Here is a 45,073-nt window from a genome sequence, read left to right as displayed (position 1 = left end):
AAGCACCAGGTTCAAAACGAACCCCTCCGAGTGCGTATAGAAGCCCGAGATGAACCCAAAACACCCACAGAAAACAACAAAGCCTTGACTCCAACAGCCGTCTCATAGAAGCCGCTGAGGGAAATGCTCCCGGCTTCAACCGGGCTTCCCTGGGCCGCGCGCAGAACGCAAAAAGGGAACAGACCCACCTGTTCCCTCTTGCAAGAGCATCGTTTTTAGGTTTTCTGCGGACGCGATAGATTACCGCGACGGACTACAGAGGCTGAACGTCAGAAGCCTGCCAGCCCTTGGGTCCCTTGACCACATTGAACTGAACAGCCTGGCCCTCCTGAAGGCTCTTGAAGCCATTCGTCATGATGGCCGAGTAGTGCACGAACACGTCTTCACCGTTCTGACGGCTGATGAAGCCAAAACCCTTGGCGTCGTTGAACCACTTCACTGTTCCCTGTTCCATGTCTCGCAAATCCTTGTGTGATTGATCTTTGACGCTGAACCCAAATGGAGCTTCGGCGAGAGCTAACCCTGCAGAAACCAACTTGTTTCAAACGATGTGAGGATGTTAGCACGCTTGGCAAATTTTGCTAGCGGAAAATTCAACTTCCACCGCACTGCACCGTACCTAGTGCAACTGCGGCTCCGGAATGTGCTCTCTCACAATGGCTTCCGCTCTCGACAACACCTCACCCAGAGTTAGCTGGGTCGAGTCCAGAGTTACAGCGTCAGGTGCCGCCCGCAGCGGCGATTCCGCGCGATTACGGTCGCGGTCATCGCGTTCTTTCAATTCTTTGATCACAGCCTCTTCAGGCTTCGTCGCCAGCGTAGGACCCACCTGCCGGTAACGTCGATTACCGCGTACTTCCGGCGCAGCATCGAGGAAGATCTTGACCTCGGCATCCGGAAATACAACCGTGCCAATATCACGGCCTTCCATCACCACGCCGCCCTGCTGGCCCATCTTGCGCTGCAGGTCCACCATCCACGCCCGCACCCGAGGATGCACACTGATCCTGCTCGCCGCGGCCGTCACATCCGTGTCGCGCACGCGCCGCGAGACATCCATGCCATCCAGCAGCACGCGGTTCCCTTCGAGCTGCGGCTCCAGCCCGATGCGTGTGCACTCGGCCACGTCCATCAGCGCCTGCTCATCGGTAAAGTCCACGTCCGCGTCAATCGCCTTAAGTGCCAGCGCGCGGTACATCGCCCCGGTCTCCAGGTTCAGGAAGCCGAAGCGCCGCGCGAGGTGCGCGGCCATCGTGCTCTTGCCCGCACCCGCCGGCCCGTCGATAGCAATGACGGGTCGGCGGCGCGTGGCGTTCGGTGTCTCAACTGCAGGTGACGTCGGCGTCATCGGTGGCGGCTACTCCTTCGGATTCCCGGACTCTCCGGATTCTCCCGCACCAGACTGTGGACGACGAGGTCCCGGCGAACGGAATCCGCCCGGCTTGCTGCCGTACGCAGGCTTCGAACCGAACCGGCCACCCGGCTTGCTGAAGCCCGGCTTCGCGCCGTAAGGCTTCCGATCACCGCCACCCGAAGGACGCGCACCGAACGGCTTGCGATCTCCAAAGGACTTACGCTCGCCACCAAATGCCGGCTTCGCTCCGAACGGCTTGCGATCACCGAACGGCTTCCGCTCAAACGGCTTACGCTCACCGCCACCGAACGCCGGCTTGGCGCCGAACGGTTTGCGATCTCCAAACGGCTTCCGCTCTCCGCCAAACGAAGGCTTCGCCCCAAAGGGCTTCCGCTCGAACGGCTTGCGATCGCCAAAGGGCTTACGCTCGCCGCCAAATGCCGGCCTCGCCCCGAATGGCTTGCGCTCCGGACGACCACCCTCGCCACCCTCAAAGCGGCGCGGCGGACGCGAATCCGAACCGCCCCCAAAGGACGATCCCTCAGGGCGATCCCGGCGAACAAACCCGCCCGGTTTGCGATCCCCAAACGGCTTCGCACCGAATGGTTTGCGATCCCCTCCGAACGAAGGCTTCGCCCCAAAAGGCTTGCGATCGCCAAACGACTTCCGCTCACCACCGAACGAAGGCTTCGCTCCGAACGGCTTGCGGTCCCCACCAGGGCGCGGCGCGCCAAACGGCTTCTTCGAGAACGGCTTGCGCTCGAACGAGCGCGGCGCACCCTCGCCGGAACTCTCACGGCTGCCACGGTCGCCACCATAACGCGGCGACGGCTTCCAGCTGCTGCGCTCGCCACCACCCTCGCGGCTGCCATAGCTCTTGCGCTCGAATGGCCGTCCCTCGCCCTCAGCAGGCTTCGGCTTCTCGAAACGACGCTTCTCCGGAGGAAGACCCTTCTCCTCACGCGGGCCAAGCTCGCGAGGAGCCTTCTTGTCGAACCGCGCAAACTGCGCCGGCGTATCGGTCTTCGGCGCCGAATCCTCCGCCCACGGACGGGTGAAGTCATTCTCCCGCGCCCGTGTCGGACGATCTCCATCCTCACGACGAGGACGTGCCGCACGATCAAACGCCGGCGATGTACGCGGACGTGCCGGACGATCCCCCGCATCCTCACGACGAGGACGCGCAGGACGATCCGAGCCTCCCGCAGAAGCACTGCGGTCAAACGGGCGCCGCGTGCGCTCGTCGGCGCCATCGCGACGCGGGTAAGCCGGACGATCGCTCGGACCACCACGGCCCGGCGGCCTTCCGCCCGTACGACCAGTTGCCCGCTTCGGCGCTCCGCCAGGTGTCCGTACAGGAGCCCGCCGCGGCGCGCCTTCACGCGAAACCGGCTTGCCACGCAATTCATTGGCGCGCCCCGAAGAGAAGCTGCGAATGCGCGGAGCGTCCTCGCCCTCGGCGACTTCAGCCCCTTCAACGGCCTCGCCCTCAACACCCTCAGCCTCTTCGCCCTCACCCTCAACTTCAGGCTCGGCAAACTCAGGCAGCGCGCCAGGAATGTACAGCAGCGTCTGCCCGTCGATCACAACCGTCTCCAACTGCCGAGCACTGGTCAGCGCCAGCACCACCTCATGCACCCGCGAGCCCGCGACCACATTCGAGAGGAACGCCGCAACCTGCTCCTCGGAGGCCGCAACGACCTGCCCGAGATACAGCGAAAGAATCGCCGACAGCGCCGTCGGCACACCCGCATTCGCTCCCGCCTTGATCGGCTTCAGGAAGCGCCGCGTGGTGATCTCCCACAGCGTCGTCTCCTCGTTCTGCCCGTACAGCGGAAGCACTCGCAGCTGGCCCCAAAGCTCGACCAGCGCACGGATCACCGCAGCCTCGGTCAGCTCGCGGCCCAGCTCATTGGCCAGCTCGGCAGCCGAAAGCGCACCGCGCTCACTCAGAACCTCATACACCTTCACCGCCAGCGGGGTCACCGCATACGGCCCGGAGCTCTGCGGAGCGACCTTGTAGCCCTTGTCGCCGCGCAGCGTGAACAGGTAGCTGAAGACCTGTGCCGTCACAACGAAGTCCGGCATCTCACCCGGCAGGCCGGCAAGGTTCAGCGGCAGCGCGCCGCCCTCGCTCACTAGCCGTGCGATGAAGCTGCGCGCGACGTGGATCTGTTCCGGCGTCGGTTCGGCATTGGCCGCGCCCAGCGTGGCCTCGACCAGCGAAGGCGCGGGCGCCTTCGCAAATGTCTCAAACGAAACCAGACCGAGCGGCGCAAGCCACTCGCGAACGGCCTCGAGGGTCAGGGCAGCATCGCCATCCTGACGCCAAATGTGGGAGCGAGCTGCAGTCAGCTGCTCCTGGGAAAATTGCGGTGTTGAACTCAAAACTTGTGTCCCTTCAGTTGCCGCGTCCCATCCTTCGCCATGGCTTTCGCCCGGCGCGTCGACTGCAGCTCGGTTTGACCTGGACGCCGCGCGCGCGGACTCGCTGCGCCGACGGGAAAAACAGGCTCCGCGCAAGCCCAAAGGCTAGATGCGCTGGAACGCCCGTTGAATGTCTTTTAAAGAATACCGCAACGCGATGGGGCGGCCATGCGGACAACTAGTAGGATGTTCCGTCTTTCCCAGTTCCCGCAGCAGCCAATCGATCTTCGAGGGCTCCAGCGGGGTGTTGATCTTGATCGCCGCATGACACGCGATCGAGGCCGCAATCCGGGTCCGCCGCGCCTCCTCATTCTCTGCCTGGGCCGTCCGATCGGCCACCGCCAGCACCTCTTCCAGCGTCCGTTCCAGCTCCCGGCCATCCAGCCCGACCGGGGTCGCCTTCACCGCCAGCGTCCGCGGCCCGAACGGCTCCGCCTCGATGCCGTTTCGTTCCAATTCCTCAGCAATCTCAGCAAAAATCACCATCTGCGCTGGCTGCAACTCCACCAGCACCGGCATCAGCAACCGCTGCCGCTGCACCTTTTCCACCTCACGCTCGCGCAGAATCTTCTCGAACAGCACCCGCTCGTGCGCTACATGCTGGTCCACGATCCACAGCCCTTCCTCATTCGTCGCCAGGATGAACGAGTCCCGCAGCTGACCCAGCGGCCGCAGCGTCGAAAGCGCATTCAACGTCGGCTGCTGCTGATCATTTCCGCCCCAAACATTACTCCATGGACCAGCGTCCGAATTCGGCACAGACGGAGCGTCGTACCCCACCGCCAGCCCCGCTCCCTCGAATCCCAGCCTCCCCGGCGAGGGTGGAACCACCCGCTCCCGCAGCGAGAAAGCCTCCGCCTCCGAAGCAAGTTCCGCATCCGTAGGAAGCTCCGATGCGCCTAGGTACGAGGAGTCACTCGCTCCTGAAAAACCTGTCCCCTCGCCCCTCGACAGCTCGCCGTGCTGGTCTTCCGTCCGCTCCCGCGGCTCAAACACCGGCTGATCGATCCCACTGATCGGGCTCACATCCACCATCAGCGACGCACCCGCAGTCGGCCCGTTGCTCATCGCCGCAAGAAAGCTTGCCGCCGGCCTAGCCCGCATCAGCCCCGTCCGCACGCTGTCGCGCACAAAATCATGCAGGAACGCAGTCTGCCGGAACCGCACCTCGGTCTTCGCCGGGTGCACGTTCACGTCCACCTCTTCCGGAGGCATCTCCAGAAACAGCAGCACCACCGGAAACGACGTCGGCGGAATGATGTTCCGATACGCTTCGCTCAGCGCATGCAGCATCAACCGGTCGCGGATCAGCCGCCCATTCACGAACACATAAATCGAGTTTCGGTTGAGCTTCTGCAGCTCCGGCTTCGAGATGAACCCGCTCACCCGCAAAAATCCGGCGGGCGGAGCTTCATAGTCCGCCTCGCGCTTCCATGGCGGAGGCTGCGGAAGCCCCGCCCGCGCATAGTCCATCTCCGCCGCAATCGGAATCATGTGCCGGTACGTCTCGCCGCCAAACAGCTGATACAGCCGCTCGCCCGCATCCGTCACAGCCGGTGCGCTGATCAATGTTTGCGTCGACGTGTGCAGCTCAAAGTGCTTGCCCGGATGCGCCAGCGCATAGTTCGTCACCAGCGCCGCCACGTGCCCCAGCTCGGTCTGCTCACTGCGCAGAAACTTCCGCCGCGCCGGCGTATTGAAGAACAGATCGCGCACCGCAATCGTCGTTCCCGCAGGCAGCCCAGCGTCTTCCACGCTCAGCATCCTGCCGCCCGCAATCTCGACCGCCGTGCCCACTTCATCGTCAACCGCACGCGTCTGCAGCGACAGCCGCGACACCGACGCAATCGACGGCAACGCCTCGCCGCGAAACCCCAGCGTCGCAATCTTCAGCAGGTCATCGGAACTCCGCAGCTTCGACGTCGCATGCCGCTCGAAGCACAACAGAGCATCATCGCGCCCCATGCCATGCCCATTGTCGACGATGCGGATCAGCTTCCGCCCACCCGCCTCAACCTCGATCCGGATCCGCGCAGCCCCCGCATCCAGCGAGTTCTCCAGCAGCTCTTTCACCACTGAAGCCGGACGCTCCACCACCTCACCAGCAGCGATCTGGTTCGCTACCTGGTCGGAAAGTACGTGAATGCGTCCCATAAAGAGATTGTAGACACCGGGCGCGTATCGGAAAACCGGCCTTGTGGCGCGTATTACTAACTGATACAGTTACTGTGATCGACACTGCGGAGCTGCACGTGATCGAATCCTTCCGACATGCAGGCCTGGAGCGGTTCTTTCGCACCGGTTCCAAGGCCGGCATCCAACCCGCTCATGCCCCAAAGCTGGCTGTACAGCTCGTCGCGCTCAATCAGGCAAAGAGGGCTGAAGACATGGATGTTCCCGGCTGGAACCTGCATCCACTGAAGGGGACTCTGACCGGGCACTGGTCCGTGAAGGTGAATGGAAACTGGCGGCTGACCTTCCGTTTCGATCATGGCAACGCAAAAATTCTGGATTATCAGGACTACCACTGAGGAGCAACCTGTATGCGAATGTACAAGCCTGCACACCCGGGAGCCTTGCTCCGCGAAATCATGTCGGAAGATCTCACCGTCGCTGATCTCGCAAGACACCTCGGCATGACCCGCGCGAACCTATCCATGATCCTGAATGGCCGCCTGGGAATCTCTGCCGCTGTCGCAGTCAAGCTGTCCGAAGCCTTCGCTCAGTGGGAGGCCGAGTTTTGGCTCGGCTTGCAGAATCAGTACGACATCGCGAAGGTCCTGCGCAGGAAACGAGCGAAGATCGCGCCCCTCCGCAAGCCGGCAAAGATGAAAATGGCCGCCTAGTTTTAGGCGGCCATTCCAATTGCTTGCAACGCTCCTTGGCTTTATCGATCCCCAATCACATGCAGCCGCATAAAGTTCGTCGCACCGGACTTCGTCGCCGTGCCCGCAACAATCCCCACAATCTGCTTCGGCTTCACATGACCATGCGTCTCGAGGATCTTCTCCGCCATCTCCACCAGCTTGTCGGTCGAGGAAAACCGCTCGCAAGTAATCGGCTGCGTACCCCACAGCAGCATCGACCGATGCGTCACGCTCTCGAACGGCGAGAGCACGAAGATCGGAGCATCCGGGCGGTACTTCGAGAGCAGTCGCGCCGTCGTTCCCGTCTCCGTAAAGATCGCAATCGCCGCCAGGTCCAGGTCATCGGCCGAGTGAGCCATACACTCGCAGATCGTCTCCGGCACGCTTAGCGTGCGGCGCTTGTGGCGCAGCGTCCGGTTCGACACCAGCTCGATCTGCGACTCGGTCTCCATGACGATCTTCGCCATCATCGCCACCGACTCCACCGGATACTTGCCCGCCGCCGACTCCGCCGAGAGCATCACCGCATCGGTGCCATCGTAGATCGCATTCGCTACGTCCGAAGCTTCCGCCCGCGTCGGGCGCGGGTTTTCGATCATCGACTCCAGCATCTGCGTCGCTGTGATCACCGGCTTGCGGTACTCCAGCGCGCGCCGAATGATGTGCTTCTGGATCGCCGGAACCTTCTCCGGAGGCATCTCCACACCCAGGTCGCCGCGGGCCACCATGATGCCGTCCGAAGCCTCGAGGATCGAGTCCAGATGATCGATCGCCTGCGGCTTCTCCAGCTTCGAGATCACCCACGTGTCATACCCCAGCGACGCGATGCGGCCCTTCACATAGCGCACATCGTCCGCGGTCTGCACAAAGGAGACCGCGATCATATCGGCGCCCGCCTTCAGCGCAAACTCGAGGTCGGCCTCATCCTTCTCCGTCAGCGATGGAACCTTGATGGCGACGCCCGGAAGGTTGATGCCCTTCTTCTCGCCCAGCATGCCGCCGTTGATGATCTCGGTGACCACGTCTGCGCCTTGAATCTCAACCACTCGCAGCTCGATGAGCCCATCCGACAGCAGCACCTGGTCGCCCGGGCTCAGGTTCTCCGCCAGCGTCGTGAATACCGTACTCACGCGCTCCACGGTGCCTTCCATCTGCACGGGAGTGATCGTCAGGCGCTTGCCTGCCTCCAGCATCACCGGCTTGTGGTCGACCAGCACACCGGTGCGGATCTTCGGGCCCTGCAGGTCGGCAAGAATGCAGATCGGCTTGTCTTCCTCGCGCGCGATCTTCCGCACCATCGCGATGAGCTCGGCCTTCTGTTCATGCGAACCGTGTGAGAAGTTCAAGCGAGCAACATCCAGCCCCGCGCGAACCAGCTTCCGAAATACTTCTTCGCTGCTTGAAGTCGGCCCCAGCGTGGCGACGATCTTGGCGCGGCGCAACGGCGAAGTCGCACCTTTGATTGTGTCTTCCATCAAACCCAGCATCCCCGCGGCCCGCCAGTCGGGCCCGCTCTTTCCGTGTGCAGTTGTCAGGCCGGTCAAGCAGCTGCCGTCCATCAGTCTGACATTCTACCTGCGCCGTGGGTCAACGAGCGTGACCGTCGCCACCCAGGAGGCCAGCGCAGCGCCGCCAGCAGCTCCCGAGGGTGCCCCGTGAAGCTCGGACGCCCCTCCGCCGCGTTGCGGCTGTCGATCGCCCGCTGCGCATTGAACTCCGCTCCCATCAGCACGCTCACCGCGATGATGTACAGCCACACCAGCAGAGCGATCGCCGCGCCCAGCGACCCATAGACCCGCGAATAATTCGCATAGCGCGTCACATACAGCCCAAACAGCAGCGTCGAGATAAACCACAGCGCCGTCGCCAGCGCCGCCCCGGGAAGGCTCGCCCGCCAACTCCACTCCTTGCGCAGCAGGCTCAGCGGACGTCGCAGCGTCTCGCGAATCAGCGGCTCCAGCCGCAGCTGCAGCCTCCGGTCCGGATCCGTCCCAAGATGGTAGATGAGCCCCAGGATCGCCACCGAACCCAGCAGCGCCACCGTCCAGCGCAGCAGCACCGTGACGACGTAGAACACCCCCCGCAGGTCCGTCAGCAGCCATCCCGCCAGCCGCATCGTGAGGAAGTGCCCAAACATCACCAGCACACTCGCCGCGGCCATCGGCAGCAGCGACACCGGCACCAGCACCAGCGCCCGCAGTCGCCGCGGCCAGAAGCTGCCCCGCAGATCCGGCAGCCCATGCGCGCGGCGGAACCCCTCCATCAGCGTCGCCATCACGCTGGCCGCGCCGAACAGGCTCACCACCAGCGCGCTCAGCAGCGCCTTGGTCGTCTGCGGGTTCTGGTGCGATTGCGAGAAGTACGCCTCCAGCAGTGGCGCCACATTCGAGGGCAGCACGCGGTCGAAAAACGCTGCCAGCTGGTGGCGCAGCGGCACGTTCCCCGGCAGCATCCCCACCACGGCCGCCGACACAATCAGCGCCGGAAATAGCGCCAGTATCCCCGAATACGCCGTCGCCTGCCCCACCGTGAACACGTCATGGTCGATCGCCGAAAACACTGCCGCCCGCAGCAGCAGGATCGCCCGCAGGCAGCGGTACAGCGGCGTCACCACAAACCTCTTTGCGAGGCCGGAAGCGATCGCCCGGGAGCCGGTGCGCGAAATGGTCTCGACTGCGCGATCCATCAGTCTGGAAGCCTCTGCTCAAGTCCTGCCTTGTCAGGGCAGCACTCCAATCTGCCTTAATCCGTGCTTTGTCAGCGCGGGACTTTAGTCCCGCGGTAAGACGCGCGATGACCCTGCGACTTTAGCCGCTGAGGGCATGCTCAACACACCAGAACCTTCTAACACCTCTCGCAGCCTTTCCCGCCAGCTTACTTCTTCCACTTGTTGAGGAACGCCGTCACTGAGCCCGCCTCCATGTGCCGCATGTCCGCGAACTCCAGATTTTGCGCCACCAGCACCTTGCCATTCGAGTCCAGCACCGCCAGCGCGGGCACGCCCTTCAACGGCACGCCATACTTGTGCGCGATATCCAGATTCGCATCCTCGCGGCCAATGTTGATCGGCACGATGACAAAGTTCTGGTTCACGATCTGCTGGTTCGGTGCCTGGTGGAAGTACAGGAACAGCACCTGGCAATCACCGCACCAGTCGCCGCCAAAGTCGAGGATCACCCGCTTGTGCTGCTTCCGCGCCACGGCCAGCGCATCGCGAATATCGCCCTGCGCCGCGCCGATCTCCGGATAAATATGGTGCGCCTGGATCCCGACGCTGGCATCGTGCGGCAGGATCTGCGCTGCCACCGGCGCGGCAGCCGCAAGCGTCACGGCCAGCGCGGCAGCACCAACCGAGGTCCGCACCGTGCGAAAGAACGTAGTTCCGATCATGATGAATCTCCCTCTGCAACTGCAACGCAACGACCCAGCGTCGCCTTCTATCATCCGCCAGGAGCCCGGCTCACGCCATCGCTCCACGGCCCACGGGGTCTACCTTCTGGATGCTCCCCGCCACCGGAAGATGCGCGCGGCACCCGGTCACCCCTCAGCCATGAGCCCGGTCTGACAGGTTGCAGGTATGCTGTTGCCCCATGAGCTCCTCACGTGTCTCGCTCCGCTCCCTGAGCCTTGCCTTCGCATCCACCGCACTGTCCATCGGCCTCTCCGCCCAGCAGCCCACCGCCTCCAACCTCGTCCACACCAAGCCGCCCGCCGGCTTCGCCACCGTTGAACCCCTCTGGCAAGGCCAGGCCCCCGGAGCCGTCGGCATCGAAGACGACGACCAGCCCAAGCTCTTCTGCTACCCCGCCACAGGCCCCGGACCCCACACCGCCGTCGTCGTCCTTCCCGGCGGTGGCTACAACCATCTCGTCATGGAGCAGGAAGGAGCCCGCGAAGCCCGCTGGCTCGTCGCCCACAACATCAGCGCCTTCGTCCTGCAGTACAGGCTCTCGCCGCGCTATCTCTACCCCTGGGCACTGGTCGACGGCCAGCGAGCCGTCCGCCTCGTCCGCTCCCACGCCAAGGATTGGAACCTCCGTCCCGATGCCATCGGCTTATGGGGCTTCTCCGCCGGAGGCCACATGGCCGCCTGGCTGGCAACAGCCGATCCCCGCGCCGATCTCCCCGCCTTCGGCAAGCTTGGTCCCGGCAGCGCATCCCACGATGCCATCGACCAGCTCTCCGCCCACCCCGACTTCGCCATCCTCAACTACGCACGCACCGATCTCTCGCCCGACATCCCCGGCACCTTCGGCATGGAGGCCCTCACCGGCAAAAACGCGCCCCAGGCTCTCGTCGACGCCATCAACCCCGTCCTGCACGTCGCGAAGGAAAGCTCCCCCAGCTTCATCTATGCCACCGAGCACGACGAAAAGGTGAACTCCCTCAACGCGACCTCCTTCTTCAACGCGCTCCAGAAAGCCGGCGTCCCAGCCGAGCTCCACGTCTTCGAACTCGGCCCCCACGGCACCCACATGGGAGACGATCAGCCCAGGTACCCTGAGCTCGCCATCTACCCCCTGCTGCTCCAGCATTGGCTGGAATTGCATGGCTGGTTAACGATTTCGACAACACAAAATTGATCCTCCCTCCGCACAGCGCGACTCCCTGCGGATGGCGCATCCAAGCCCGCATGCATTCTGTCTGTCGGGCCCCTGAAGCAAATGTCCCCGAGGTGTATCTCGCGGACGAGCCACTCCTCTTCGTTCTTTCTCGGGAAAAGCAGCGCCGGACGCCCCGTCCAGCCTGCAGGCTCCGCGACATTGGCTCGAATCCCACCAGCACGGTGCTGGTCGTCTCAGTCTTCAGCGTCGTTCTGCTGGCGCTCTTCGGAACGGCTTTAACCATCCTGGGGTGGGATAGCCATCACCTCAGGTTGGGAGATCGGAACAGGCGCAAAGACGACATGGCCGCGGCCCTGCTCTACGGCGCTCATTAGCTCCATTCCCTGGTGCAGGCTTTTGCGCCCCGTCGGTCGGCACGACTTCAAATAGCCGCTAGCTGATCGACATCCCCCGCAAACCAGGAAGTGTCGTTGAACCGCTGAGGGGCGGTTTCATCCACCGGTAGCGCCCTTGGGCGTCGATCGTATCGCGAAGCGACAACAACGCATCCTACGACCATGGAGATCGAACAACTTCCCCCGAAACGCCCTAACTTCCTTCTGATCGTCGTTCTGTCCAGCGCCTTTATGCTGGTGGTCTTCGGTCTCGCGCTGGCATTCGTCCACTTCGACGGCCGCCATCTTCACTTTGGCGATAGACACAATAGAGACCAGGCGCACGCCATCCTCTTGCCACCACCCGCGCCGAGCTCTTACCGCGCCGCTCCCGTGTAGTACCCATCGCGTGTTTCGATCCACGGTTTGCTCTTGCCCGCTTCGCCGTTCAGCGTCAGCGTGATCTGGTGGTACCCGTCTTTCGCGGCCTCATCCGCCGGCGTAAAGCCCAGCCGATACTGCGAGCGCAGCTCTTCGCCGATCTCCGCATAGATCGATTCCACCGTGTCCTTCTTGCTCACCTCGAACACCCGCCCGCCGGTCTCACCGCAAAGCCGCTCCAGCACCTTCCGGCCATCGACGTTCGGCTTGTAGCCCCCGCCACCGCCGCCCGGGTTGTTGCCCCCGTTCGGATTGTTCCCGCCATTCGGGTTGTTACCTCCCCCACCGCCTCCGGGATAGCCACCACCCCCCGGATACCCACCGCCGCCGGGATAGCCCCCGCCACCGCCGCCCGGCCAGCCACCACCGCCGCGCCGGCCGCCGCCATTCCCCGGCCCGCGATTCTGGTCGCGATGCTGCTCGCCCTTGTAATAGATCGCGTACACCACCGTGTCCGCGCGTTGCGCCGCCTCAATGGCATCCGTCAGCGACTCCTTGCTGCCGTTATCCGCCCCATCCGTCAGCAGGATGATCGCCTTCCGCCCCTTCTGGTTCGCGGTCACCTCGTCGCTGGCCAGGTACACCGCGTCGTACAGCGCCGTTCCATTGCCATGCGCTCGCCGCCCCTCGCGATCCACGCTGGTATCTTCCTGCGTCTTGAACGTCGAGCTCTCGGTCCCCAGCTCCCGCAGCGACGCCGCCAGCTGCGGCACCGAGTCCGTCACATCGTTCAGCATCTCGATCTGGTGCGCAAACTGGATGACAAACGCCTTGTCCGCTGGCCGGCTGCCCTTGCCGTCTTGGCTGGCCTTAGCCGGCTGCAGCATGTTCTGCAGAAAGCTCTGGCTCGCCTTGCGCTCGTCGTCCAGGTGCTCCTGCATGCTCCGCGAAGCATCCGCCACCAACCCCAGCGTCAGCGGAACATCCGTGTCATGGTCGAAGTACCGGATCGCCTGCGGCTTGCCCGTCACCTGCAGCGCAAAATCAGCCTGCGTCAGGTTCTTCTCGATCGCGCCCTTCTTGTCCCGCACCACCACCGGAACCACCACCAGCTTCGCCTCCACCGTAATGGTCGAAACCGGCGCCTCCGGCTTCTTCACAAGGACGGGCTTATCGCCCTGCTGGGCCTGCAACGAGGCCGCAACGAGCATGAACCCCGCGCAGCCGAAGACGATCCTGTTCATCCGCATATCCACGTAGACGAGTCTAGGTCCAGAGCTGTTTCGGGGCGTCCGGCAAACATCGCCGCCTCGCTGTCAAGTCCACCGCCCAGCCCATGACCGCGTAACTCCCACATACCATGGAGCCCCAGCCTCCCGCCCGCCTGGCAGAGTGACGGCCGACCGCTCGATACAATCAAAGCAGCGGCCACGCCGAGGAAACTCGAAACTCCAGGCTCAAGCCTCAAAACTCGATCGAGATTTCTCCTCCGACCGAGGCCCTCTATAGCCACGGGATTGCAGAACGGATAAACGGAGAACGCCGAACCTGAAGTCCACCCTCAAAGTCTCTGTTTCGAAGACTTTACGCCAAACAGGGGGAGGGGGGGTACCACCCTACTCGTCGTTCTCTCGTAGCTTCGCCAGCACTCCGAAGTCCTCGAGCGTGGTCGTATCGCCCTTCACCTCGCCAGTCGTCGCCAGTTCGCGCAGCAGCCGCCGCATGATCTTCCCCGAGCGCGTCTTGGGCAGCATCTGTGTGAAGCGCAGATCGTCCGGCCGGGCCAAGGCACCGATCTCCTTCGCCACCCACTTGCGCAGCTCCTGCCGCAGCTCCTCGGTGGGCTCATTGCCTTCGTCCAGCGTGACGAACGCAGCAATCGCCTGCCCCTTCAGATCATCCGGCCGCCCCACCACCGCGGCCTCCGCCACCTTGGGGTGCGCCACCAGCGCGCTCTCGATCTCCATCGTCCCCAGCCGATGCCCGCTCACGTTGATCACGTCGTCGACTCGGCCCATCAGCCAGTAGTAACCGTCGGCATCCCACCGCGCGCCATCGCCAGTGAAGTAGATGCCCTTGCCGTCGTGCCCCATCACTTCGGAGAAATAGGTCTGCACGTAACGCTCATGATCGCCCCAGATGGTCCGCGCGATCGATGGCCACGGTTTGCGGATCACCAGCAAGCCACCCTGCCCCAGTGGCACCGCTTCGCCTTCCTTGGTGACAACCTCAGGCTCGACGCCGAAGAACGGCCGCGTCGCCGAACCCGGCTTCGTCGGAACCGCGCCCGGCACAGGAGCAATCAGGATCGCTCCCGTCTCCGTCTGCCACCAAGTGTCGACGATCGGGCAGCGTTCCTTGCCGATCTCGCGGTGATACCACATCCACGCCTCGGGATTGATCGGCTCGCCCACCGTCCCCAGCAGCCGCAGCGAGCTCAGATCGTGCTTCTTCACCCAGTCGTCGCCCCACTTGATGAACGCCCGGATCGCCGTCGGCGCGGTGTAGAAGACACTCACCTTGTGGTCGTCGATGATCTGCCAGAAACGGTCGTTCGCCGGGAAGTTCGGCGCGCCCTCGTACATCAGCACCGTCGCGCCATTCTGCAGCGGGCCGTAGACCACGTAGCTGTGCCCGGTCACCCAGCCGATATCGGCCGTGCACCAGTACACATCCTCCTCGCGCAGGTCGAAGATGATCTTCGACGTCAGGTACGTCTGCACCGAGTAGCCGCCTGTCGTATGGACGAGACCCTTGGGTTTCCCCGTCGTCCCGCTCGTGTACAGGATGTACAGCGAGTCCTCGGCATCCATCGGCTCCGCCGGACACTCGGCCGCGACCTTCGCCATCTCCACGTGCCACCACACATCGCGCCCCGGAGTCATGCTCACGCCCGACGCGGCATGCGGCGCCCGCTGATACACCACCACCCGCCGCACCCCCGGGCACTTCACCAACGCCTCATCGACGATCTGCTTCAGCTTTATCTCGCCGCCGCGGCGGTAGCTGACGTCCTGAGTCACGATCACCTGGCAGTCCGAGTCGTTCACGCGGTCCGAGATCGCATGCGCCGCAAAGCCGCCGAAGATCACCGAGTGCACCGCGCCAATGCGCGCACAGCCCAGCAGCGCGATCGCCAGTTCGGGCCCCAGGCCCATGTAGATCGCAACCCGGTCGCCCTTCTTCACGCCCTGCGCCTTCAGCACGTTGGCGAAGCGCTGGACTTCCTCGTGGAGCTCGCCGTAGGTGATCCTGCGGACCTCTTTCGGCCTGCCATCCGCGTCGCAGAGCTCGCCTTCCCACAGCAGCGCGACCTTGTCCTTGCGCGCTCCCAGCGCGTGCCGGTCGACGCAGTTGTGGCTCAGGTTCAGCTTGCCGCCGATAAACCACTTGGCGTCCGCACCCGACCCGCTCAGCACCTCCGTCCAGGGCTGAAACCACTCCAGCTCGCCCGCCACTTTCGCCCAGAACGCCTCCGGATCGGCGATGCTCTCGGCATACAGGCGCTCGTACTCCTCCAGGCTGCCGACGTGCGCCTTCGCAGCAAACTCGGCCGGCGGCGGAAATACCCGGTCCTCCCGCATCAGCGACTCAAAATTCTGCGAAACGGCTTCAATCACGGGCTTTTCTGTGCTTTGGGAAGACAAGGGAAGCGTCCATCTCCGAAAAATATCTAAGAGCCACAAGGTACGTGAACCCGCGTACGACAGGCAACCACAAGACTGGCCACCTCTGTGTTCACGATCCAGGCTCCCAGCCTGACACAGTTTCTATAAGGGAATAGCCCGTCTGCATCAATCCGGCACACGTTGAAGTCCTGCGCTGCAACGCCGATAGGAACGCCCATGTACGACGCCTTCCTCGCTCTCTCCTTCGCCGCGATGATCTTCACCCCAGCGCTGGTCGCCTTCCGCATCAACCGCAACGTCGAATCCCACCTCGACTAACTGATTCGCCGAACTGCCCCCGTGTGCCCTGCGCGAGGGTGTGCCATTCTCAAAGTACGTATGAGCACGATGTTGGCGCCATTCTTCGGCTTCTTCCTGGGGTTCGTCTTCGGCGTTGGCTGCGCGCTCGCGGTGATGTACTCCATCTACCTCGGCGGGTACCGTGCTGCCGTTCGCGACGCCGCTTTGCCCGAGCCCCCCGAACGACTACTTAAGATTCGCTCCAAGCTGGCCGCCAAACCGCAGGCCAGGCCCTAGCCCTTCGCCGCAATCTCCGCACGCAGGGACCGCACCTCGGCCGAAAGCTCCTCGATCGCTTTCATGATGCTTGTCGAGTGGGCTTCCTCCAGCGTCGGGTGCAACCCTTTGACGTAAAAGGTCCCATTGGGCTCCAGCACGCAGATTTCCACCTCTGCGGGATCGGTAAACCCGTTCTTGTTCAGCACCGAATAGAGCTCCTCCATCGTCAGGGTCTCTTTTTTCAGTGCCTCCTCGTCGATCCTCCCGCGCTGCACCAGGGTCGTCGAGTGGCCCTCCAGGGCCTCGTTGATTTTGGGCGCGCTGTACAGAATTCGCATCAAAATCCAATTGATGGCCAGCAGTGAAAAGGCGCCCAGGATGCCGCCTGTCACGCTGTTGTCGTCACCGATGATGGCGTTTTGCACAGTATTCGAAAGGCTGAGCAACACCACCAGGTCGAAGGGGTTCAATTGAGCGAGTTCGCGCTTTCCAAACAGGCGGAGAAAGACGATCAGGCACAGATAGACCACCACCGGCCGCAGGATCTTCTCCAATACCGGAACGGGAAGGTGGAACATGTTGGCAGACAAGGTGTGTAGCAGCGTGGGTGACATTTTGCTCCTGTAGGATGCGCAAAACAGCGAAACCCGGAGGGCCGGGCGTCGATAGTGCCTTTACGGAATTGCTGCATTCTCAGACATTCTGGTCTCGAGGTGCATGAAATCAAAACAGAGGGTTGAAACCAACGTCCGGTAAAAACCGACCTACGGCACAGCCCGGAGGTGGGATTGTAGTACCCACTTGCGGCACGGTCCAATGGTACGGAACGGAAGAGTCGCATTCCGGTATTTATACGGGTTTTGCGCGTAATTCTGATATTGTTCTGGTAACTTCGTACGTTGCCGGGCCCTCAACGAAGAAAGCTAAAACCGCATGCCGAAGCCACTCCGCAGCGCAGATCCAAATCCGAAAAGCGTCCAGTTCTCCCACTTCGGCGTGCTCGATGATGGGACACGGAGCAAGGGCGCGTTCGCCACCTCCATCATCACCAATGGCATTGTGCTGTTCCTGCTGTTTCTCGTAGGCAGCGTGGTGACGAATGTCGTGGTCCCGAAGAAAGACACCAAGGACCTGACCTACGTGAAGGTGACAGAGCCACCACCTCCACCTCCGCCGCCACCACCGCCTCCGGTCAAGCTGCCGCCCGTCCCCAAGATGGTGGAGCGCAAGATTGAGATGCCGAAGCCCATCGAGCCTCCTCCGGAGATCAAGCCGATCGAGGTTCCGAAGCCCAAGCCTTTTGTCCCTGCTCCTGCGCCGCCCAAGGTCGTCAACCCTCCGCCGGCTCCGGTGAAGATCAACCTGGCCACCACGGCTGCCGCCGTCCCGAACCATGATGCGCACCCCTCGCCCGTCCGCCTGGGCGCAACCGATAACCCGCTGAAGCCACTCACCGGTCCCGCCGTCGCTCCCGTGAACTTCGGAAACCGCGGCGTTCCCGGCATGAGTGCCAGCAATACCGGCAACGGCCCTCATGCGGCGGCCGTGCAGCTCGGTAACGGCTGCCCCAACTGCACGAACATGAACGGCACGGATCACGGCAACGCCCACGTCGCCGGCGTCAAACTCGGCGTGCCCGGCGGCACTGGCCCCATGAACTCGACCAACTACGCCAACCGGCCGGTCAACGTTCAGCTGCAGGCCCAGCAAGCGCCGCCCGCCCAGCAGGTCACCCGGGCCGCTACCAATCCCGCCCAGGCAGTACCCACCACGATCTTCAAACCGCACGCAACGTACACCGACGAGGCACGGGCTCAGCACATCGAGGGCATCGTTCAGGTCCGCATCCGCGTCATGCCGGATGGCTCCGTGCAGGTCCTCGGTATTGTTCCTGGCCGTGGTCTCGGATATGGGCTCGACCAGTCGGCCGAAAACGCCGCTCGCGGCACACGTTTCAAGCCTGCCACCGACGCGCAGGGCCATCCCGTGCCGTGGGAGGGCATCGTTCAGTTCCAGTTCCAGCTGAGCTGATCGCCATTCTCATAAACCGCGTCTAACGAAAGCGATATCCTGTCATCACCCCGGAGAAACAACTCCGGGTTGTGACAGTCTGCCGATCCCCAGTCCCCCCTCGGCATGCTTGAACGGGTAGCCCCTCCCCGAAGGACACCCCCGCAACTTGAAGGAGCCTTACTCTCTATGACTCTCCGGACAAAGTTCACCACGGCTGTGGCGCTCGCTGCCGTGCTTGTGCCCGCAATGGGGGCTCACGCCTTCCCGATCCTCGGCAAGAAGAAGGTGCAGGAAGACCCCTACGCCCGCAAGCTCACCCCCGCCCAGAATGCGCTGGTCGATAAATCCATCGTCCGCGAGCAGCTCGTGGTCAAGACGCTCAAGGAGCGTCTGCCACTGGTCGAAACCTACATCCAGAAGATGAAGGCCGACCCGATCATGTTCCAGAGCCCCGAGTCCGATCTCCACATGCTCGGCCGCGTGAACTTCGGCAAGGTCATTGACGACAAGGCCTACGCCGAAGGCAAGGGAGTCGAAGAGAAGAAGACCGGCTTCATGGGCAAGTTCAAGCACTCGATGAGCTACATCACGGGGCTTTCGAACACCCTGCACCTGACCTTCCACCAGTCGGGCTTCGTGGCGATGCTGCTGGTCGATTCCAACAGCTATAGCCGCCAGACCTACACCTTCTCCTTCGTCCGCAACGAATTCCTGGGCACCGTCCCCACCGTCGTCTTCGACGTTCAGCCCACCAAGCACAATGCCTATGGCCGCTTCTTCGGCCGCATCTGGGTGGAGCGCAACGGCGGCAACATCGTCCGCTTCGATGGCGACTTCGCCGGCTCCGACGCCGACCGCCGTGAGTTCTACCACTTCGATTCCTGGCGCACCAATGTGCAGGAGGGCCTCTGGCTCCCCACCGCCGTCTACATCGAAGAGACCGACCCGAAGAGCCCAAACCATGTGCTGAACTTCCGCGCCATCAACCACATCTGGGGCTACCAGCTGCGCGTTCCTGAGAACGCGGGCGAGAACGAGTCCGAGACTGTGATTGGCGCGAACGACGAGAGCAACCAGGCCAATGACCTGAGCCCGCTCGGCGCGCAGCGCGAGTGGGTCCAGCAGGCCGAGGACAACGTCATCGAGCGGCTCTACACCGCCGGACTCATCGACGCCCGCTCGCCCTTCGACAAGACGCTGGAGGACCTCGCCAACAACATCCTCGTCTACAACAACATCCAGACCTCCCGCCCGCTGCGTGTGCGCACCCTGCTCACCGAGCCATTGGAATCCGTCTCCATCGGCAACACGATCCTGATCTCCAAGAGCCTGATCGACACCACTGCCGTGCCCACCTCGGACGGCGCCCAGCAGATGGGCAATCTCAATGCCGTGCTCGCTTTCCAGATCGCGCACATCATCCTCGGTCACCGCATCGACACCAAGTACGCGTTCTCCGACCGCCTGATGTTCCCGCCCGAGTCCGCCTTCCAGCGCCTCCCGATGGGCCACACCGAGAAGGACAACGCCGAGGCCGCCAAGGAAGCCATGAAGCTTCTGGGCGCCAAGGAGCTCGCCGACGGAGCGCCGTATTTCGGCCTCTACCTGCAGCAGCTCCAGGCTCGCCAGAAGGGTCTCAAGGCTCTCGACACCCCGCAACTGGGCGATTCGCTGGTCAAGTCCGATGGCACCTTCTGGATGCAGGAGCTCGTTGCCAAGGGCCCCAAGCTGGCCAACAACGACCTCAAGCAGGTCGCCGCCGAGCCCCTCGGCCAGTTCCTCCGCTTCGATCCCTGGACCGACCAGGTGATCCAGATGCACACCTCGTACGAGCCTCTGCTGAGCGCCCGCGACAAGATGCCGTTTGAGATCACGCCGGTCTACATGAAGCTCACCTACTGGCAGCCGCCCGCTGCTCCCGTAGCAGCACCCACCGCAGCGGCACCGGCAGCGGCAGGACAGCCGATCGATGCCACCGGCGCAGGTGCACCTCCTGCCGGCCAGCCAATCGACGCAACCGCTCCCGCAACGGCTGCCCCGGCTCCGGCTGGCACCACCGGCGCTCCTGTGCCACCACAGGGCGCCGCCCCGGCGACAGGCACCTCCACCCCTCCGCCTCCGCAACAGTAACGCCGCGGATACCAACGACAGCGCCCCGTGATTCGCAAGAACACGGGGCGCTTCTGTCAGAAGCCCGGATTCAGCACTCCGAACCCGATACGTTCCAGCTCTCGTCCCACACTACGAACACCAGACAATGTTCCAAACCGTGCCCCAAGGCGCTGACAGCGAACGCCTTTTCAGTTAGATTGCAAGCGGGACAAGTCGCCGCGAAGGTCCAGCGTGAACTCATGTCGCGGTCTCAACGATGCTACCGTTCCTGACGATAGGGACCCCTGGGAGATCCTGAAGTGAAGCGCATTCTCACTGCCCTGCTGTTGAGCTTCAGCACCGCAGCCCTCCTGGGCCAGGCCGGAAGCACCGCCAGCCGCAAGCTCGACCTCCAGGTCGGCGGCGGCTATTCCAATGCAAGTTCGGACTACACCACCAATCGCATCCGCGGCTACATGTTCTACGCCGACGCAGACTTCATGCGCCACATTGGTGTGGAGCTGAACTTCCACCAGCTCAACGACCCGCAGAGCTCGCTTTATGAGCGGACCTACGAAGCCGGCGCGCGCTACTTCCGCGACTACGGCCGCTTCCGCCCCTACGTCAAGGGTCTCTACGGCCGCAGCGTCTTCAACTCGCCGGTGTACGACTACTACGTCCCCGTTACCTGCACGGTGGCGTCGATCACCACCACCTGCACCTACCAGATCGTCCAGACCAACTTCAACCTCGCCTACAACATGGCGGTGGCTGGCGGCGGCGTCGACATCTCCATCCTCCCGAGGGTGAACGTGCGCGTGGACTACGAGTACCAGAGGTGGTTTTCAGGCTCCGGACTGAGCAACGGCCTGACCCCGCAGATCCTCTCCGTGGGCGCAGCCTATCACTTCCCTCCGGGCCGCCCCGTCGGCTACACGCACTAACGCCAGCTCCTCAAACGAAAGATCGCGCGACTCGAGCCATCCAGCGCACGTCTCTAAAGGAGCATGATGCTCGCGCCCGGGATCGCCTCCGAAGCCTCGAACCTCGCAGCATTCGCGGCACGGACGCCGCATGACGCCCTGCGATTCTTCTTTCACCTCGGACTCGTCGGACTCTTCTTCATCTCCGCCGTCGATAGCTCCTTTGTCCCGCTGCCCATCCCCGGCGTCACCGACATCATGATCATCTTCTATGCCGCCGGCAAGGAGAACGTCGTGCTGCTGGTGCTCATTGCCACGCTGGGCTCAGCCACGGGAGGTTTCATCTCCCACGCCGTGGGGCAGGCCGGAGGCATGGCTTTCCTCGAAAAGCATGTGCCCAGGCGTATCCTCAAGCGGGTCACGTCGTGGATGGAGGGCCACGCGATCCTCGCGGTCTCGCTCCCTGCTCTGCTTCCGCCACCCATGCCGCTCTCGCCCTTCGTCCTCGCTGCGGGTGCAGTCCGCATGAAGCGCAAGAAATTCATGATCGCCTTCACGTTCAGCCGCCTGGTCCGGCACTCCATCGCCGCCTGGCTGGGCGTGCACTACGGCCGCGCCGTACTGCGCTTCTGGAGACACTTCTCCGCGCAATGGGGAACACCCATTCTCATCGGCCTGTGGAGCTTCATCCTGATCTTCACTGCAATTGCGATCTGGAGACTCTGGAAGACCTCCAAGGCCGTCGAGATGCACCCGACCGCCTAAGACCGGCTGCAGTCTTCTCCCACAGTGCTTCACCGCGCATCGCGACGTCCTCCCTTGTCCTTCTTCTGAGCCTTCTCCAGCTTGTCGAGCTCTCGCAGCGTCTGCTCGCACCAGCTCTTTGTCGCCGCGGCCTGCGCTCTGCCAAACTCCAACGTCATCAGCCAGTAGGGAGCCCCGCCGTGCGTCGCCGTCCTGGCCGCAAGCTCTCTCTCGCTCCGCACGAAGTCAGCCAGCTCCCGATTCGCGATTGCCAATCGCTGCTCCACCGCCGCGCGCATCGCGCCCTTCGGAGCCTTCTCGCCGAAGAATAGCTTCAGCAGCAGCTCCTCGCGGCGGACCTGCAGGCCGCAAGGCTCGCCGAGCCACTCGCGCAGCCGTGTCTTGCCCGCTGCCGTGATCCTGTACTCCTTGCGCAGCCGCTGCCCCTCCGGCTGATGCTCGCGCATCGTCACCAGACCCTCGTCGCTCAGCTTCTTCAACGCCGGATAGATCTGTCCGAAGCTCTCGCTCCAGAAGGTCGCCGTCGAACCCTCGATCTTCTGCCGGATGTCATAACCCGACATCGGCCCCAGGCTCAGCCAGCCGAGCACGGTTTCGGCTGTGGTGGAGCGGACAGGCAGCGGCACCTCCGTGCGCCCTTGCTTGGACTCTGTCGCGTCGCTGGCGCTCCGCTTCATCGGCATGAGAGAGAAAAATAACTATCTGCCAGATACGTGTCAAGCAGATCGCTCCGCTCCGGCCCAGAACACAGCCTCGCGGCGCACCTCGTCCTTGCCCTGCAATGCCCGCCACACTCTGCTAAACTGAATCAGTGCCGGGTCCTACGCGACGCGATCCCGCCAACCCCGCCAGGTCCGGAAGGAAGCAACGGTAACGGGCCATTGCGGGCGCAGTAGGGTAACCCGGTACATTTTCCTCTTCCCCCTCTACAATTGGTTCGTTCCCACTTCGAGGCGTTTTCGCTATCGAGAGATTGCTCGCGTCACCCCCCATCGCCTCGTCCCGCGACGCCATCCGCGCCTTCTCTCAGCTAAGATTTCTAATGGTGTCCGTGGAGGGTCCCAAGCTTTGAGTCTCACCCTGCAGCCTCGCAAGACCGTGCGCGCAAAGATCTCGTCAGTCGGAACTTACGTCCCACCCCGTCTGCTGACCAACGCCGACCTCGAGAAGATGGTCGAGACCAACGATCAGTGGATCGTCGAGCGCACCGGAATCAAGCAGCGCCATATCGTCGATAAGGGAGTCGCCACCAGCGACCTCGCCGTGGAAGCCGCCAAGGACTGCCTCGCCAGGCGCGGCATCGAGGGCAGCGAGATCGAAGCGATCATCGTCGGCACCGTCACGCCCGATATGTTCTTCCCCGCCACCGCCTGCCTCGTGCAAACCCGCATTGGAGCCATCGGAGCCTGGGGCTTCGACCTCTCCGCCGCCTGCTCGGGCTTCATCTACGCCCTGCAGATGGGCGCCAAGCTCATCGAGAGCGGAGCCCACAAGAAGGTGATGGTCATCGGCGCCGACGTGATGAGTTCCATCCTCGACTACACCGACCGCACCACCTGCATCCTCTTCGGCGATGGCGCCGGCGCTGTGCTCCTCGAGCCCTGCGAAGAGGGCGAGGTCGGCCTGGTCGACTTCCTCCATGAAGTCGACGGCACGGGGGCGCAGTCGCTCTACATGCCTGCTGGCGGCAGCGCGCTGCCCGCCAGCCACGAGAGCGTCGACGGCCGCAAGCACTTCGTGCATCAGTCCGGAGGAGCCGTCTTCAAGGTGGCCACCCGCAAGATGGCCGAACTCTCCGAAGAGGTGCTGCGCCGCAACCAGCTCACCGCCGCCGACATCAAGCTCCTCATCCCGCACCAGGCCAATCGCCGCATTATCACCGCCACCGCCGAACGACTTGGGATGCCTGAGGACAAAGTCCTCATCAACATCGACGAGTACGGCAACACCACCGGAGCCACCATCCCGCTGGCCATGCACACCGCGCTCGAGCGCAAGCTGCTCAACAAGGGTGATCTCGTGCTGCTTGCCTCCTTCGGCGGCGGCTACACCATCGGCGCCACGCTGCTGCGCTGGGAGTTCTAAGCACTGCCGCAATCCATCACGCACGGCGGAGCTTCGGCTCCGCCGTTGCTTTTGCAACTCAGGCCAGCCCCATCATCCGCACAATCGCCAGCGCATTCGTCGTCTGATTGATCCCCGGCTTGAGCTTGTAATCGAAGCCCAGCGGATCGTTCTCGTCCGGACTGGCCATGTGCACATTCACCCCATGCAGCCCCGGCAGGTCCGCAATCGCGGTCAGCGTGAGATCGTGCGTGGAGATCGCGCCCACCGCGTTCGCTTCCACCAGCGCCCGCAGCACGCTCTCCGCCGCAGCCCTGCGGTCAAGCGAGTTCGTGCCCGCAAGAATCTCGTCGATAAGAAACAGAGTGCGACCCGGCTGACTGCGCGCCAGGTCCACAATCGCCCGCAGCCGCTCGACCTCTGCCAGGAACTTCGACTTGCCTTCACTCAGCGAATCATTCAGGCTCAGCGATGCCCCCACGCTATCGAGCCCCAGCCGCAACGATTGCGCCGCCACCGGCGCTCCCCCCAGCGCCAGCACCATGCTCGCCCCGATGGCCCGCAGCAGCGTCGACTTCCCGGCCATGTTCGAGCCCGAGATCAGCAGAAACTGCGCTTCCGTCCCCAGCATCACGTCGTTCGCGACTGCTGCGGAACTCGCCAGCAGAGGATGCTTCATCGCTCGCGCCTCCAAGATAGGGTGCGCCCCATCGACGAGCTCGGGATACGCATTCTCCTCATGCTCGGCCGCATAGTTCCCCACCGCGACCAACGCCTCGAAGTCCGCCCACGCCTCGATCCATCGCCGCATCGGCTCGCCGAACTCCGCACGCCACTGCTCCAGCGCAATCGCCGCGTGTGTACCGAGGCAGAAGATGAGCGACAGCGTATAAAACCACTCCTTGGGCCGTTGCTCCACGATGGTGAGCCAGCGCTCCAGCCGTGCCAGCGCCTTATCCTCGCCCATGGCTTGCTGCTGCAGGCCGCATAACAGCGCGCTCGAGAACTGCTGGGAGCGCAACAACCGCAGCCCCTCGCGCAGAATCGCCGTCTGCCCAAACAGTCGTTGCGCTGACTCCAGCTCGCGATTGACGGCGGTCCTCAGCCTCAGGCAAAGCAACGCCTGCAGCCCGATCAGCACCGCAAGGTTACGCATCAGCAGGTGGCCGTCGAAGTGCAACGCAAGGCCGCCAAGGCTCATCGCAATCCCACTCAGTGTGATCGCAAGCAGCACCCAGCGCAGCCACACAGCAGTCCCACTGCGCTCCCGACCCAGCCACTCCTCGAGACTCTCCGCCGGCACATCCTCGAACTTCGATCGCCCAATCAGCGCCACGCGCTCGCGCAGGTCTGTATCCTGCGAAAGCTCCCGCACAGCCTCCTGCCGCTCCCGAGCCATCGCCGTCGTCGCCGGATCCAACAACAACTTCGCCAACCCACGCTGCCCTACCGTCGTCCGCGTCGTGGCCATCCGGTCGAACAGCGAGTCCTTGCCCAACACGTTCAGGTCATCCTGAAAGAGATGGCCCTCCCGCGCAAACGCCTCGCCCGTGAATCCAGAGTTTGGCTGCTCGCCGCTGACTCGCGCCAGAGCCTTCTCATAGAGCGACACCCTGCGCCACGCCACCTCGCTTCGTCCGCGCTGATACAGCGTTGCAACCAGCGCCGCCAGCGATCCCACCGCACCCGTCGCGAACCACTCCCACGCCAGCCCATGCTTCATCGAGTCGATGACGAGGAGCACCGTCGCCAACACACATACAAGAAAGATCCCCTGGGCCTGCTGCATGCGCAACCGCGCGCGATCGAACGCCGCTCTCGCATCACCCTCGCGACGCCGATACTCTTCGGCCACATTCCGAATCATGGATCGAGCATAGCCTGCCTCGTTTGCTCCTGCGCCCCGCGCCAGCGTACCCTGTGGCCGATGCGTACATTCATCGCCACCGCCCTGCTGCTGCCCGCCGCGTTGTTTACCTCCGTCCAAGCGCAGGACGTCCACGTGAAGGTCGACCCCCACGGCCCCGGGTCCACCGCCTCGACCACCGACTACACCACCATCCAGCAGGCGCTCGATCACGCGCCCGACGCACCGCATGGCCGCATCTACATCGAGATCGTCCCCGGCACCTATCGCGAGCGCATCCACGTCACGCAGAACCGCCCCCGCATCACGCTGCTCGGCAAGGGCGCAAAGCCCGAGGACGTCGTCATCGTCGCCAGCCAGAACGCGAAGATGGCCGGCGGCACCTTCTTTACCGAGACCGCCGAGATCAACGGCGACAACTTCGAGGCCGACAACGTCACCTTCCAGAACGATGCCGGACCCACAGGACAGGCCGTGGCCCTCTCCGTCCGTTCGGACCGCGCCGTCTTCAAGCACTGCCGCTTCCTTGGCGATCAGGACACGCTCTTCGCCGATTGGGGCCGCCAGTACTACGTCGACAGCTTCATCCAGGGCGGCGTCGACTTCATCTTCGGCAACGCGACCGCCGTCTTCGAGCGCGACACCATCAGCGAGATTCGCAACGGCCAGATCACCGCGCAATCCCGCACCATGGAGGAGCAGACCTCCGGCTACGTCATCGATCACTCGACCATCACGCACGATCCCCTGCCGCCTCCCCCAGGCAAGCAGGCCCAGGAAGGCTTCGGCCTCGGCCGCCCCTGGCGCGACTACTCCCGCGTCGTCGTGATGAACTCCACGCTGCCCGCGGACCTCAGCCCCGCCGGCTGGTCGCTATGGAACCGAGGCGATACTTCCACCAAGGCCTTCTACGCCGAGTACAACAACAACGGTCCCGGCTGGAAGCCTAAGGAGCGCGCCTCGTGGGTGCACATCCTCGATGCCAAGCAGGCTGCGGCCTTCACCGCGCGCGTGTTCCTCGCCAGGCCCAGCGCCGATGGCCGCTCCATGCCTCGGCGCTGGGATCCCATCGCTGAGGCCGCCCGGCTACCTTAGCCGGCGTCCTACAATGGTCGGTGCATAGGAGAGCATCGATGTCCCCCAAGCTGTTCCACCTCGCCACATCTCTCGTCCTCGCCGCCTTCCTCTCTCCCGCGTTGGCTTTCGCACAGCATCCGGCCGGGGTTCAGCTTCAGGACATCGACCACTCCGTGAGGCCCGGCGATGATTTCTACCTCTATGCGAACGGCGAGTGGCAGAAGCGCACCGAGATTCCCGCCGACCGCACCGGCGTGGGCGCATTCACCATCGTGGGGGACAAGACCGACGCGCAGCTCAAGGAGATCTTCGCGGACCTCGCGAAGAACCCAGGCGCTCCCGGCTCCGATACCCACAAGGTCGCGGACCTCTACGCCAGCTACATCGACGAAGCCGCCATCGAGCGCAACGGCCTCGCAAACTTCAAGCCAAAGTTTGCCGCGATCGAATCCATCAAAACCCGCGCCGAGCTTGCCCATGCTCTCGGCCTGAGCCTGCGCGCCGATACCGACGCCCTCAACAACACCAACTTCCATACCCAAAACCTCTTCGGCCTATGGGTCGCGCCGGGCTTCAACGATCCCGACCACTACGCTCCCTACCTGATGCAGGGCGGCACCGCGCTCTCTTCACGCGACTACTACCTCTCCGACTCCGCCAAGATGAAGACCGTCCGCGAAGCCTACGTGAAGCACATCGCAAAGGCCTTCGAGCTCGCAGGCTTCAACGATGCAGACGCCCGCGCCGCGCGCGTGCTGGCGCTCGAGACCGCCATTGCGAAGGCCCAGATCTCGCTCGCCGACTCCGAAGACATCAAGAAGGCCAACAATCTCTGGAACGCCTCCGACTTCGCGAGCAAGGCTCCCGGCCTCGACTGGAAGATCTTCTTCGCTGCTGCCGACCTCGGCTCGCAGAAGCAGTTCTACGTGTGGCAGCCCACCGCCATCGCCGGCGAGTCCGCGCTCGTTGCGTCCGAGCCCATCGAAGCCTGGAAGGATCTCCTCCTGCTGCACCTGATCGACGCGCATGCCGTCGGCCTCTCGAAGGCGCTGGCCGAAGAGCGCTTCGCGTTCTATGGCACCGTGCTTACCGGGGCGCCCCAGCAGCGGCCGCGCGAGCAGCGCGCCGTCACCTTCGCCAACAATGACATGGGCGACGCTGTCGGCCAGATCTACGCCAGGCGCTACTTCTCGCCTGAAGCGAAGCAGCGGGCGCAGGTGATGGTCGCGAACCTCCTCGCCGCCTTCCACCAGCGGCTGGAAAAGCTCGACTGGATGACCCCCGCAACCAAGACGGAAGCCATCAAAAAGCTCGATGCCCTGAAGGTCGGCGTCGGCTATCCCGATCACTGGCGCACCTACGCCGGGCTAGAGGTGAAGCCCGACGACCTCGCCGGCAACACCTTCCGCGCCGTCCTGTTCGACTACCACTACCAGCTCTCCCGCATCGGCAAGCCCGTCGACCGCGCTGAGTGGTGCATGGAGCCGCAGCTGGTCAACGCCGTCAACCTTCCACTCGACAACGGCCTCAACTTCCCCGCCGCCATCCTGCAGCCTCCCTTCTTCGACCCCAACGCTCCCGACGCCTCCAACTACGGTGCCATCGGCACGGTCATCGGCCACGAGATCTCGCACACCTTCGACTCCGAGGGAGCCGACTTCGACTCCACCGGCAAGGTGCGCGACTGGTGGACGCCCGCCGACTTCGCCCACTTCAAGCAGGTCACCGACGCACTCGCCGCGCAGTTCGACGGCTACGAGCCCTTCCCCGGCGTGCACGTCAACGGCCGTCAGACCCTGGGCGAAGACATCGCCGACCTCGGCGGCGTAGCTGCCTCCTACGACGCCTTCCACGCCGCGCAGAAGGGCAAGCCCGCGCCCGTGATTGATGGCCTCACGGCCGACCAGCAGTTCTTTCTCGCCTTCGGCCAGATCTGGCGCACGAAGATGCGCGAGGCCACCGAGCGCTCCCGTATCCTTACCGACCCGCACGCCCCGGGCGAGTACCGCGCCGAGACCGTGCGCAACTTCGACGCCTGGTACAAAGCCTTCGACGTCCAGCCCGGCGAAAAGCTCTACCTCACACCCGAGCAGCGCGTGCACATCTGGTAGGCTCTCAGCATCAAGTAACCCGAAGCGAGGACGCATGGAGAATCCAACCCGGATGGCTTCGTTCCATGTCGCAGCGGCAGCCGTCTTGCTGAACCTCGGACTTCAGGCAGCATGCGGTCAGCAGTTGCCTGCCGCACCACCGGCTCTGTCGGTGAACCAGCAGGCCCTGCCAGACGCTCCTTCTGCCTCGAGCTCGCCACAGCCCGCACCTGCAGCTGATGCCCCAGCCCAGTTCTCGTCCTCCGAGCCCGAGGTACCCAGACCTCACATCGATCCGGGTCCCAACGGAGAGATCACGGTACTGGAAGACACGCTGATCCGTGTGCGGACAGACCAGCCCGTCAGCAGCCGCTACTCCAAAGACGGCCAGCCCGTTACGTTCACGCTGGACGAGGATGTGACCGTCAATGACGCCGTGGTGATCCCTCGCGGCGCGACGGTGCACGGCGAGATACTCGGCGTGAAGAAGTCAGGTGTTCTCACCGGAACTCCGGAGCTGACGTTGGAGCTGGTCTCGCTCGATCTCGGCGGCAAGAGCTATGCCCTCCACACCTATCAGTTTCGTGTCGAGGGCGCGACCAAGACCAAGCCCACGGAGGCCAAGGTCAAGGGTGGTGCAGTCGTCGGCGCCCTCGTTGGAGGTGTCTTCGCCGGCAGCGCTAAAGGGGTGACCACAGCGACAGGTAAACTCGCCGGCGCGGGAGCGGGTGCAGCCGTGGGTGCCGGGCTAGGAGCTCTGACGTCAGCGGCAACCCCTGGGCCATCGCTCACCCTGCCGGCAGAATCGCAGATGGACTTCTATCTCGCCTCCCCCATCAGCGTGCTGCCTGTAAGTGCCGCGGAAGCCGCACGCGTCGCGCGCAGAGTCCGTCCCGGCGACCCGGTTCTGTACGTACGTGGAGAAACACCTTAGCCCCTGCGAAGTCAGTTCTCCGGCAAAGCTCGCACACACCGACCAGCTGTACCACAGCTGGCGGCCGTTACACTCAAAGGCAGCATGCCGCACCATCACCTCGCAGCGATCAAACTCGGTAGCGATCCCGTAGGACCCCTGCCGCCGGCCAGTTTCCATCGCACGCTGGAGACCTGGCTCTACTGCCCCAAGTGCGAAGCGGCCTACTCGCTCCTAGCGCCCTACGACTGGACAATGGAGCGCCACTTCGAGGACGAGTCCCGCCGCTACATCATGCTCCTGCAGCGCGCCATCACCCGCGGCCACGGCGCCGGCCACCGGATCACCCATTTCGACACCAACGGCGTCGCCGTCACCGCCCACAGCAAAGGCGAGCCCATCGAGCTGCCTCCGCTACCTCGTCACATCATGTAGACACGGAAGGCCTTGCCCGGAGGGGCTTCCCGGGGCCAACCTGCCTTAGCGGCGACTGGTAAGATAACAGCAGTGAGTATCTCCTCCACGGCCGGAATCCCCGCCGCTCCCGAGACTGACATCCTGAACCACAAAATGCCCGAGACCCCTCGGGTGGGATTCGTCTCGCTCGGCTGCCCCAAGAACCTCGTTGACTCTGAGGTCATGATGGGCCTCGTCCACTCGGCAGGTGCCGAGCTGACGCCCCGCGCCGAGGATGCCGACATCCTCATCGTCAACACCTGCAGCTTCATCGACTCTGCCAAGCAGGAGTCCGTCGACACCATCCTCGAGATGGTGCAGCACAAGATCGCCAACGGCGGCCGCGCCAAGCGCCTCATCGTCGCCGGCTGCCTCGTCGAGCGTTACCGCGACGAGATCCGCAAGAACATCCCCGAGGTCGATGCCGTCGTCGGCACCGGCGAGCTGGAAGCCATCCTTGAAGCCGCAGGCCTTCAGCGCCCTGCGCCGGTCGCAACCGACTCGCCCTTCGCGATCCTCTCCAGCGCCCAGATTGCCCGCCACGCCTCCGCGGTCAACCAGCACTCCCGCCCCGAGGGCGACGCGCCACAGCTAGTGCACAAGCACCACGCGCACTCTGGACCCTTGGCCCTGGACCCTGGCCCCTCATCCTCGCGCGCGGAAGGCGACCTCCGCGAGCAGCAGGGCCGCTTCTCCCGCGAAGGCTGGGACGGCGCCACTGCCGCCCTCCCCACTTACCTCTACACAGCCGAGACCCCGCGCATCCTCACCACGCCCCGCGCCTCCGCCTACATCAAGATCGCCGAGGGCTGCGATCATCCCTGCAGCTTCTGCATCATCCCGCAACTGCGCGGCAAGTTCCGCTCGCGCCCCATCGTCTCCATCGTCGCGGAGACCAAACAGCTCATCGCGCAGGGCGTCCGCGAGATCACCCTCATCGGCCAGGACACCACCTGCTTCGGCGAAGACCTCCCGCAGGACGCGATCACCGGCAAGCGTCCAGAACTCGCCGATCTGCTCGACGCTCTCGCCCCCATCGAAGGCCTCAAGTGGCTCCGCTTCCTCTACGCGTACCCGAACAAGATCACCACGCGCCTTCTCGAATCCATCGCCCGGCACGACAACGTCGCGAAGTACCTCGACGTTCCACTGCAGCATGCCAGCCCCGCAGTGCTCAAGCGCATGAAGCGCGGCGGCTCCGCTGATCGGTTCCTGCAGATCCTTGAGAAGGCCCGCGGTATCGTCCCGGATCTCACGCTGCGCACCAGCTTCATCGTCGGCTTCCCCGGCGAGACCGACGAAGACTTCGACGCGCTCACAGCCTTCGTCAAGGAAGCTCAATTCGATTGGCTCGGCGTCTTCTCCTACTCTGACGAAGAAGGCGCGAAGGCCTTCGATCTCGACCTGAAGGTCCCGCGCCGCACCATCGAGTCGCGCCGTCGCAAGCTCATGCGCCTGCAGCAGACCATCAGCCGCAAAAAGCGCAAGCAGTGGATCGGCCGCGAGATCGAAGTCCTCGTCGAAGGCCCCAGCGAAGAAACCGAACTCCTCTGGCAGGGCCGAGCGCTCAACATGGCGCCCGAAATCGACGGCAAGGTACTCATCAACGACTTCGGCCCCCACGAAGAACTCGTACCCGGAACCTTCTACCGCGCCCGCATCACTGAATCCCACGACTATGACGTCGTCGCGGAAATCGTGGAGTAGGTTCGTCCCGCGCGTCTGAGAAAGCCACATCCCGCCGCCGCACCTGGCGAATCTGCCTCAATCCGCGCCACGCCTCAACAGTTGGCGATGCGTTAAAATTGATCCTGTTATGGCAAAGACTCTTCCTTGCGCCACGTGCCGTAAATCCGTTGCCGCCGATTCCCACGACTTCCCCTTTTGCTCAGAGCGCTGCAAGCTCATCGATCTGGGCAAGTGGTGCTCCGGCGAATACACCATCTCGACCCCCATCTATGACCCCGAGGTCCTCGATGAGATCGAGCACGCCCGTCAGCAGGCCGGTCTCCTGCTCGAAGAGGACGAGCTGAGCCAGGTCCGCTGGAAGAACTGAGCCCTCCACGCAACGTGCACGTCCGCCACACCAAGTAAGCCAAGTCCACAGATGCAGAAAGGCCCCGACAGCAGCTCCTCGCAATGGGGCAGCTCCTTCGGGACCTTGGTGTCGTCAGAATCACGCGCCGTTCGGCTTACGTGTCCTGCATCTTGCATCCGCTATTGCGGCAATGGGAGCATTTTTCCTGTAGGTGCAATCCGGAGGCTCGACTCTAATGGGCGTTCCCCAATGAAACGCCACCAAACGCCACTTCCGGAATACCCAGCAACAGGGAAAAGGCTCTAGCTGCCCTGCGACATCGTCGTGTTGTAACCCACCTCGAACTGAGCGCGATAGTCGTCCTTCTCGCGGCTCGACTTCACGGGAGGGTTCTTGTACAGGTGCGACGTCTTCGCGCCGATCTGGCGGCCGGCGAGCTTATCGAGCTTGTAAGCCTCCACGCCGTCCTTGTACCCGATCGAGTTCTCGTCAGCCTTCACGGTCGACGTTGCGCTGTGGGTTTCTGCGGGGTTCTCGGCCAGCGACGGCATCGGTACGCTGGTCATCATCGCCACTGCGATCAGTGGTGTAAACATCATTGCTTTCTTCATACCATCCTCTACTTCGTGTGCAGCTTGTTACTACGTCATGACTACGTTGGCGGGGCAGAGTATCCCCAAAACCACGTGTGAACATACGCCTTCGCACGTAAAGATTGCAAGGCCTGTTGGTCGAAGATGTTTCATTCCGTGACACCCATCACAAAAATGAAACAACTATGCCCGGCCAAGATAGCCGGGCATAGATTCAAGTCTTCCATTTTCAATGTCTTGCATAGAATTAAACAAAATTCTCAATTTCTTCTAGAAATACTTTCTTCATGTGAAATTTCCGCTACGGGACAAGCCCGCGTTGCTTCAGCATGGGCGCGACACCGGGTTTGCCGCACAGCCAGCGTTCGTACATCGCACTAAGCTCTTCGCTGTTACCGCGCGAGAGCACCATGCTGCGGAACCGGTCGCCGTTGGCGCGCGTCAGCCCGCCGTGGTCCTCGAACCACTGGTAGGCGTCGTCGTCCAGCATCTCCGCCCACAGGTAGGCGTAGTAGCCGGCCGCGTAGCCGTTGCCCCAGATGTGCATGAAGTAGCTAGAGCGATAGCGCGGCGGCACGGTCTTCAGCGCCAGCTTCGTCTTCTCCAGCGCCATATGCTCGAACGCATCCACATCCGGAACCGGGTGGTCCGCTGGCAGCGTATGCCACTGCATGTCGAGCTCCGCAGCTGCCAACAACTCCGTCAGTGCATAGCCCTGGTTGAAGCCCGCCGATCGCTTGATCTTCGCCGCCAGTTCAGTGGGCATCGGTTGGCCCGTCTGGTAGTGGCGCGCAAAGTGTGTGAACACCTGCGGGTTCAGCGCCCAGTGCTCATTGAACTGCGATGGAAACTCCACAAAGTCACGCGGCACATTCGTGCCCGAAAGCGACGGATACGTGACGTTCGAGAACATGCCATGCAGCGCATGCCCGAACTCATGGAACATCGTCGTCACATCATCGAAGCTCAGCAACTGAGGCTGTCCCGGCGCAGCCTTCGCGAAGTTCGCCACGTTGAACACCACCGGCAGCGTGCCCAGCAGCTTCGACTGCCCCACGAACTGGTCCATCCACGCGCCACCGTTCTTGTTGTCGCGCTTGTAGTAGTCGCAGTAAAACAGCGCCAGCGGTTTGCCATCGACGTCGAAGACCTCGAAGACACGCACATCCGGGTTGTACACCGGGATATCATGCCGCTCCTTGAACGTGATGCCATACAGCTGCGTCGCCGCGTAGAAAACACCATCCTGCAGCACGCGATTGATCTCGAAGTACGGCTTCAGCTGGCTTTCGTCGAGGTCATACTTCGCCTTACGAACCTGCTCGCTGTAGAAATCCCAATCCCACGCCTCAAGCTGAAAGCCACCGTTCTGCGAGTCGATCAGCTTATGAATCTCCGCAGCCTCCGCATGAGCCTTCGCTGTCGCCGCGGGCACCAGGTCGTCCATGAACTTCAACGCCGCCTCAGGCGTCTTCGCCATCTGGTTCTCGAGCGTCCACGCCGCGTAGTTCTTCTTGCCCAGCAGCGCAGCCTTCTCGGCTCGCACCGCAGCCAACCGCGCCACCGTAGCTCGCGTGTCGTTCTCGCCACCACGCTCCGCGCGTGCCCACGAGTCGTTGAACAGCGCCGCACGAGTCGTGCGATTGCTCAACAGCGTCAGGTCCGGCTGCTGCGTCGTGTTCTGCAGCTGCACCACGTAGCCCGTGGTCTTGCGCTCCTTCGCTGCCAACTCCGCCGCATGAACTTGCTCTTCGCTGAGCCCCGCCAGCGCAGCCTTGTCGTTAGTCGCATACGCCGCTTCCTTCGTCGCCGCCAGCAGCTTGTTCACGAAGACGCTCGACAGCGTAGCTTCCTCTTCGTTCAGCTTCTTCAGCTTCACCTTGTCGGCTTCGCTGAGCTTCGCTCCCGCATGCACAAAGGCCAGGTAGGTCTGATCAAGCAACCGCGCTTGCTCGTCGTTCAACTGCAGCGACGCGTGCTCCTTGTACAGCGTCTCGACCCGCGCGAACAGCTTCGCATCCAGGTACAGCGCATCCGAGTGGGCCGCCAGCCGAGGCGCTTCAATCTCCTGCATCTTCTGCAGCATGGGATTGGTGTTCGCCGCGGCCAGTCCATTGAACACCGCGAGCACGCGGTTCAGCAGTGCGCCCGAACGCTCCAGCGCGACCAGCGTGTTGTCGAAGTCGGGAGTAGCCGAGTTATGCGCGATCTTCGTCCACTCGCGCCGCTGCTCGGCCATGCCCGCCTCAATCGCCGGCGGATAGTCGGCATCGTGAATGCGCGTAAAGTCCGGCGCCTGGAAGGGCAGCTTGCTCTCGGCATAAAAAGGGTTCTGCGGCCCGAACATCCTCGCCACGTCCTGCGGTTGCCCCGCCGCCACACTGGCCCCCAACGCCGCCGCCACTGCCACCGTTACCTCTGCCAACTTCAGCCTCCTCGATCCCCGCTGCCCCGCTGCCAAGCCCCAAGCCATCCAAGCCATGATGCGTGTGTATCTCCTGCCTCCAGTGTCAGGCCTTCGCAAGCAATTGACCAATCGCGATCCAGTGATAGCCGATCTGCGGCACCTCGTACAATCAGCCTGATGTCTTCCGCTCCTCCCATCTCTCCCACTCGAAAGACGCTCTGGGCGTGGACGCTGGGCACGTTCTTCGGCGCAGGCCTGCTGAAGCCCGGTCCCGGCACCTATGGCTCCGCCGCCGCCACGCTGCTCTGGTACTTTGCCGCCCGCGCCTTCGCTCCCGCGCCGCCGACGCTCACCATCGCAACCACTATCGCCGCGCTCATCATCACGCTCATCGGCATTCCCGCATCGACCATCGTTGCGCGTGAGTCCGGCCGCAAGGACCCCGGCTTCGTCGTCGTTGATGAAGCCGCCGGTGTCCTCGTCGCACTCATCGCCATCGCCCCCGACTGGAAGCACGCCGCCGTCAGCTTCCTGCTCTTCCGCGCCTTCGATATCGCCAAGCCCTGGCCGATCCGCAAACTCGAAGCCCTGCCCGAAGGCACCGGCATCATGCTCGACGACATCGGCGCGGGCCTCCTCGCACTCCTCTTTGCGCACCTGCTGGCCCGCTTCTACTAGCGGGGGGATTTGCAACACAGCCCGCAGGGATCTAGGATCTCGGCAATAGGATCACCGCAATGCCGCTCCTTCACCCCAGGCCCGACGCCCCGCATCTCGACCGGCTCACTCCGCGCGCCGCCATTCCCGGCGGCAGCTTCGAGGTCATCGGCTCGCACCTTCTTCCCGTCACCAACGACGGTCCGCAGCTGCCCGACGTCTTCTTCGGCGACATTCCCGCGAGCTTCGACATGGTTCGCCCCACCCGCGCGCTCGTGCGGGTTCCGGAAGGAGCCATCTCCTCGGACCTCATCGTCAAGCACAAGGGCCACGCCAGCAACGCGCTGCACGCCTCCGTCGGCGTGCCCATGGCCGAGGACCTGCACCTGGTCTCCAACCCTGCCGTCGATGCCGAAGGCAACGTCTTTGCCATGGTCAGCGGAGCTCGCGGCGACCGCACCCCCATTGCCATCTATAAGATCGCCGCCGACCTCCAGGTGCGCCCCTTCGCCCGCGAGCTCATGAACATCTCCGGACTCGCCTTCGATCGCGAGGGCAATCTCTTCGCCAGCTCCCGCGAGGAGGGCGCAGTCTATCGCCTCACGCCTGAAGGCGAAATCTCCGCCTGGGCCGAAGGCATGGGCGTAGCCACCGGCCTCGCCTTCGACGCCAAAGGGTCGCTCTACGTCGGCGACCGCTCCGGAACCATCTTCAAGATCGACGCCAGGCCCGAGTCCGACACGCGTGAGATCTTCGTCTTCGCCACGCTCGAGCCCTCGGTCGCCGCCTACCACCTGGCCTTCCGCTCCGACGGCAAGCTCTTCGTCAGCGCTCCCACGACCTCCTCCAACCAGCCCATCTACCAGATCGACCCCGACGGCAGCGTCAGCGTCTTCTTCCGCGGCCTCGGCCGGCCCCAGGGCATGGCCTTCGACGTCGAGGACAACCTCTACGTCGCCGCCTCGCTGCGCGGTCAGCGCGGCATAGTGCGCATCACCCCGCTAGGCGACGCCGAGCTAACCGTCAGTGGCAACGACCTCGTTGGCCTCTGCTTCCTCGAAGATGGCTGCGCCGCCCTCGCCACCAACAACACCCTCTTCCACGCCGACCTCGGCATCGAAGGCCGTTCGCTGATCTAGCCGCGAGCGCGTTCCATCTCCAACCTGGACACTGCGGCTTTGGCCTTTGCCTTTCTTGTTTGTCATCCCCGAAGGGGATCTGCTGTTACCTTTCCTGCCGTCATTCCCGCAAGAACCTGCCTCTGCCTTTCTTGTTGTCATTCCCGAAGGGAACTGCGTCTCCCACGCCCATCGCGGATAATGGAAGCAGTGAGCCTGCGCTCTCCATCCACCGCCATCTTCCGCCCGCCGACCCCGGCCGAAGCCGAGCTGGCCGGCCTGCGTGCGGAGCTCTCCCTGCTGCGCTCGACGCTGCTCGCCCGCGAGCGTGCGCTCGATGACCTTCGCTGCCATCTCATCAGCTTCGAAGGCCGCTACATCCGCCAGGTCGGCAAGCTCTATAAGCAGCTCGACGAGTGGGAGCGCCGCGTCACCGCGCTGCATCCCGAGCGCGAAGAGATCGTCCTCGACGAAGACGACGCGAACTCACACGAGGAAACCGTAGCGCCAGCCCCACGCAACCACCCCACTCCTCGCGATGCGAAACCCGCCCTCACCCTCCGTGCTCTCTTTCGCGAGCTCGCCCTGCGCATCCATCCCGACCACGCGCTCGACGCCGAGGATGAAGCCCGTCGCACCCGCCTCATGGCCCAGGCCAACGACGCCTTCCGCCGCAAAGACCTCCGCATCCTGCGCCGCATGCTGCATGGCTTCGATCCCGGCCACTCCGCGCTCTCGCATTCGGTCGAGGACGATCTCGCCGAGGCCCGCGAAGCCCTCGCGCAGACTCGTCACGACATCGCCGCCGCTGAAGCCGACCACACCGCTCTCGCCGCCTCTCAGCTCGCCGAACTCGAGCGCAATGCCATCGAAGCCGCCCTGCAGGGCCGCGACCTCCTCGCCGAAATGGCCGCTCGCGTCAAGGGCCGCATCGGCATGACCATGCGCCAGTACGACCTCGACCTCAGCCGCATCAAGCGGCCAGGCCACACCGTCTCCGTCGAGTCCCTGCTCACCGCGGAGACTCCACCCACTCGCCGCTAGAGCAAATCTCCTGTAGGTGTACAGGGAGGGTGAGACCTTGATGTCCGTTTTCCTAAAGAAAAACGGTACTGCACGCCCCATTCGACTTCACAGCAACAGGAGATTTGCTCTAACTTCCGAGCATCCGAGCCAGTATCATCGAAGACACGATCCTCATCCCGCTCCTCCACGAACACATGCTCGCAGAAATCATCGCCATCGGCTCCGAGATGCTCACCCCGCATCGTCAGGACACGAACTCGCTCTACCTCACCTCCGGCCTCAACGCGCTGGGGGTCAGCGTCGCGTTCAAGACCATCGTCGGCGACAACCGCCAGCACCTCACCGACGCGATCCGCATCGCGCTCGAGCGCGCGGACATCGTCGTGCTCTCAGGCGGCCTGGGGCCGACGGAAGACGACCTCACCCGCGAGTGCGTCGCCGAAGCTCTCGGCATCGGCCTGCATCGCGACGCCGACGTCATGCAGTCCCTGCAGGAGCGCTTTGCCGCCCGCCGCATGGCCATGCCCCCCAACAATCTCCGCCAGACCGAAGTCCTCGACGGCGCGGTCGTCCTCAACAATCGCAACGGCAGCGCCCCCGGCCAGTGGCTCGACACGGCCTACTCCGGCGCCTCGCGCAAGGTCCATCGCAAGATCATCATCCTGCTGCCCGGCCCTCCCAAGGAACTCAAACCGCTCTTCGACGACGAAGCCGCGCCCCGCCTCCGCCAGGTCCTGCCTCCCTATCGCATGGCGACCCGCATGCTCCGCATGGCCCTCATTCCCGAGTCCACCGTCGACGCCCGCTGCGCCCCCATCTACCAGCAGTATCCCGACATCGACACCACCATCCTCGCCGGCTCCGGCGAGATCCAGCTCCACTTCTTCTGCACCAAGCCCACGCAGGAAGAGGCCGAACAGCGCGTCGATGAGCTCGTCGAACTCATCGAGCGCGAGATGGGCGACGACATTTTCTCGTCGCATGGCGAATCACTTGAGGAGATCTTGCTACTCATGCTCGGCATGCGCGGCATGAAGCTCAGCGTCGCCGAAAGCTGCACCGGTGGCCTGCTGGCCGCGCGGCTCACCGCCATCCCCAACGCCTCGCGCGTCTTCGATGGTGGCGTCGTCACCTACGCCTATGAGCAGAAGATGACCCTCTGCCATGTACCCGAGGAGCTCCTCGAAGAATACGGCGCAGTGAGCGCTCCCGTGGCCCGCGCCATGGCCGAGGGCATTCGCGCCATCTCAGGAAGTTCCATCGGCGTCAGCATCACCGGCCTCGCAGGACCAGCCGCAGGCGATGGCCCCGATGCCGACAAGCCCGTGGGCCTCGTCTTCATCGGACTCTCCGATGGCGAGGATACCCAGGTGAAGCAGGTGCAGATCCCTGGCGATCGCGATCGCGTGCGCCTCTGGGCCACGCAGCATGCACTCGAACTACTGCGCCGCACGCTGGAGTAGCCCAGCGAAGAACGACCGGTAGCACCCCCTTCCGCGATTCCACTCAAAATTCTTACATCTGCTCTTGTTACACTCACCAAACGCATGCTCCTCTGGATCGTCACCCTCGCGGTCGCCTACCTGCTTGGCTCCATCCCCTTCGGCTTCGTGCTGGTGTGGATGTTCAAGCATGAGGACGTGCGCACTACAGGCAGCGGCAACATCGGCGCGACCAATGTCGCCCGCTCCGGCGGCACGAAGCTGGGCCTGCTCACGCTGCTGCTCGATACGTTGAAGGGCGTCGCCGCCGTGCTGCTGGCGCTGCACTTCGCTCCGCGGGTCGGCGGAGTGCCTTCGGACCTCGCCGTCGCCGCAGGCGTCGCTGCCGTCGTCGGCCACATCTTCACCGTGTGGCTCGGCTTCAAGGGTGGCAAAGGCATCGCCACCGCCCTGGGAGTCTTCCTTGCGCTCGTGCCTCTGATGGCCTTGTGCTGCCTCGGAGTCTTCGTCGTGATCTTCGCGCTGACGCGATACGTCTCCCTGGCATCGATCGTCGCCGCGCTCAGCGTTCCGCTGTTCACCTGGTTTCTGGTCCCGGCCCATACGCCCACACTGCTGGCAGGCGTCAGCTTCATCTCGCTCCTGAGCATCGCAAAACACCATGCCAACATTCGCCGGCTGCTCAGCGGAACAGAGAGCAGATTTGGCAGCAGCAAGGCCCAAGCCACGACCCAGGAGCACGCATGAGTCGCATCTCTGTGATCGGCGCTGGTGCCTGGGGTACCGCGCTGACGGTCAGTCTTGCTCGCCGCACCGAGCATCAACTGACGCTCTGGGCGCACACCGCCGAACACGCCCGCGAGCTCGCCCTCAAGGGCGAGAACAAGCGCTATCTCCCGGGCTTCATCGTTCCCGCCCCGGTCACCGTCACCGCCGACCTCACCCAGGCCATCGACCGTGCGGAGATCATCATCTTCGCAACCCCCTCGCAGACGCTCCGATCCGTCGTCCAGCAGATCGCCCCGCGCCTGAGGAAGACGCAGATCCTCCTCTCCGCCGCCAAAGGCATCGAGGAGAAATCCTTCCTGCGCATGTCGCAAATCTTGTGTGAGTTTGCTCCGGAGAACCCCATCGCCGTCCTCGGCGGTCCGTCCTTTGCCCAGGAGGTCGCCGCAGCCATGCCGACCGCCCTCACAGCGGCCATCGACAATGATCTCGTCAGCAAGCGTCTCCAGGACGAGCTCAGCTCCACCTCGCTGCGCGTCTACCGCAACGACGATGTCCCCGGCGTCGAGCTCGGTGGAGCATTGAAGAACGTCATCGCTCTCGCTGCAGGTGTCGTCACCGGACTCGAGCTCGGACACAACGCCGCCGCCGCGCTCATCACCCGCGGCATCGCCGAGATCACGCGCCTCGCCGTTGCCTGCGGTGGCCGTCGCGACACCCTCTCCGGGCTCTCCGGCGTCGGCGACCTGGTGCTGACCTGCACCGGCAGCCTCTCCCGCAATCGCACCGTCGGCATCGAGCTCGGCCGCGGACGCAAGCTCGACGAGATCCTCGCCTCGCTGAATGGCAAGGTCGCTGAAGGTGTGCGCTCGACCACCGCAGCCCTTGGACTGGCCGCCCGCTACGGCGTGGAGATGCCCATCACCGAGCAGATGAATGCCATCCTGCTCGACAACAAGTCGCCGCAGGAAGCCATCCGCGAGCTCATGTCCCGTCCCGGCCGCACCGAGTAACGCAAGGGGAGAGGCGATCTACTCGACCACGAACTCCATCTCATCCAATTCCGTAAACAGATCCAGCACCGGCACATGGATCTGCGTGCCCTTCACCGTGAGGTCGTCGCGCTGCTCCGTGAGCAGGCCACCCCTCTCCGCCGCATAGGCGCGCCGCCGCTTCGGATCGATGACCCACACCGCATCCACACCCATCGCGATGTAATCCTCGATGAGCTCCCGCGAGCCAGACATCCGATCCTGATCGCACAGGATCTCCACGACCAGCAGCGGAGGCGTGACCAGCGCTGGCTCGTACCTCGTCTCGCGTCGCGCCACGGCCATATCAGCCACGCGGCTCGCGCCCGGCGTCACCTGCACGCTCTGCCGGGGCAGTACACGGATGCGCCACTCCCGCTCATGTTGACCAAGATGAATGGTGAGGAACTTGAGCACGCTCGCGTGGTGCATCTCGCCCACCGGTCGCTCGCGAAGCTCTCTTCCCGTGCCCGCATCATTGCCGCGAGCGTTTGCGGGCAGTGCCCGCCGCGCCGTAGTCGGCGCACTCTGTACTGCACCTGTGGGAATCGCTGCCGTAGCCATCGCGTACCTCCCGTTGCGGCCAGCATACTCCCAACCACAGCACAGGTGTCTGTGATTTGCAGCACACGAAATCCGTTTCCGGAATGCCCCAAAGCGGTATCAGAGATACCACGGAATGTTGATCACCGTAATCCGTTGATTCCCCTTGAGCAGCAGCAAAAGCTTCAGCATCTGCGAGCGCTGGTTATGCAGTGGAGCCTGCCACCAGTGCTTCACCACAAGCTCAGGAATCAGCACCGCAATCTGCCGTTCCGGGTGCCGCTTCTCTAGCTCAAGGATGTGGTCCAGCAGCGGCCACATCACAAACCGGTACGGCGACGCCAGTGAGATCAGCTTCGGAGGCGTGCGGCCAATCGCCGTGATCGGGTCCGCGATGTTCTTCTGCCAGCATTGTTCCAGCTCGCTCAGCCGGTCCTCCGCATCCACATGCACGGCCTCCACCTCGTCGCTCAGCTTCAGCGCAAAGCGCAAACCCTTCTCCGCAATCTTCGACCAGCGGTCCACGGGCACAATCACCAGCGGCTCCATCAGGTTGTCCACGCGCATCGGCCGATGGATCGCCGTCTCGCCCTTCACACCGTCGTAGTGCACCCGCACCGCCGCCATCAGCGCAATCAGCACAGGAATCAACAGCGCCGTAATCCACGCTCCCTCGCGGAACTTTGCCACCAGCACCACCAACAGCGTGATTCCCGTCGCAATCGCGCCCAGCCCGTTGAGCGCCATGCGCAGCTTCGCTCCCCTGCCGCCCACGCGCCACCAGTGCACCACCATCCCCGCCTGCGACAGCGTGAACGCCAGGAACGCCCCAATCGCAAACAGCGGAATCAGCCGATCCGTCACACCCTCGAACACAATCAGCAGCAGCGCCGTCAGCCCCACCAGCGCATAGATCCCATGCGAGTACAGCAGCCTCCGTCCGCGGATCAGAAACACATGCGGCAGGAAGTCATGCATCGCAATCGCCCGCGTGAGCCGCGGAAAGTCCGCAAACGATGTGTTCGCCGACAGCGCCAGCACCGCGAAGATCCCTCCCATCGCGACGTAGTAGAACCATCCGCGCCCCATCACCGCGCCAATCAGCTGCGACAACACGCTCTGGTATCCCGCGCCGCTCGGATCGGTCGCTCCAATGCCATACGTCCGGCACAACATCGCAATCCCCGCCAGCAACACCATCAGCAGCAGGATAATCACCGTCAGCGTCTTCTTCGCGTTGCGTTGCGCAGGCTTGCGGAACGCCATCACGCCGTTGGACACCGCCTCCACACCCGTCATCGCCGTGCATCCCGACGCAAACACCTTCGCCAGCACCCACAGCGGCAGCATGCTCGTCCCGATGGGCAGCCGCGGCGGAGCCACGACCGCCGCCGGATGCCCGCCCGCTTCATATGCCCGCCACAATCCCATGCCAATCACGAACAGCAGAGACCCGCAAAACAGATACGTAGGCGCCAAAAACGCCAGACCCGAATCCTTCACGCCGCGCAGGTTCACCATCGCCAGCGCGGCCAGCACGGCCAGGCAAAGAATCGTCGAATGCGGCTGCAGGGAAGGAAACGCCGAGATGATCGCTCCCACACCCGCCGAAATTCCCACCGCCGCATTCAGGATGTAGTCGATCATCAGCGCCGCCGCGGCCAGCAGCCCAGCACGCTCGCCCAGGTTCTCCGTGGCGACCGTGTAGCTCCCGCCACCGTTCGGATACGCGTCGATCGTCTGCAGGTACGACAGGAACACGATCAGCAGCAGCACCAGGATCGCCGCCGTCACCGGCAGGATCCAATGCAGCCCCGCCATCCCCAGCGGAATCAGCAGCGTCAGCGCAGCCTCCGGACCATACGCCGCGGAGCTCAGTGCATCGAGCCCAAAGACCGGAATGCCCGCGATCGGGCCAATATGTTCCCCATGCTCATCCACCGTCGCAATCGGACGGCCCAGCACCACATCGAAGAAAGACACACGTGGCGCTCCCTGCGCCATCGGTAACGATAGGGTCGCGGCCCGCTAAAAGTCCGTAAAGAGAAGCACAGGGTTCCGTTAAGGCCCGCCGGTGCCCTCCAATCGGTCGCAACGCTACACTAGAGAACGATGGCTTTCTCAATCTTCGGCAAGCGCGACCGCGAGCCCGAACCGACCTCGTCCCCGCAAGAACCCGAGGCCCCGCGCAGCTTCCTCGACCGCATGAAGCAGGCGGTCACGCGCACCCGCGACTCCTTCACCCAGTCGCTCTCCGCCGTCGTCGCCCTCACTCGCGAGGTCGACGAAGCCTCGCTCGACGATCTCGAGCTGGCCCTCCTCGCCTCCGACATCGGTTCCTCGACGACCCAGGAGATCATCAGCCGCCTCCGCGAGCGCGCCCTCCGCCAGGGCATCGCCGACGGCGCCGAGCTCCGCTCCATCCTCAAGGCCGAGATCCGCCGCATTCTCGACGGTGTCGCCCACCCCATCGCTCATCCGGCCACCGCGCCCGAAGTCATCATGATGGTCGGCGTCAACGGCACCGGCAAAACCACCACCACCGGCAAGCTCGCCGCGCTCTTCTCTCGCGGCACCTCGGAGATCCCGCCCCGCACCGTCCTACTCTGCGCCGCCGACACCTTTCGCGCCGCCGCCATCGAGCAGCTCGAAGTCTGGGCCCAGCGCTCCGACGTCGACCTCATCAAGACCAAACAAGGCGGCGACCCGTCCGCCGCACTCTTCGACGCCGCTACCGCCGCTAAGGCCCGCTCCACTAGCGTCCTCCTCGTCGACACCGCCGGTCGCCTTCACACCAAGACCGACCTCATGAAGGAGCTCGACAAGATGCGTCGGACCGCGGAGCGCCTCCTTCCCGGCGCGCCCCACCAGACGCTGCTCGTCATCGATGCCACCACCGGCCAAAACGGCCTGCAGCAAGCGCGCCTCTTCACTGAAGCCGCCCACGTCACCGGCATTGTCCTCACCAAACTGGATGGCAGCGCCAAGGGCGGCATTGTGGTCGCTATCGCGCACGAGCTCGGGCTTCCCGTGCGCTATGCGGGCGTAGGAGAAAAGCTCGAAGACATCATCTCCTTC

Annotated in this window: 38 protein-coding genes and 1 other RNA gene; 23 read left to right on the top strand and 16 right to left on the bottom strand. The window is 63.7% G+C overall.

Annotation, left to right across the window (positions count from 1 at the left end; genetic code table 11):
• Positions 1-253 precede the first annotated feature (253 nt).
• From AC5E6W_RS00985 to mutL, 4 genes are all read right to left on the bottom strand, one after another.
• Complete coding sequence (locus AC5E6W_RS00985) at positions 254-454, bottom strand: cold-shock protein (RefSeq protein WP_103934864.1); 201 nt, start codon at positions 452-454, stop codon at positions 254-256.
• Positions 455-619: 165 nt separating this feature from the next.
• Positions 620-1,348 carry a (d)CMP kinase gene (cmk, locus tag AC5E6W_RS00980; RefSeq protein ID WP_491750383.1) on the bottom strand — a complete coding sequence of 243 codons (729 nt, stop codon included), beginning with the start codon at positions 1,346-1,348 and terminating at the stop codon, positions 620-622.
• A gap of 9 nt (positions 1,349-1,357) precedes the next feature.
• A complete protein-coding gene (locus AC5E6W_RS00975; RefSeq protein WP_491750382.1) occupies positions 1,358-3,742 on the bottom strand; it encodes a hypothetical protein in 2,385 nt (794 codons plus the stop codon).
• 144 nt (positions 3,743-3,886) lie between these two features.
• A complete protein-coding gene (gene mutL, locus AC5E6W_RS00970) occupies positions 3,887-5,935 on the bottom strand; it encodes a DNA mismatch repair endonuclease MutL (protein WP_491750381.1) in 2,049 nt (682 codons plus the stop codon).
• Positions 5,936-6,009: 74 nt separating this feature from the next.
• Here mutL and AC5E6W_RS00965 point away from each other — a divergent pair, with 74 nt between their 5' ends.
• Positions 6,010-6,312 (top strand): type II toxin-antitoxin system RelE/ParE family toxin, encoded by a 303-nt coding sequence (locus tag AC5E6W_RS00965; protein WP_491750380.1) that lies wholly within the window; start codon positions 6,010-6,012, stop codon positions 6,310-6,312.
• Between the two features lie 12 nt (positions 6,313-6,324).
• Positions 6,325-6,627, top strand: coding sequence for a HigA family addiction module antitoxin (locus tag AC5E6W_RS00960; RefSeq protein ID WP_491750379.1), 303 nt, complete (start codon positions 6,325-6,327; stop codon positions 6,625-6,627).
• 41 nt (positions 6,628-6,668) lie between these two features.
• On the opposite strand, the gene pyk is transcribed toward AC5E6W_RS00960, so the two are convergent.
• The 3 genes from pyk to AC5E6W_RS00945 all read right to left on the bottom strand — a co-directional run bounded on the left by pyk (position 6,669) and on the right by AC5E6W_RS00945 (position 10,038).
• Positions 6,669-8,123 (bottom strand): pyruvate kinase, encoded by a 1,455-nt coding sequence (pyk, locus tag AC5E6W_RS00955; RefSeq protein WP_491750378.1) that lies wholly within the window; start codon positions 8,121-8,123, stop codon positions 6,669-6,671.
• An 83-nt stretch (positions 8,124-8,206) separates the two neighbouring features.
• Positions 8,207-9,334 (bottom strand): YihY/virulence factor BrkB family protein, encoded by a 1,128-nt coding sequence (locus tag AC5E6W_RS00950; RefSeq protein WP_491750377.1) that lies wholly within the window; start codon positions 9,332-9,334, stop codon positions 8,207-8,209.
• 188 nt (positions 9,335-9,522) lie between these two features.
• Entirely contained in the window at positions 9,523-10,038 is a 516-nt protein-coding gene (locus tag AC5E6W_RS00945) for a thioredoxin family protein (RefSeq protein WP_491750376.1), read from the bottom strand.
• A gap of 200 nt (positions 10,039-10,238) precedes the next feature.
• Between AC5E6W_RS00945 and AC5E6W_RS00940 the strand changes: the two genes are divergently transcribed.
• Positions 10,239-11,231, top strand: a complete 993-nt coding sequence (locus AC5E6W_RS00940) for an alpha/beta hydrolase (protein WP_491750375.1) — start codon at positions 10,239-10,241, stop codon at positions 11,229-11,231.
• A gap of 733 nt (positions 11,232-11,964) precedes the next feature.
• Here the strand turns inward: AC5E6W_RS00940 and AC5E6W_RS00935 are convergent.
• The gene (locus tag AC5E6W_RS00935; RefSeq protein WP_491750374.1) at positions 11,965-13,212 is read right to left on the bottom strand and encodes a VWA domain-containing protein; all 1,248 of its coding nucleotides are present in this window, start codon (positions 13,210-13,212) and stop codon (positions 11,965-11,967) included.
• Between the two features lie 372 nt (positions 13,213-13,584).
• On the bottom strand, positions 13,585-15,552 hold the full coding sequence (acs, locus tag AC5E6W_RS00930; RefSeq protein WP_491750386.1) for an acetate--CoA ligase: 1,968 nt from the start codon (positions 15,550-15,552) through the stop codon (positions 13,585-13,587).
• Between the two features lie 423 nt (positions 15,553-15,975).
• Between acs and AC5E6W_RS00925 the strand changes: the two genes are divergently transcribed.
• Complete coding sequence (locus AC5E6W_RS00925; protein ID WP_491750373.1) at positions 15,976-16,173, top strand: hypothetical protein; 198 nt, start codon at positions 15,976-15,978, stop codon at positions 16,171-16,173.
• On the opposite strand, the gene AC5E6W_RS00920 is transcribed toward AC5E6W_RS00925, so the two are convergent.
• Positions 16,170-16,745 (bottom strand): DUF421 domain-containing protein, encoded by a 576-nt coding sequence (locus AC5E6W_RS00920; protein ID WP_491750385.1) that lies wholly within the window; start codon positions 16,743-16,745, stop codon positions 16,170-16,172. The two genes, AC5E6W_RS00925 and AC5E6W_RS00920, sit on opposite strands and share 4 nt — an antisense overlap.
• A gap of 343 nt (positions 16,746-17,088) precedes the next feature.
• Here AC5E6W_RS00920 and AC5E6W_RS00915 point away from each other — a divergent pair, with 343 nt between their 5' ends.
• The 4 genes from AC5E6W_RS00915 (at position 17,089) to AC5E6W_RS00900 (ending at position 21,947) form a co-directional block, all read left to right on the top strand.
• Positions 17,089-18,186, top strand: a complete 1,098-nt coding sequence (locus AC5E6W_RS00915; protein ID WP_491750372.1) for an energy transducer TonB — start codon at positions 17,089-17,091, stop codon at positions 18,184-18,186.
• Positions 18,187-18,354: 168 nt separating this feature from the next.
• Positions 18,355-20,298 carry a hypothetical protein gene (locus tag AC5E6W_RS00910; RefSeq protein ID WP_491750371.1) on the top strand — a complete coding sequence of 648 codons (1,944 nt, stop codon included), beginning with the start codon at positions 18,355-18,357 and terminating at the stop codon, positions 20,296-20,298.
• A 281-nt stretch (positions 20,299-20,579) separates the two neighbouring features.
• A complete protein-coding gene (locus AC5E6W_RS00905) occupies positions 20,580-21,203 on the top strand; it encodes an outer membrane beta-barrel protein (protein WP_491750370.1) in 624 nt (207 codons plus the stop codon).
• A 63-nt stretch (positions 21,204-21,266) separates the two neighbouring features.
• On the top strand, positions 21,267-21,947 hold the full coding sequence (locus AC5E6W_RS00900; protein ID WP_491750369.1) for a YqaA family protein: 681 nt from the start codon (positions 21,267-21,269) through the stop codon (positions 21,945-21,947).
• 29 nt (positions 21,948-21,976) lie between these two features.
• Here the strand turns inward: AC5E6W_RS00900 and AC5E6W_RS00895 are convergent, their stop codons facing one another.
• Positions 21,977-22,630 (bottom strand): PadR family transcriptional regulator, encoded by a 654-nt coding sequence (locus tag AC5E6W_RS00895; protein WP_491750368.1) that lies wholly within the window; start codon positions 22,628-22,630, stop codon positions 21,977-21,979.
• 129 nt (positions 22,631-22,759) lie between these two features.
• Here AC5E6W_RS00895 and ffs point away from each other — a divergent pair.
• Both ffs and AC5E6W_RS00885 read left to right on the top strand, forming a co-directional pair.
• Positions 22,760-22,858, top strand: an RNA gene (gene ffs, locus AC5E6W_RS00890) — signal recognition particle sRNA small type.
• 157 nt (positions 22,859-23,015) lie between these two features.
• On the top strand, positions 23,016-24,032 hold the full coding sequence (locus tag AC5E6W_RS00885) for a beta-ketoacyl-ACP synthase III (protein WP_491750367.1): 1,017 nt from the start codon (positions 23,016-23,018) through the stop codon (positions 24,030-24,032).
• A 58-nt stretch (positions 24,033-24,090) separates the two neighbouring features.
• Here AC5E6W_RS00885 and AC5E6W_RS00880 read toward each other — a convergent pair whose 3' ends face one another.
• Positions 24,091-25,878, bottom strand: a complete 1,788-nt coding sequence (locus AC5E6W_RS00880; RefSeq protein ID WP_491750366.1) for a MutS-related protein — start codon at positions 25,876-25,878, stop codon at positions 24,091-24,093.
• A 60-nt stretch (positions 25,879-25,938) separates the two neighbouring features.
• On the opposite strand from AC5E6W_RS00880, the gene AC5E6W_RS00875 reads away from it, so the two are divergent.
• From AC5E6W_RS00875 to AC5E6W_RS00850, 6 genes are all read left to right on the top strand, one after another.
• Entirely contained in the window at positions 25,939-26,973 is a 1,035-nt protein-coding gene (locus AC5E6W_RS00875; RefSeq protein WP_491750365.1) for a pectinesterase family protein, read from the top strand.
• 38 nt (positions 26,974-27,011) lie between these two features.
• Positions 27,012-29,066 (top strand): M13 family metallopeptidase, encoded by a 2,055-nt coding sequence (locus AC5E6W_RS00870; RefSeq protein ID WP_491750364.1) that lies wholly within the window; start codon positions 27,012-27,014, stop codon positions 29,064-29,066.
• A 52-nt stretch (positions 29,067-29,118) separates the two neighbouring features.
• Positions 29,119-29,979: a hypothetical protein gene (locus AC5E6W_RS00865; protein WP_491750363.1), complete on the top strand. Its 861-nt coding sequence runs from the start codon at positions 29,119-29,121 to the stop codon at positions 29,977-29,979.
• A gap of 84 nt (positions 29,980-30,063) precedes the next feature.
• Positions 30,064-30,393 carry a hypothetical protein gene (locus AC5E6W_RS00860; protein WP_491750362.1) on the top strand — a complete coding sequence of 110 codons (330 nt, stop codon included), beginning with the start codon at positions 30,064-30,066 and terminating at the stop codon, positions 30,391-30,393.
• A gap of 135 nt (positions 30,394-30,528) precedes the next feature.
• Positions 30,529-32,121: a 30S ribosomal protein S12 methylthiotransferase RimO gene (gene rimO / locus AC5E6W_RS00855; protein WP_491750384.1), complete on the top strand. Its 1,593-nt coding sequence runs from the start codon at positions 30,529-30,531 to the stop codon at positions 32,119-32,121.
• A gap of 109 nt (positions 32,122-32,230) precedes the next feature.
• Complete coding sequence (locus AC5E6W_RS00850; RefSeq protein WP_491750361.1) at positions 32,231-32,470, top strand: DNA gyrase inhibitor YacG; 240 nt, start codon at positions 32,231-32,233, stop codon at positions 32,468-32,470.
• A gap of 284 nt (positions 32,471-32,754) precedes the next feature.
• On the opposite strand, the gene AC5E6W_RS00845 is transcribed toward AC5E6W_RS00850, so the two are convergent.
• Both AC5E6W_RS00845 and dcp read right to left on the bottom strand, forming a co-directional pair.
• A complete protein-coding gene (locus AC5E6W_RS00845) occupies positions 32,755-33,063 on the bottom strand; it encodes a hypothetical protein (protein WP_491750360.1) in 309 nt (102 codons plus the stop codon).
• 283 nt (positions 33,064-33,346) lie between these two features.
• Complete coding sequence (dcp, locus tag AC5E6W_RS00840; protein WP_491750359.1) at positions 33,347-35,470, bottom strand: peptidyl-dipeptidase Dcp; 2,124 nt, start codon at positions 35,468-35,470, stop codon at positions 33,347-33,349.
• 159 nt (positions 35,471-35,629) lie between these two features.
• On the opposite strand from dcp, the gene AC5E6W_RS00835 reads away from it, so the two are divergent.
• The 6 genes from AC5E6W_RS00835 to AC5E6W_RS00810 all read left to right on the top strand — a co-directional run bounded on the left by AC5E6W_RS00835 (position 35,630) and on the right by AC5E6W_RS00810 (position 41,434).
• A complete protein-coding gene (locus AC5E6W_RS00835) occupies positions 35,630-36,130 on the top strand; it encodes a phosphatidylglycerophosphatase A family protein (RefSeq protein WP_491750358.1) in 501 nt (166 codons plus the stop codon).
• Positions 36,131-36,189: 59 nt separating this feature from the next.
• Positions 36,190-37,248 (top strand): SMP-30/gluconolactonase/LRE family protein, encoded by a 1,059-nt coding sequence (locus AC5E6W_RS00830; protein WP_491750357.1) that lies wholly within the window; start codon positions 36,190-36,192, stop codon positions 37,246-37,248.
• Between the two features lie 189 nt (positions 37,249-37,437).
• Positions 37,438-38,271 carry a hypothetical protein gene (locus AC5E6W_RS00825; protein WP_491750356.1) on the top strand — a complete coding sequence of 278 codons (834 nt, stop codon included), beginning with the start codon at positions 37,438-37,440 and terminating at the stop codon, positions 38,269-38,271.
• Between the two features lie 176 nt (positions 38,272-38,447).
• Complete coding sequence (locus AC5E6W_RS00820) at positions 38,448-39,716, top strand: competence/damage-inducible protein A (RefSeq protein WP_491750355.1); 1,269 nt, start codon at positions 38,448-38,450, stop codon at positions 39,714-39,716.
• 84 nt (positions 39,717-39,800) lie between these two features.
• A complete protein-coding gene (gene plsY, locus AC5E6W_RS00815; RefSeq protein ID WP_491750354.1) occupies positions 39,801-40,442 on the top strand; it encodes a glycerol-3-phosphate 1-O-acyltransferase PlsY in 642 nt (213 codons plus the stop codon).
• Positions 40,439-41,434, top strand: coding sequence for an NAD(P)H-dependent glycerol-3-phosphate dehydrogenase (locus AC5E6W_RS00810; protein WP_491750353.1), 996 nt, complete (start codon positions 40,439-40,441; stop codon positions 41,432-41,434). Before plsY ends, AC5E6W_RS00810 begins: the two co-directional genes overlap by 4 nt.
• Before the next feature lie 18 nt (positions 41,435-41,452).
• On the opposite strand, the gene AC5E6W_RS00805 is transcribed toward AC5E6W_RS00810, so the two are convergent.
• Both AC5E6W_RS00805 and AC5E6W_RS00800 read right to left on the bottom strand, forming a co-directional pair.
• Complete coding sequence (locus tag AC5E6W_RS00805) at positions 41,453-42,016, bottom strand: Uma2 family endonuclease (protein WP_491750352.1); 564 nt, start codon at positions 42,014-42,016, stop codon at positions 41,453-41,455.
• 99 nt (positions 42,017-42,115) lie between these two features.
• Positions 42,116-43,978, bottom strand: coding sequence for an APC family permease (locus AC5E6W_RS00800; protein WP_491750351.1), 1,863 nt, complete (start codon positions 43,976-43,978; stop codon positions 42,116-42,118).
• A 129-nt stretch (positions 43,979-44,107) separates the two neighbouring features.
• On the opposite strand from AC5E6W_RS00800, the gene ftsY reads away from it, so the two are divergent.
• A partial coding sequence (gene ftsY, locus AC5E6W_RS00795; protein ID WP_491750350.1) for a signal recognition particle-docking protein FtsY occupies positions 44,108-45,073 on the top strand: 966 nt, incomplete at its 3' end.

The organism is Bryocella sp., assembly GCF_058498515.1.
Note: the sequence above shows the minus strand (reverse complement) of the source record. Positions and strands in the feature narration are given on the sequence as shown.

Bases quoted from the DNA above. Each gene is read 5' to 3' on its own strand.
- AC5E6W_RS00830 (WP_491750357.1), top strand. From the start codon at position 36,190: ATGCCGCTCCTTCACCCCAGGCCCGACGCCCCGCATCTCGACCGGCTC.
- AC5E6W_RS00985 (WP_103934864.1), bottom strand. From the start codon at position 454: ATGGAACAGGGAACAGTGAAGTGGTTCAACGACGCCAAGGGTTTTGGC.
- pyk (WP_491750378.1), bottom strand. From the start codon at position 8,123: ATGGAAGACACAATCAAAGGTGCGACTTCGCCGTTGCGCCGCGCCAAG.
- plsY (WP_491750354.1), top strand. From the start codon at position 39,801: ATGCTCCTCTGGATCGTCACCCTCGCGGTCGCCTACCTGCTTGGCTCC.
- AC5E6W_RS00810 (WP_491750353.1), top strand. From the start codon at position 40,439: ATGAGTCGCATCTCTGTGATCGGCGCTGGTGCCTGGGGTACCGCGCTG.
- acs (WP_491750386.1), bottom strand. From the start codon at position 15,552: ATGCGGGAGGACCGGGTATTTCCGCCGCCGGCCGAGTTTGCTGCGAAG.
- AC5E6W_RS00860 (WP_491750362.1), top strand. From the start codon at position 30,064: ATGCCGCACCATCACCTCGCAGCGATCAAACTCGGTAGCGATCCCGTA.
- AC5E6W_RS00915 (WP_491750372.1), top strand. From the start codon at position 17,089: ATGCCGAAGCCACTCCGCAGCGCAGATCCAAATCCGAAAAGCGTCCAG.
- AC5E6W_RS00940 (WP_491750375.1), top strand. From the start codon at position 10,239: ATGAGCTCCTCACGTGTCTCGCTCCGCTCCCTGAGCCTTGCCTTCGCA.
- AC5E6W_RS00910 (WP_491750371.1), top strand. From the start codon at position 18,355: ATGACTCTCCGGACAAAGTTCACCACGGCTGTGGCGCTCGCTGCCGTG.
- AC5E6W_RS00805 (WP_491750352.1), bottom strand. From the start codon at position 42,016: ATGGCTACGGCAGCGATTCCCACAGGTGCAGTACAGAGTGCGCCGACT.
- rimO (WP_491750384.1), top strand. From the start codon at position 30,529: ATGCCCGAGACCCCTCGGGTGGGATTCGTCTCGCTCGGCTGCCCCAAG.
- AC5E6W_RS00925 (WP_491750373.1), top strand. From the start codon at position 15,976: ATGAGCACGATGTTGGCGCCATTCTTCGGCTTCTTCCTGGGGTTCGTC.
- cmk (WP_491750383.1), bottom strand. From the start codon at position 1,348: ATGACGCCGACGTCACCTGCAGTTGAGACACCGAACGCCACGCGCCGC.
- AC5E6W_RS00935 (WP_491750374.1), bottom strand. From the start codon at position 13,212: ATGAACAGGATCGTCTTCGGCTGCGCGGGGTTCATGCTCGTTGCGGCC.
- AC5E6W_RS00880 (WP_491750366.1), bottom strand. From the start codon at position 25,878: ATGATTCGGAATGTGGCCGAAGAGTATCGGCGTCGCGAGGGTGATGCG.
- AC5E6W_RS00865 (WP_491750363.1), top strand. From the start codon at position 29,119: ATGGCTTCGTTCCATGTCGCAGCGGCAGCCGTCTTGCTGAACCTCGGA.
- AC5E6W_RS00820 (WP_491750355.1), top strand. From the start codon at position 38,448: ATGCTCGCAGAAATCATCGCCATCGGCTCCGAGATGCTCACCCCGCAT.
- AC5E6W_RS00850 (WP_491750361.1), top strand. From the start codon at position 32,231: ATGGCAAAGACTCTTCCTTGCGCCACGTGCCGTAAATCCGTTGCCGCC.
- AC5E6W_RS00835 (WP_491750358.1), top strand. From the start codon at position 35,630: ATGTCTTCCGCTCCTCCCATCTCTCCCACTCGAAAGACGCTCTGGGCG.
- AC5E6W_RS00960 (WP_491750379.1), top strand. From the start codon at position 6,325: ATGCGAATGTACAAGCCTGCACACCCGGGAGCCTTGCTCCGCGAAATC.
- AC5E6W_RS00945 (WP_491750376.1), bottom strand. From the start codon at position 10,038: ATGATCGGAACTACGTTCTTTCGCACGGTGCGGACCTCGGTTGGTGCT.
- AC5E6W_RS00870 (WP_491750364.1), top strand. From the start codon at position 27,012: ATGTCCCCCAAGCTGTTCCACCTCGCCACATCTCTCGTCCTCGCCGCC.
- AC5E6W_RS00845 (WP_491750360.1), bottom strand. From the start codon at position 33,063: ATGAAGAAAGCAATGATGTTTACACCACTGATCGCAGTGGCGATGATG.
- AC5E6W_RS00900 (WP_491750369.1), top strand. From the start codon at position 21,267: ATGATGCTCGCGCCCGGGATCGCCTCCGAAGCCTCGAACCTCGCAGCA.
- AC5E6W_RS00950 (WP_491750377.1), bottom strand. From the start codon at position 9,334: ATGGATCGCGCAGTCGAGACCATTTCGCGCACCGGCTCCCGGGCGATC.
- AC5E6W_RS00895 (WP_491750368.1), bottom strand. From the start codon at position 22,630: ATGCCGATGAAGCGGAGCGCCAGCGACGCGACAGAGTCCAAGCAAGGG.
- mutL (WP_491750381.1), bottom strand. From the start codon at position 5,935: ATGGGACGCATTCACGTACTTTCCGACCAGGTAGCGAACCAGATCGCT.
- AC5E6W_RS00875 (WP_491750365.1), top strand. From the start codon at position 25,939: ATGCGTACATTCATCGCCACCGCCCTGCTGCTGCCCGCCGCGTTGTTT.